This window comes from Enterobacter sp. ku-bf2, from assembly GCF_001742765.1.
GTDB lineage: Bacteria > Pseudomonadota > Gammaproteobacteria > Enterobacterales > Enterobacteriaceae > Enterobacter > Enterobacter quasiroggenkampii.
Genome location: NZ_MDVW01000021.1, coordinates 115,343 through 173,013, shown reverse-complemented (window position 1 = coordinate 173,013; position 57,671 = coordinate 115,343). Strand labels below are relative to the sequence as shown.

46 protein-coding genes and 1 tRNA gene (2 of these 47 running past the window's edge) are annotated in these 57,671 nt (G+C 55.8%); 24 read left to right on the top strand and 23 right to left on the bottom strand.

What is annotated here, in order from left to right; genetic code table 11:
• The 3 genes from cirA to yieE form a co-directional block, all read right to left on the bottom strand.
• Positions 1-694 carry the start of a catecholate siderophore receptor CirA gene (gene cirA, locus BFG58_RS20495; protein WP_069720467.1) on the bottom strand. Its footprint begins 1,277 nt before the window's first position, so only the first 694 of its 1,971 coding nucleotides appear in the window; it begins with the start codon at positions 692-694; its stop codon lies beyond the left edge, outside the window.
• Between the two features lie 224 nt (positions 695-918).
• Positions 919-2,388, bottom strand: coding sequence for an amino acid permease (locus BFG58_RS20490; protein ID WP_008500931.1), 1,470 nt, complete (start codon positions 2,386-2,388; stop codon positions 919-921).
• 158 nt (positions 2,389-2,546) lie between these two features.
• A complete protein-coding gene (gene yieE / locus BFG58_RS20485; protein WP_069720466.1) occupies positions 2,547-3,413 on the bottom strand; it encodes a DNA-binding transcriptional regulator YeiE in 867 nt (288 codons plus the stop codon).
• 97 nt (positions 3,414-3,510) lie between these two features.
• On the opposite strand from yieE, the gene BFG58_RS20480 reads away from it, so the two are divergent.
• Both BFG58_RS20480 and nfo read left to right on the top strand, forming a co-directional pair.
• On the top strand, positions 3,511-4,557 hold the full coding sequence (locus tag BFG58_RS20480; RefSeq protein WP_023294037.1) for a YeiH family protein: 1,047 nt from the start codon (positions 3,511-3,513) through the stop codon (positions 4,555-4,557).
• 64 nt (positions 4,558-4,621) lie between these two features.
• Positions 4,622-5,479: a deoxyribonuclease IV gene (nfo, locus tag BFG58_RS20475; RefSeq protein WP_063622105.1), complete on the top strand. Its 858-nt coding sequence runs from the start codon at positions 4,622-4,624 to the stop codon at positions 5,477-5,479.
• A 47-nt stretch (positions 5,480-5,526) separates the two neighbouring features.
• Here the strand turns inward: nfo and fruA are convergent, their stop codons facing one another.
• From fruA to fruB, 3 genes are read right to left on the bottom strand one after another with little or no spacing between them, the layout of a single operon-like run.
• On the bottom strand, positions 5,527-7,212 hold the full coding sequence (gene fruA / locus BFG58_RS20470) for a PTS fructose transporter subunit IIBC (RefSeq protein ID WP_069720465.1): 1,686 nt from the start codon (positions 7,210-7,212) through the stop codon (positions 5,527-5,529).
• Between the two features lie 16 nt (positions 7,213-7,228).
• Positions 7,229-8,167 (bottom strand): 1-phosphofructokinase, encoded by a 939-nt coding sequence (gene fruK / locus BFG58_RS20465; protein ID WP_008500936.1) that lies wholly within the window; start codon positions 8,165-8,167, stop codon positions 7,229-7,231.
• Entirely contained in the window at positions 8,167-9,297 is a 1,131-nt protein-coding gene (gene fruB / locus BFG58_RS20460; protein WP_048028205.1) for a fused PTS fructose transporter subunit IIA/HPr protein, read from the bottom strand. The genes fruK and fruB overlap by 1 nt, the downstream gene beginning before the upstream one ends.
• Before the next feature lie 361 nt (positions 9,298-9,658).
• On the opposite strand from fruB, the gene setB reads away from it, so the two are divergent.
• Positions 9,659-10,840 (top strand): sugar efflux transporter SetB, encoded by a 1,182-nt coding sequence (gene setB, locus BFG58_RS20450; protein ID WP_063622108.1) that lies wholly within the window; start codon positions 9,659-9,661, stop codon positions 10,838-10,840.
• On the opposite strand, the gene BFG58_RS20445 is transcribed toward setB, so the two are convergent.
• On the bottom strand, positions 10,837-11,091 hold the full coding sequence (locus tag BFG58_RS20445; RefSeq protein ID WP_045908692.1) for a YkgJ family cysteine cluster protein: 255 nt from the start codon (positions 11,089-11,091) through the stop codon (positions 10,837-10,839). The two genes, setB and BFG58_RS20445, sit on opposite strands and share 4 nt — an antisense overlap.
• A gap of 164 nt (positions 11,092-11,255) precedes the next feature.
• Between BFG58_RS20445 and yeiP the strand changes: the two genes are divergently transcribed.
• The gene (gene yeiP / locus BFG58_RS20440; protein ID WP_008500940.1) at positions 11,256-11,828 is read left to right on the top strand and encodes an elongation factor P-like protein YeiP; all 573 of its coding nucleotides are present in this window, start codon (positions 11,256-11,258) and stop codon (positions 11,826-11,828) included.
• 117 nt (positions 11,829-11,945) lie between these two features.
• Here the strand turns inward: yeiP and uxuA are convergent, their stop codons facing one another.
• Positions 11,946-13,136 carry a mannonate dehydratase gene (uxuA, locus tag BFG58_RS20435; protein WP_045414639.1) on the bottom strand — a complete coding sequence of 397 codons (1,191 nt, stop codon included), beginning with the start codon at positions 13,134-13,136 and terminating at the stop codon, positions 11,946-11,948.
• Positions 13,137-13,341: 205 nt separating this feature from the next.
• On the opposite strand from uxuA, the gene BFG58_RS20430 reads away from it, so the two are divergent.
• The 9 genes from BFG58_RS20430 to yejF all read left to right on the top strand — a co-directional run bounded on the left by BFG58_RS20430 (position 13,342) and on the right by yejF (position 24,933).
• Entirely contained in the window at positions 13,342-14,808 is a 1,467-nt protein-coding gene (locus BFG58_RS20430; RefSeq protein ID WP_069720464.1) for a mannitol dehydrogenase family protein, read from the top strand.
• A 122-nt stretch (positions 14,809-14,930) separates the two neighbouring features.
• Positions 14,931-15,917 carry a GTP-binding protein gene (locus BFG58_RS20425; RefSeq protein ID WP_069720463.1) on the top strand — a complete coding sequence of 329 codons (987 nt, stop codon included), beginning with the start codon at positions 14,931-14,933 and terminating at the stop codon, positions 15,915-15,917.
• Positions 15,918-15,950: 33 nt separating this feature from the next.
• Positions 15,951-16,652 (top strand): phosphatase PAP2 family protein, encoded by a 702-nt coding sequence (locus BFG58_RS20420; RefSeq protein ID WP_164712107.1) that lies wholly within the window; start codon positions 15,951-15,953, stop codon positions 16,650-16,652.
• Between the two features lie 427 nt (positions 16,653-17,079).
• Positions 17,080-17,649, top strand: a complete 570-nt coding sequence (gene mepS / locus BFG58_RS20415; protein ID WP_008500946.1) for a bifunctional murein DD-endopeptidase/murein LD-carboxypeptidase — start codon at positions 17,080-17,082, stop codon at positions 17,647-17,649.
• Positions 17,650-17,776: 127 nt separating this feature from the next.
• Entirely contained in the window at positions 17,777-19,333 is a 1,557-nt protein-coding gene (locus BFG58_RS20410; protein WP_045334347.1) for a cyclic di-GMP phosphodiesterase, read from the top strand.
• A gap of 74 nt (positions 19,334-19,407) precedes the next feature.
• Positions 19,408-21,213: an extracellular solute-binding protein gene (locus tag BFG58_RS20405; protein WP_069720462.1), complete on the top strand. Its 1,806-nt coding sequence runs from the start codon at positions 19,408-19,410 to the stop codon at positions 21,211-21,213.
• A 9-nt stretch (positions 21,214-21,222) separates the two neighbouring features.
• Positions 21,223-22,317: a microcin C ABC transporter permease YejB gene (locus BFG58_RS20400; RefSeq protein WP_008500949.1), complete on the top strand. Its 1,095-nt coding sequence runs from the start codon at positions 21,223-21,225 to the stop codon at positions 22,315-22,317.
• The gene (locus tag BFG58_RS20395; RefSeq protein ID WP_048224178.1) at positions 22,317-23,342 is read left to right on the top strand and encodes an ABC transporter permease; all 1,026 of its coding nucleotides are present in this window, start codon (positions 22,317-22,319) and stop codon (positions 23,340-23,342) included. Before BFG58_RS20400 ends, BFG58_RS20395 begins: the two co-directional genes overlap by 1 nt.
• A gap of 1 nt (position 23,343) precedes the next feature.
• A complete protein-coding gene (gene yejF / locus BFG58_RS20390) occupies positions 23,344-24,933 on the top strand; it encodes a microcin C ABC transporter ATP-binding protein YejF (protein WP_069720461.1) in 1,590 nt (529 codons plus the stop codon).
• A gap of 3 nt (positions 24,934-24,936) precedes the next feature.
• Here the strand turns inward: yejF and BFG58_RS20385 are convergent, their stop codons facing one another.
• From BFG58_RS20385 to rsuA, 3 genes are all read right to left on the bottom strand, one after another.
• The gene (locus tag BFG58_RS20385) at positions 24,937-25,281 is read right to left on the bottom strand and encodes a YejG family protein (RefSeq protein WP_008500952.1); all 345 of its coding nucleotides are present in this window, start codon (positions 25,279-25,281) and stop codon (positions 24,937-24,939) included.
• A gap of 278 nt (positions 25,282-25,559) precedes the next feature.
• A complete protein-coding gene (locus BFG58_RS20380) occupies positions 25,560-26,756 on the bottom strand; it encodes a Bcr/CflA family multidrug efflux MFS transporter (protein ID WP_045334334.1) in 1,197 nt (398 codons plus the stop codon).
• 15 nt (positions 26,757-26,771) lie between these two features.
• The gene (gene rsuA, locus BFG58_RS20375) at positions 26,772-27,479 is read right to left on the bottom strand and encodes a 16S rRNA pseudouridine(516) synthase RsuA (protein WP_021241522.1); all 708 of its coding nucleotides are present in this window, start codon (positions 27,477-27,479) and stop codon (positions 26,772-26,774) included.
• A gap of 281 nt (positions 27,480-27,760) precedes the next feature.
• Here rsuA and BFG58_RS20370 point away from each other — a divergent pair, with 281 nt between their 5' ends.
• On the top strand, positions 27,761-29,521 hold the full coding sequence (locus BFG58_RS20370) for a DEAD/DEAH box helicase (RefSeq protein WP_069720460.1): 1,761 nt from the start codon (positions 27,761-27,763) through the stop codon (positions 29,519-29,521).
• Positions 29,522-29,646: 125 nt separating this feature from the next.
• Complete coding sequence (gene rplY / locus BFG58_RS20365; protein ID WP_008500956.1) at positions 29,647-29,931, top strand: 50S ribosomal protein L25; 285 nt, start codon at positions 29,647-29,649, stop codon at positions 29,929-29,931.
• Positions 29,932-29,981: 50 nt separating this feature from the next.
• Here the strand turns inward: rplY and yejK are convergent, their stop codons facing one another.
• Positions 29,982-30,989 carry a nucleoid-associated protein YejK gene (gene yejK / locus BFG58_RS20360; protein WP_008500957.1) on the bottom strand — a complete coding sequence of 336 codons (1,008 nt, stop codon included), beginning with the start codon at positions 30,987-30,989 and terminating at the stop codon, positions 29,982-29,984.
• 134 nt (positions 30,990-31,123) lie between these two features.
• On the opposite strand from yejK, the gene BFG58_RS20355 reads away from it, so the two are divergent.
• From BFG58_RS20355 to BFG58_RS20345, 3 genes are all read left to right on the top strand, one after another.
• The gene (locus tag BFG58_RS20355; RefSeq protein ID WP_008500958.1) at positions 31,124-31,351 is read left to right on the top strand and encodes a YejL family protein; all 228 of its coding nucleotides are present in this window, start codon (positions 31,124-31,126) and stop codon (positions 31,349-31,351) included.
• A 19-nt stretch (positions 31,352-31,370) separates the two neighbouring features.
• Positions 31,371-33,131 (top strand): LPS biosynthesis-modulating metalloenzyme YejM, encoded by a 1,761-nt coding sequence (gene yejM / locus BFG58_RS20350; RefSeq protein ID WP_069720459.1) that lies wholly within the window; start codon positions 31,371-31,373, stop codon positions 33,129-33,131.
• A gap of 72 nt (positions 33,132-33,203) precedes the next feature.
• Positions 33,204-33,280 (top strand) — tRNA-Pro (locus BFG58_RS20345).
• Between the two features lie 38 nt (positions 33,281-33,318).
• On the opposite strand, the gene BFG58_RS20340 is transcribed toward BFG58_RS20345, so the two are convergent.
• On the bottom strand, positions 33,319-34,506 hold the full coding sequence (locus BFG58_RS20340; RefSeq protein ID WP_069720458.1) for an MFS transporter: 1,188 nt from the start codon (positions 34,504-34,506) through the stop codon (positions 33,319-33,321).
• A gap of 125 nt (positions 34,507-34,631) precedes the next feature.
• Complete coding sequence (locus BFG58_RS20335) at positions 34,632-34,892, bottom strand: DUF2534 family protein (RefSeq protein WP_048029698.1); 261 nt, start codon at positions 34,890-34,892, stop codon at positions 34,632-34,634.
• A 209-nt stretch (positions 34,893-35,101) separates the two neighbouring features.
• Here BFG58_RS20335 and eco point away from each other — a divergent pair, with 209 nt between their 5' ends.
• Complete coding sequence (gene eco / locus BFG58_RS20330; protein ID WP_048029697.1) at positions 35,102-35,605, top strand: serine protease inhibitor ecotin; 504 nt, start codon at positions 35,102-35,104, stop codon at positions 35,603-35,605.
• 93 nt (positions 35,606-35,698) lie between these two features.
• On the opposite strand, the gene mqo is transcribed toward eco, so the two are convergent.
• A complete protein-coding gene (gene mqo / locus BFG58_RS20325) occupies positions 35,699-37,348 on the bottom strand; it encodes a malate dehydrogenase (quinone) (RefSeq protein ID WP_048029696.1) in 1,650 nt (549 codons plus the stop codon).
• Positions 37,349-37,535: 187 nt separating this feature from the next.
• Between mqo and BFG58_RS20320 the strand changes: the two genes are divergently transcribed.
• Positions 37,536-38,825 (top strand): SulP family inorganic anion transporter, encoded by a 1,290-nt coding sequence (locus BFG58_RS20320; protein ID WP_069720457.1) that lies wholly within the window; start codon positions 37,536-37,538, stop codon positions 38,823-38,825.
• On the opposite strand, the gene mgtE is transcribed toward BFG58_RS20320, so the two are convergent.
• The 6 genes from mgtE to BFG58_RS20290 form a co-directional block, all read right to left on the bottom strand.
• Complete coding sequence (gene mgtE / locus BFG58_RS20315) at positions 38,788-40,224, bottom strand: magnesium transporter (protein ID WP_045414667.1); 1,437 nt, start codon at positions 40,222-40,224, stop codon at positions 38,788-38,790. The genes BFG58_RS20320 and mgtE overlap by 38 nt on opposite strands.
• A 148-nt stretch (positions 40,225-40,372) precedes the next feature.
• On the bottom strand, positions 40,373-42,016 hold the full coding sequence (locus BFG58_RS20310; protein WP_045908765.1) for a multidrug ABC transporter permease/ATP-binding protein: 1,644 nt from the start codon (positions 42,014-42,016) through the stop codon (positions 40,373-40,375).
• Positions 42,017-42,085: 69 nt separating this feature from the next.
• Entirely contained in the window at positions 42,086-42,742 is a 657-nt protein-coding gene (alkB, locus tag BFG58_RS20305; protein WP_069720456.1) for a DNA oxidative demethylase AlkB, read from the bottom strand.
• Positions 42,742-43,800 (bottom strand): bifunctional DNA-binding transcriptional regulator/O6-methylguanine-DNA methyltransferase Ada, encoded by a 1,059-nt coding sequence (gene ada, locus BFG58_RS20300; RefSeq protein WP_069720455.1) that lies wholly within the window; start codon positions 43,798-43,800, stop codon positions 42,742-42,744. Before ada ends, alkB begins: the two co-directional genes overlap by 1 nt.
• A 72-nt stretch (positions 43,801-43,872) precedes the next feature.
• The gene (apbE, locus tag BFG58_RS20295; RefSeq protein WP_045908705.1) at positions 43,873-44,928 is read right to left on the bottom strand and encodes an FAD:protein FMN transferase ApbE; all 1,056 of its coding nucleotides are present in this window, start codon (positions 44,926-44,928) and stop codon (positions 43,873-43,875) included.
• A gap of 116 nt (positions 44,929-45,044) precedes the next feature.
• Positions 45,045-46,133, bottom strand: coding sequence for a porin OmpC (locus tag BFG58_RS20290; RefSeq protein ID WP_048029692.1), 1,089 nt, complete (start codon positions 46,131-46,133; stop codon positions 45,045-45,047).
• A gap of 743 nt (positions 46,134-46,876) precedes the next feature.
• On the opposite strand from BFG58_RS20290, the gene rcsD reads away from it, so the two are divergent.
• Together rcsD and rcsB are read left to right on the top strand one after the other, a co-directional pair.
• Complete coding sequence (gene rcsD, locus BFG58_RS20285) at positions 46,877-49,549, top strand: phosphotransferase RcsD (RefSeq protein WP_045908706.1); 2,673 nt, start codon at positions 46,877-46,879, stop codon at positions 49,547-49,549.
• A 16-nt stretch (positions 49,550-49,565) separates the two neighbouring features.
• Positions 49,566-50,216, top strand: coding sequence for a response regulator transcription factor RcsB (rcsB, locus tag BFG58_RS20280; protein WP_003859405.1), 651 nt, complete (start codon positions 49,566-49,568; stop codon positions 50,214-50,216).
• Between the two features lie 111 nt (positions 50,217-50,327).
• On the opposite strand, the gene rcsC is transcribed toward rcsB, so the two are convergent.
• Both rcsC and gyrA read right to left on the bottom strand, forming a co-directional pair.
• Entirely contained in the window at positions 50,328-53,174 is a 2,847-nt protein-coding gene (gene rcsC / locus BFG58_RS20275; RefSeq protein ID WP_048224202.1) for a two-component system sensor histidine kinase RcsC, read from the bottom strand.
• A 135-nt stretch (positions 53,175-53,309) separates the two neighbouring features.
• The gene (gene gyrA, locus BFG58_RS20270) at positions 53,310-55,946 is read right to left on the bottom strand and encodes a DNA topoisomerase (ATP-hydrolyzing) subunit A (RefSeq protein WP_048224205.1); all 2,637 of its coding nucleotides are present in this window, start codon (positions 55,944-55,946) and stop codon (positions 53,310-53,312) included.
• 146 nt (positions 55,947-56,092) lie between these two features.
• Here gyrA and ubiG point away from each other — a divergent pair, with 146 nt between their 5' ends.
• On the top strand, positions 56,093-56,821 hold the full coding sequence (ubiG, locus tag BFG58_RS20265) for a bifunctional 2-polyprenyl-6-hydroxyphenol methylase/3-demethylubiquinol 3-O-methyltransferase UbiG (RefSeq protein WP_045908709.1): 729 nt from the start codon (positions 56,093-56,095) through the stop codon (positions 56,819-56,821).
• A 347-nt stretch (positions 56,822-57,168) separates the two neighbouring features.
• A protein-coding gene (gene nrdA, locus BFG58_RS20260) for a class 1a ribonucleoside-diphosphate reductase subunit alpha (RefSeq protein WP_045908710.1) crosses the window boundary here: on the top strand, positions 57,169-57,671 show its 5' portion. The gene runs 1,783 nt beyond the window's last position; 503 of the gene's 2,286 nt are visible here — the first part of the coding sequence; it begins with the start codon at positions 57,169-57,171; the stop codon falls past the right edge of the window.

Sequence of the window (57,671 nt, the reverse complement as noted above, 5' to 3'; positions counted from 1 at the left end):
TGAAGCCTTCAATGCGCGGTGTTTCACCGCTCGCCGTGGTAGAGGACTTCTGCTGACCGTCTTTCTCACGCTTTGCGAGGCTACCGTAGGCTTTCAGCCCCAGCAGACCGTCCACCAGCGGACCGCTGGTAAAGAATTGACCGTTGTAGGTGTCTCCACGGTCGCGATGTTCCTGAATTGTGGAATCGGCGCTCAGAGTACCCGTCCATTTCTGGCCGATTTTTTTGGTGATAATGTTTACCACGCCGCCCAGCGCATCGGAGCCGTAAAGAGAAGACATCGGCCCACGCACCACTTCGATTCGTTCGATGGCGTCAACCGGCACCCAGTTGAGGTCGAAATCATTATGGCGGAACACCGCGTTACGGGAATTGACGCGCTTGCCGTCGATCAGGATCAGCGTGTAGCTGCTGTCCAGTCCGCGAATACTTACCCCTGTACGGTTGTCCCCTTCGCTCGTGAGCTGCACGCCCGGCACATCCCGTAACACATCTTTCAGGTTCTGAACGGGTTTGCGCTGCAAATCTTCCTGGGTGATGACGCTGATGCTTGCCGGTGCGTCTTTCAGGTTTTGCTCGGTCGCGGAGGCCGTGACAACCATTGTGTCGCCGGATTCCGCTGCGATAACAGGCAGGGCCAGGGACATTGCGGACGCGCAAAGTCCTCCCCTGACGAAGGGATTCAACCTAAACATTCCATATCTCCATGAGGTAAATACAACTCAATCAAATCATCATTGCTCACAGCGTCTTCCTGGCCGCCCACATCTCCGGTGGGTCGGTGACACGCTTATTTTTGATAACGATAAAGCAAACGATAATTATTATCAATTAAATTGTTAAGAAATATATCTTTGTTTCAGGGGGCGGGAATAAAAAAGCCCGCTCAAACGAGCGGGCTAACAGAGAGGAAGTGCGGTTATTGTTTAAATCGTTCCGGGAATTCCATTTCACTGTAGCGAACGAAGTGTGTTCCTTTCGTCAGCTTGTAACCAAACCAGATGACGAGGAACAGCGGAATGCCAATGTAGGTTGCCGTGACGGCGCCCCAGTCAATGGTGTCCGCCAGGAACGCTTCATAGTTCTGTCCCAGCGTAATGATCAGGCACAGAATGAAGGCGAAAATGGGGCCCAGCGGGAAGAAGCCGGAGCGATACGGCAGCTGGTTAACGTCATAACCCTGTTTGACGTAGCCACGGCGGAAACGATAGTGGCTAATGGCAATCCCCAGCCAGGCAATAAAGCCCGTCATCCCGGAGGTGTTAAGCAGCCACAGGTACACCGTCTGGTTGCCAAACATAGAGGTCAGGAAGCACAGACCGGCGATAACCGTAGTGGCGTACAGCGCGTTACGCGGTACGCCGCCACGGGACAGCTTCGCGAAAATACGCGGTGCTTTACCGTCGCATGCCAGCGTGTAGAGCATACGGGTGGACGCGTACATCCCGGAGTTACCGGCTGACAGTACAGCGGTCAGGATAACGGCGTTCATCACTGCCGCGGCAGAAAGCAGACCGGCGTGCTGGAAGACCAGCGTGAACGGGCTAACGCTAATGTCTTTAACGTCATTACGCAGCAGGCTTGGATCGGTGTACGGAATGATCAGGCTGATAATCAGGATCGCGAACACATAGAACAGCAGGATACGCCAGAAGACCTGACGAACCGCGCGCGGAATATTCTTCTCCGGGTTCTCTGACTCACCGGCAGCAATGCCAATCAGCTCGGTTCCCTGGAAGGAGAAGCCGACAATCATTGCCACGCCAATCATTGCCGACAGTCCACCGGCAAACGGCGCATCGCCTATTGTCCAGTTACTCCATCCCGCAGGTTCTGCGCCTTTGAAAATACCAACGATCATCGCCACACCGACGACGATAAAGATGATGACGGTTGCCACTTTGATCAAAGAGAACCAGTATTCCGCTTCGCCGAAACCGCGCACGGAGATGTAGTTCAGCAGGAAGATGACGGCCAGGAACAGGGCGCTCCAGATCCAGCCCGGCGTATCCGGGAACCACCAGTTCATCACCAGCTGTGCGGCGACAAGGTCAACGGCGATGGTGACCGCCCAGTTGTACCAGTAGTTCCAGCCCAGCGCGAAGCCGAAGCCTTCTTCAACGTATTTTTGACCGTAGGTCGAGAACGAACCGGATACCGGCATGTACGCGGCCAGTTCGCCGAGACTGGTCATCAGGAAGTACACCATCAGGCCAATCAGGATATAAGAGAAAAGTGCCCCACCCGGGCCGGCTGCCGAAATCGTTGCGCCAGAGGCAACGAAAAGACCTGTACCGATTGAGCCGCCAATGGCGATCATCGTCAGGTGACGCGCCTTGAGTTCACGACGTAGCGTGGGCGCTTCTGTGGTTTTAATTTCTGAAACCATATGAAAATGCTGTCCATTTAATAAATGAGGCGCGATTGTAGCAGACGATCCGCGTTCCTTCCGGCAGAAATACTCAGTTATAAGAGAGCTTCATGACGCGGCCAGGATTATAAGTAAAGCATAATTTTTCCCTCTCCCCTTTGGGGTGAGGGACGCTGTCAGATTTCGCAATAGCGCAGAAAACGCTGCAGGGAGCTGGAAAGGTGTTTCTGGCGGTGATGAATGCACCACAGCGTGCGCACCAGCTTCGGCAGCGGGATGGGGATTTCCACCAGCGATCCGGTTTCCAGCTGTTCGGCAATAACGCGCCGGGAAAGACAGCTGATGCCCAACCCGTGGCGCACCGCGTGCTTAATGGCCTCAGAGTTCCCCAGCTCCATCCCTAACTGGAAATGCGGCAGATGGGAAAGCAGCAGATAATCGACAATTTCACGCGTGCCGGAGCCCTGCTCGCGCAGGATCCACTGCGCCTGCGCCAGCCGTTCCAGCGTCACCTCTCCCTGCAATAACGACGAGGCCGGGGACGCAAACACCACCAGCTCGTCTTCCAGCCAGGGCTCGGCAATGATATCAACGTTATGGCAGGGACCTTCGATGAGGCCGATATCCACGCGGAAATCGATCACTGCGTTGATGACGTCCTGGCTATTGCCCACGCTCATCTCCAGCGGCAGGGTGGGAAAATCCCGGCGGTAGCGGGCAATCACTTCCGGCAGAATGTAGTTCCCAATGGTGCTGCTGGCGTAGACGCGGATCGCACCGTTGTCTTCGCGGAACAGCTGCTCGATTTCTATAGCCTGCTCAAGCAGCGCCAGCGCGCGCGGATAAAGAAGACGACCGTGCTCGTTGACCACCAGACGCTTCCCTACCCTGTCAAAAAGCTGAACGCCCAGTTGTCCTTCAAGATCGGTCAACGCCGCGCTGACCGCAGACTGTGAGAGCGCCAGCATTTGTGACGCCTGGGTCGTCGAGCCGCTTTTCAGCACCTCGGCAAAGACTTCCAGCTGACGCAGAGTAATGTGCATGGTTGCTTACCACTTATATAGATTGATTATAAGTATATAATCAATTTTATTTTTAAGCCAGAGCGCCGTAACCTTTAGCCAGACAAAGGAGAAGGTTATGTCAGAAATCACCTTACAACATCATCGTACAGTGTGGCACTTCGTGCCGGGTCTTGCGCTCAGCGCTGCAGTCACCGCCGTAGCGCTATGGGGCGGCAGCATCCCGGCCATCGCAGGCGCAGGTTTCAGCGCGCTGACGCTCGCCATTTTGCTCGGCATGGTCGTAGGTAACACCGTTTACCCGCATATCTGGAAATCCTGCGACGGCGGCGTAATTTTTGCCAAGCAGCATCTGCTGCGTCTTGGGATCATTCTTTACGGCTTCCGTCTTACCTTTTCGCAGATTGCGGATGTGGGTGCGAGCGGGATCGCCATCGACGTTCTGACCCTGACCAGCACCTTTTTACTGGCCTGTTTTATCGGCCAGAAAGTGTTTGGCCTGGACAGGCAAACCAGCTGGCTGATCGGTGCCGGGAGCAGTATCTGTGGCGCAGCGGCGGTGCTGGCCACGGAACCCGTCGTGAAGGCCGAAGCCAGCAAGGTAACGGTGGCGGTAGCGACGGTGGTGATCTTCGGTACGCTGGCTATCTTCCTCTACCCGGCCATGTATCCGCTGGTTGCCCACTGGTTCAGCCCGGAAACCTACGGCATCTATATCGGTTCGACCATGCACGAAGTGGCCCAGGTGGTCGCAGCAGGACACGCCATTAATCCAGACGCTGAAAACGCAGCGGTGATTGCCAAAATGCTGCGCGTGATGATGCTGGCCCCGTTCCTGATTTTCCTGGCCGCACGGGTTAAACAACTGGCTCCGGCGGGCGGCAGCGAGAAAAGTAAAATCACCATTCCGTGGTTTGCGATCCTGTTCATCGTGGTCGCTATCTTTAACTCCTTCCACCTGCTGCCGAAAGCCGTTGTCGATATGCTGGTGACGCTGGATACCGTACTGCTGGCGATGGCCATGGCGGCACTGGGGGTGACCACGCACGTCAGCGCGCTGAAAAAAGCCGGTGCGAAACCGCTGCTGATGGCGCTGGTACTCTTCATCTGGCTGATTGTTGGCGGCGGCGCGATTAACCTCGCGGTCCACAGCCTGATGGCATAAACCACTACATCCTTCTCCTGTTAACCCGCTATCATAAGCATTTCGGGTTAACAGGAGTCCCTTTATGAAATATGTTGGAGCGCACGTCAGCGCTGCAGGTGGCCTTGCGAATGCCGCCATTCGTGCCGCCGAAATTGAGGCGACCGCTTTCGCCCTGTTCACCAAAAATCAGCGCCAGTGGCGCGCCGCACCGCTCACCGCTGAGGTGATTGATGATTTCAAAGCCGCCTGTGAGAAATACCGCTACGGGCCCGGCCAGATCCTCCCCCACGACAGCTACCTGATCAACCTCGGTCACCCGGTTGAAGAAGCGCTGGAAAAATCCCGCGAAGCGTTTCTGGATGAAGTGCAGCGCTGCGAACAGCTGGGGCTGACGCTGCTGAACTTCCATCCGGGCAGCCATCTGATGCAGATCGACGAAGATGCCTGCCTGGCGCGCATTGCCGAATCCATCAACATCACCCTGGACAAGACCAAAGGCGTCACCGCGGTGATTGAGAACACCGCTGGCCAAGGCAGCAACCTCGGCTTTAAGTTCGAACATTTGGCAGCGATTATCGACGGCGTGGAGGATAAATCCCGCGTGGGCGTGTGCATTGATACCTGCCACGCGTTTGCCGCCGGTTATGACCTGCGCACCACCGAGGCAACGAAAAACACGTTTGATGAGTTCGAGCGCATTGTGGGCTTTAAGTACCTGCGCGGAATGCACTTAAACGATGCGAAAAGCGCCTTTGGTAGCCGCGTTGACCGCCACCACAGCCTGGGCGAGGGCAACATTGGCCACGATGCGTTTCGCTTTATTATGCAAGACGCCCGCTTCGACGGTATTCCGATGGTGCTGGAAACCATTAATCCGGACATCTGGGCAGAAGAGATTGCCTGGCTGAAGGCACAGCAACCCGCTGAACAGGCGGCATAAAAAAAGCCGGGTGCGTAATGCAACCCGGCTTTTTTGTTGTTTATCGCTTACGCTGCTTTTGCCACAACTTCCGCTTCCGGACGTTTCAGCACCGCGTAAGAGAGGCCCGCCACCAGCGTACCGGCAACAATCGCCAGCAGGTAGCCCAGTACCGGGGTGATGGCGCCAGGGATCAGCAGCACGAACAGACCGCCGTGTGGTGCCATCAGCTTCGCACCGACAGCCATAGAGATCGCCCCCGTTACCGCACCGCCTACGATACAGCACGGCAGCACACGCATTGGGTCACGCGCCGCGAACGGAATCGCCCCTTCGGTGATGAAGCACAGACCCAGCACCAGCGCGGCTTTACCGCCTTCCTGCTGCGCTTTATCGAACTTACGACGGGCAATAATCGTCGCCAGACCGAGCGCCAGCGGAGGCACCATACCTGCCGCCATGATCGCCGCCATTGGCGCGTAGGTCTGGGTACTCAGCAGGCCCACACCAAAGGCGTACGCCGCTTTGTTCACCGGACCACCCATGTCGGTACACATCATGCCGCCGAGGATTGCACCCAGCAGAACCGCGTTCGCGGTACCCATGGTTTGCAGCCAGTGGGTCAGACCCGCCAGGATGCCCGCAACCGGCTTACCAATCAGGTAAATCATCGCCAGGCCGACCACCAGGCTGGAAATCAGCGGGATGATCAGGATCGGCTTCAGCGCTTCCATACTCTGCGGCAGCTTCAGCTTCGAGCTAATCAGCTTCGCGACGTAACCAGCGAGGAAGCCCGCGATGATACCGCCGATAAAGCCGGAACCGGTGCTCACGGCCAGCATACCGCCGATAAGACCCGGCGTCAGGCCAGGGCGGTCAGCAATGGAGAAGGCAATAAAGCCCGCCAGTACCGGCACCATCAGGGCGAAGGCTGAGCCGCCGCCGATCTGCATCAGCGCAGCCGCCAGCGTACCTTGTTCTTTAAACGCGGTGATACCAAACGCGAACGAGAGCGCGATACACAGACCGCCCGCGACCACCATCGGCAGCATGTAAGACACACCGGTCAGCAGGTGGCGATAGGCGCCTGCGGACTCTTTCTTCCCTTCCGTCGCGGTCTGACGCGCGCCGGTTGCCTGATACGGCTTCGCTTCTACCAGCGCTTTATCAAACTCCTGCGCAGTCTTTTTCAGCGCCAGGCCGGTGGAGGTACGGTACATTGGCTTACCGGCAAATTTCGCGAGGTCCACTTCGATATCCGCCGCCACAATCACCAGATCGGCCTCAGCCACTTCCTCTGGGGTGATCGCGTTGCCGGCACCGACGGAGCCACGTGTTTCAACTTTTACCCACCAGCCGCGTTTTTTCGCTTCGGTTTCAATGGCTTCAGCCGCCATAAAGGTGTGAGCCACCCCCGTCGGGCAGGCCGTCACCGCCACAATGCGTTTCGGGCCCGTGGCCGCAGCCGGTGCCGTCGCGACAGGCGCGCTGTAGACAGACGCATGACCTTTCGCTTCGCTCAGGAACAGTTCAGGGTGTGCCACCGCGCGATTAATATCGCCCAGCCACACTTTTTTGCCGTTCAGCGCACTGTCAGCCGGGATTTTGTCGCCCAGGACAATGGCCAGTTCTGCATCGCCTGGATTATCGATAATCTCCAGATGTGCTTTTTGTGCCGCCGCGCCCAGCAAGGTCTTCGCCATATAGGCGCGAGCCTGTCCGAGACCGGAGTCAATGATCAGCAGCGTTTTCATTATTCCTCTCCTGCTGTTAGTTAAAAGGTTTTAAGTCAACGCGCGCCATCATCGCGGCTAACTGGGTACGATCGGTAATACCGACATTGCTCTGGCTGACGGCCAGGGCAGCAACGGCAGTGGCAAGACGTAAGGTATGTTCACTGGATTCCCGCATCAGCAGACCATAAATCAGGCCGCCAACCATGGAATCCCCTGCGCCAACGGTACTCACAACTTCCATTGACGGCGGTTTGGCAATCCATTCGCCAGACGCGTTAACCCACAACGCGCCTTCTGCACCAAGCGAGATCACCACGTGAGCGATACCCTGCTCGCGCAGCGCATGGGCAGCGTCAATCACATCTTTTAATTCTGGCAGCTTACGACCCGCCCAGATCTCCAGCTCGCGGCGATTCGGCTTCACCAGCCATGGTGAGGCTTTCAGGCCCGCAACCAGCGCGTCACGGCTGCTGTCAAAAATGATGCATGGGCACTGGCTGCGCAGGCGCGTCATCCAGTCGGTAAAGGCTTCCGGGCTCACGCCGGACGGCAGGCTGCCGCTGACGCAGACCATGTCAAACTGCCCCAGCCAGGTCAGCGAGTCGTTGACAAAGCGTTCCCAGTCTGACGGCGTCACTTCGAAGCCCGAGAAGTTCAGATCGGTTACTTCACCGTCTTTCTCCGTCAGCTTAACGTTGATACGGGTACGGCCCTGAACAACCTGAAAACGGTTGGCAATGCCCAGCTCGCTGAAGAGCTGCTGGAAACCGTCCTGGTTGTCTTTACCGAGGAATCCGCCCACGGTGACATCAATACCGAGATCCTTGAGCACTTTCGCGACGTTAATCCCTTTGCCCGCAGCATGCAGGCCGGTGGTACGCACGAGGTTGACTTCGCCGCGCTCAATTTCCGGGCAAAATCCTACCAGGTCATAAGCCGGGTTTAGCGTAATAGTCGCAACACGTCTGCTCATTATGCGCCCTCCCCCAGACCTGCCGCGATGGCATCGCCAATCGCTTTCAGTGCCTGTTCAGCATCGGCACCCTGCGCGGTGAAACGCAGGCGGTGTCCTTTCTTCACGCCCAGCGCGACCACTTTCATCAGACTACGGCCGTTGGCCGGTTTGCCCGTGCCGTCAAGATTCGCCACGGTAATCTCACTCTCGAATTGTTTAATGGTATTCACCAGCATGGTGCCCGGACGGGCATGCAGGCCGTGTTCGTTACGCACCACGAACTCCGCGGTTTGCACGTCATCCGTCAGCGCATCATCACTGGTCAGCAGTGCCAGCACGGTGGAGGCATCAGCGTTCAGCAGCTTTTCAGCTTTGTTGTTCAGCAGCAGGTCGCCCAGACGCTTCAGCACGGACACCGGCTGTTCATCAGCCATCGCCACGGTCACCAGCATGGCCGCGCGTTCGCCTTCTACGTCAAATGCCGCGGCCGCACGGCTCACGGCAATCGCACTGCGCAGGTTGCCTTCAGCACTGTCGTTCAGCCAGATGCCCTGACCCAGATTCAACGGCTTATCGTTAATCACGCGCGTCACAAAGGTGGCATCCGCCGCGCCGGCTTCTTTCAGGCGGCCCGCGTTCAGCGCCTGCAGCGTCACCAGATCGGAAGCAACTACATCCAGCGTCAGCGTTTCATTATCCAGTTTCAGCGCTTCACTCTGTTTTTCGCCCATCAGCAAGGCGCGCAGCTCTTCCGCGGTGGTGGCGGATTTAAGCTGTTCAGCCACCGCGTCATCGCTCAGGACATGCGTCAGCTGACGCAGCAGACCTAAGTGTTCGTCGCTGCTGGCCGCGATACCGATGGCCACATAGGCTACCTGACCGTCTCCCCAAAGAACGCCCTGCGGGAACTGGTAAACCTTAACGCCGGTTTTCAACACCTGATCGCGGGTGTCGGTGGTGCCGTGCGGAATGGCGATCCCATTGCCGAGGAAGGTTGAGGTCTGCTGCTCGCGCGCCAGCATGCCGTTGACATAGCCGTCCGCGACGTTACCCGCCTGCACAAGCGCAGCGGCAACCTGGCGAATAGCCTCTTCTTTATCCCCGGCCTGAGCGCCCGGGTGGATATCCTGAACAGATAACTGGAACATGGTTCTCCACTCCTGCTGAACTTGAATCGTTTCAGCTTTAATGAGAAAAAATGCGCTAGCCTGCTCTGTTTGTTAAAACAAGATAGCGCTGAAACGTTTCAAAAAGTCTTGCGCTTTCTGCAATGCCTTGCAAGAAAACTCGTATTTCAGATTGCAGAATTTAGAGATACAGCACATTTCTTCTTCGTTCAGCTGAATTTTGCTGAAGTTCAGCAAGTCAGTTTCAGCTAAGGTCAGCCGATGTGGATGCAAGATGAAATGCCATTTTGATTTTTCGTGGCATCATTGACCGCACCCACTGTTTATTTTTTAGCTGACGGCGTACACTCCGCCCCTCTCTGCTACTCGCTAATTATAAAACATGCATAACATCCCTGCGGCTGCCTCGCCGAAGCCCTTTGATTTGACCTCAGCGGCCTTCCTGATTGTTGCCTTCTTCACGGGCATTGCCGGTGCGTTACAGACGCCGACGCTGAGCTTATTTTTGACCAATGAGGTTCATGTTCGTCCGGCGCTGGTTGGCTTCTTTTTTACCGGAAGCGCCATCATCGGCATCCTGGTCAGTCAGTTCCTGGCGGGGCGATCCGACAGAAAAGGCGATCGTAAAAGCCTGATCGTTTTCTGCTGCCTGCTGGGGGTTTTGGCCTGCGTTCTGTTTGCATGGAACCGCAACTACTTCATTCTGCTTTTCGTCGGGGTATTCCTGAGCAGCTTTGGTTCGACGGCGAACCCACAGCTGTTCGCGCTTGCCCGCGAACACGCCGACCATACCGGACGTGAAGCGGTGATGTTCAGTTCTGTCCTGCGTGCACAGGTGTCGCTGGCGTGGGTGATTGGCCCGCCGCTGGCTTACGCGCTGGCGATGGGTTTTGGCTTTACGGTGATGTACCTGAGCGCGGCGGTCGCGTTTGTGGCGTGCGGCGCGCTGGTGTGGTTCTTCCTGCCGTCCATGCGCAAAGAGCCCAAAGTGGCAACGGGCGTGCTGGAAGCGCCACGCCGTAACCGCCGCGATGCCCTGCTCCTGTTCGCGATCTGCACGCTGATGTGGGGCACCAATAGCCTGTACATCATCAATATGCCGCTGTTTATTATTAATGAACTGCACCTGTCGGAGAAGCTGGCGGGCATCATGATGGGCACCGCGGCCGGGCTTGAGATCCCGACCATGCTTATCGCAGGCTATTACGCAAAGCGCTTCGGGAAACGTTTTTTAATGCGCATCGCCGCCGTCGCCGGTCTGCTGTTCTATCTCGGCATGCTGACGGTACATACCCCCGGGCTATTGCTGGCGTTACAGCTGCTGAACGCCATCTATATTGGCATTCTCGCCGGGATAGGCATGCTCTATTTCCAGGACCTGATGCCGGGCCAGGCAGGCTCTGCCACCACCCTTTATACTAATACCACCCGCGTGGGCTGGATTATTGCCGGCTCAATGGCCGGTGTTGTGGCCGAAATCTGGAACTATCACACGGTGTTCTGGATTGCGCTGGTGATGTGTACGCTGACGATGGGCTGTCTGGCGAAGATTAAAGACGTTTAAGGTGCGGTGAGCGATTCAAGCTCAAGAAGGTACGTCATCGCCTGCTCGCGCGTGCTGCCACACATTTCGGCCGTGGGCTGAAGCCCGGAGCAGACCTTCGGACGCAGCGGTGAGCCAAAGATCATGCACAGGTTGGTTTCCGAGAGCTGAACGCAGCGGGTATTGGCAGGCTTGCCCTCGGGCATTCCTGGAATGGGGCTTGAAATGGACGGTGCAGTACAGCACGCGCCACAATCGGGACGGCAATCCATAAATGCTCTCTTTCGCTGGCGGATGCCCGTACAGTCGGGTATCACGCGCACAGTAACACCTTTTGCGTATTGATAGCAAAAGCCACGAATTCCTCTTGCCTGAAAGGCCGCGCGCGAGTAATTTGGCGCGATATTTTTTACCTCCCGTAAACAGGATTACTGCAATGCCAAGAGCGAACGAAATTAAGAAAGGTATGGTACTGAATTACAACGGCAAACTGCTGATTGTGAAAGATATCGATATTCAGGCACCAAGCGCCCGTGGTGCAGCTACGCTGTACAAAATGCGTTTCGCCGATGTGCGTACCGGCCTGAAGGTGGAAGAGCGCTTTAAAGGTGACGATATCGTTGATACCGTCACCCTGACCCGTCGCTATGTTGATTTCTCCTACATCGACGGTAACGAATATGTGTTCATGGACAAAGAAGATTACACCCCGTACATCTTCACCAAAGATCAGATTGAAGAAGAGCTGCTGTTCATCCCGGAAGGCGGTATGCCAGACATGCAGGTTCTGACCTGGGACGGCGTGCTGCTGGCGCTGGAACTGCCTCAAACGGTCGATCTGGAAATCGTTGAAACGGCACCTGGCATCAAAGGCGCATCCGCCAGTGCTCGCAACAAACCAGCCACCCTGACGACCGGCCTGGTTGTGCAGGTACCGGAATACCTCTCTGCTGGCGAGAAGATCCGCATCCATATCGAAGAAAAACGCTATATGGGCCGCGCTGACTGATTGCGGCATTTGTCGGGTGAAGCTACGCTTACCCGACCTACGAAAAAACCGGCCCTGAAGCCGGTTTTTGTGTTTTTGTAGGCTGGGTAAGGCGAAGCCGCCACCCGGCAATTGCGGTTACAGCAGCTCCGGATACTTCGTCATCTTCAGCGCCAGCTCAACGCCGCGCACTTCCGCCATCCCTTTAAGACGGCCAATCGCCGAATAACCCGGGTTAGTTTTCTTGCGCAGATCGTCCAGCATCTGATGGCCGTGGTCAGGACGGAACGGAATAGGACGCACATCGCCAATCTGCTTGCGACGCGCCTCTTCCGCCAGAATGGCGTCTACCACCGCCACCATATTCACATCACCGCCCAGGTGCGCCGCCTCGTGGAAGGTTTTTGGGTTCTCTTCGCGGCAGGTCGCGCGCAGATGCGTGAAGTGGATACGATCGCCGAAGGTTTCAATCATCCGCACCAGGTCGTTATCCGCCCGCACACCATAGGAGCCGGTACACATGGTGAAGCCGTTATAGATGCTGTCGACCGTCTCTTTCAGCCACTGCATATCTTCAATCGTGGACACGATACGCGGCAGGCCGAGGATTGGACGCGGTGGATCGTCCGGATGTACGGCCAGGCGAACCCCTACCTCTTCCGCAACCGGCACGATAGCGCGCAGGAAATACGCCATGTTTTCACGCAGCTGCTGCTTATCAATATCGCCGTATTCCGCCAGGCGGGCGCGGAACTGATCCAGCGTATACCCTTCTTCAGCCCCCGGCAGGCCCGCAATAATATTACGGGTCAGCTTTTCGATATCTGCGTCACTGGCGGCGTTAAACCACGCGAGCGCCTGCTGCTGCTCTTCCGCGGTGTAATCCGCGTCGGCGCCAGGGCGTTTCAGAATGTGCAGTTCGAATGCCGCAAAGGCAATCTGATCGAAACGCAGCGCTTTCGAGCCGTCCGGCATCTGATATTCAAGGTCGGTTCGCGTCCAGTCCAGGATAGGCATGAAGTTGTAGCAAACCGTATCAATGCCGCAGGCCGCGAGGTTACGGATGCTCTGCTGGTAGTTAGCAATCCAGGTCTGGTACTCCCCTGAATGGGTTTTGATATCTTCATGAACCGGAATGCTTTCTACCACAGACCAGGTTAATCCCTTCTCCGCCAGCAGCGCCTGACGCGTCTGTATTTCCTCTACCGGCCAGACCTGACCGTTAGGAATATGATGCAGCGCCGTGACGACACCCGTTGCGCCAGCCTGACGCACATCATCAAGAGAAACCGGATCGTTCGGCCCGTACCAACGCCAGGTTTGTTCCATTGCCTCACCCTCTTAAGTTGTTATACCAATATGTGCTACTGCAATGACGACTACCATACATGTTTGCCGTGAAGGGTCAATACACCGCCACACATTGATTGATCAAACTCACATAACGGGGATAATTACGGCTCACCAATTTTATTTGCTGTCATATAACTTTACACTGGCATTGTTAATTAATGGTTAATCAGGTGTGTATCTCATGAAGACAATTGCCTCCACCGCCCTTCCTGCCCGGGTTCAGCAACCTCGCTACGATCGCCAGTCATTACGCTCCCGCATCGTCCACTTTGGCTTTGGCGCGTTTCACCGTGCGCACCAGGCATTGTTAACAAACCGGGTGCTGAATGAAAAAGGCGGCGACTGGGGGATTTGTGAGATTAGCCTTTTCAGCGGCGATGTGCTGATGAGCCAGCTGCGCGCGCAGGATCATCTGTTCACCGTGCTGGAAAAAGGGGCTGAAGGAAATGAGGCCATTATCATCGGTGCCGTCCATGAATGCCTGAACGCAAAGCTGGACTCCCTGCCCGCCATTATTGAGAAATTTTGCGAGCCTCAGGTTGCGATTGTCTCGCTCACCATCACGGAAAAAGGCTATTGCATCGATCCCGCGACCGGAAAACTCGATCTGAATAACCCCCGGATCGTCCACGACCTTGAAAACCCCTCCGAGCCACATTCGGCCCCTGGGATCCTGGTCGAAGCCCTCCACCGCCGCCGCGAGCGCGGCTTGCCTGCATTTACCGTGCTGTCCTGCGACAATATCCCTGACAACGGGCACGTGGTGAAAAACGCGGTGCTGGGCATGGCGCAAAAACGTTCCGCAGGGTTATCTGAATGGATTGATAGCCACGTGAGTTTCCCGGGGACGATGGTCGACAGGATTGTGCCCGCCGCGACGGAGGCCTCGCTGGCGGAAATCACCGACGCGCTCGGCGTGGAAGATCCGTGCGCCATCAGCTGCGAGCCGTTCATTCAGTGGGTCGTGGAAGATAATTTTGTCGCCGGTCGTCCCGAGTGGGAAGTGGCGGGTGTCCAGATGGTGCAGGATGTGCTGCCTTGGGAGCAGATGAAATTACGCATGCTCAACGGCAGCCACTCTTTCCTGGCGTATCTGGGGTACCTCGCCGGCTACGCCCATATAAATGAATGCATGGAGGACGCGGCGTTCCGTGAAGCCGCCCGTCGGCTGATGCTGGACGAGCAGGCCCCCACGTTGCGCATCAAGGATGTCGACCTCACGGCATACGCCGATAGCCTGATCGAACGCTTTGCCAACCCGGCTCTCCAGCATCGGACCTGGCAAATCGCGATGGACGGTAGCCAGAAGCTGCCCCAGAGAATGCTGGACGGGATCCGCGTTCATCTTGAGCGAAATACGCCGTGGTCGCTGCTGTCCCTGGGCGTGGCTGGCTGGATACGCTACGTCAGCGGTACCGACGAACGCGGAAACGCGATTGACGTTCGCGATCCCCTCAGCGATAAAATTCGCGCCATCGTCAACGCCAGCAGCGACGCCAGCCGCGTCCACGCGCTGCTGGGGCTGAGTGAGGTCTTCGGTCACGATCTTGCGCGTAATCGCGTTTTTGTGGAGGCTGTCAGCCAGGCCTATGAGCGCATTACCCGCCACGGCGCGCGTCAGGCTGTTATCGAAACGTTAAATCTTTAACGATTATTGCGCTTAATGCGAACGGATGAGGCCTCCGTTCGCCCTTCCCCTTCTCACGGGGCCCGTTTTTCGCCAGGATAGAGAACAGTGTTATAGCATCACAATTCTCATCCGGAGCGCACGTGACCAAAACCAACCTCATCACCGGTTTTCTCGGCAGCGGTAAAACCACCTCAATTCTCCACCTGCTGGCGAATAAAGATCCGGCCGAGAAGTGGGCCGTGCTGGTCAATGAATTTGGCGAGGTGGGCATTGACGGCGCGTTGCTGTCATCCAGCGGCGCGATGATTAAAGAGATCCCTGGCGGATGCATGTGCTGCGTTAATGGCCTGCCGATGCAGGTCGGGCTCAATACCCTGCTGCGTCAGGGCAAACCTGACCGCCTGCTGATTGAACCTACCGGGCTGGGTCACCCGAAGCAGATCCTCGATTTATTGACCGCCCCGGTTTACGAACCGTGGATCGATCTGCGCGCCACCCTGTGCCTGCTCGATCCGCGTCAGCTTCTGGATGACAAGGCGGTGGCCAACGAGAACTTCCGCGATCAGCTCGCCTCGGCGGACGTTATCGTCGCCAACAAGGAAGATCGCGCCACGCCAGAAAGCCGGGCCGCGCTGGAGGCGTGGTGGCAGCATTTTGGCGGCAATCGCACGCGGGTGCAGGCCACCCAGGGGAATATTGATAGCGCCCTGCTTGACCTGCCTCGTCTGAACCTCACCGAGCTGCCCGCCAGCGCGGAGCATGCGCACAGTCACCCGGTTAAGCAGGGTCTGGCAGCCCTGAGTCTGCCGGAGCACCAGCGCTGGCGTCGTAATCTGAACAGCGGTCAGGGATATCAGGCCTGCGGATGGATTTTTGATGCTGAAACCGTTTTTGACACCATTGGGATCCTGGAGTGGGCCCGCCTTGCGCCCGTCGATCGCGTGAAAGGGATCATGCGCACGCCGGACGGACTGGTGCGGATCAACCGCCAGGGCGACGATTTCTTTATTGAAACGCAAAACGTGGCGCCGCCCGACAGCCGAATAGAGTTAATTAGTGCGGTTAACGCCGACTGGAATGCCCTCCAGTCCAGCCTGTTGAGGATTCGTTTAAGTTCGGGCGGCTAACGTTGCCCCAGTTTTCACTCTATGCAGAACGTTATGACAACTCGATTTCCCCTGATATTACTGCTTAATGTCGCCGGTCTGGCGCTTTTCTTCTCCTGGTATATCCCGGTGAATCATGGTTTCTGGTTCCCACTGGATTCTGCCCTCTTCCACTTCTTCAACCAGGAGCTGGTGAAGAGCAACGCGTTCCTGTGGCTGGTGGCCATCACCAACAACCGCGCCTTTGACGGCTTCTCGCTGCTGGCGATGGGCTGCCTGATGCTCTCTTTCTGGCTGAAAGAAGATAAAGCAGGACGCCGACGTATTCTTATTATCGGTCTGGTGATGCTGCTGTTTGCTGTCATCATTAACCAGCTGGCCACCGCGATTATTCCGGTTAAGCGTTCCAGCCCAACGCTCTTTTTCACCGATATTTATCGCGTCAGTGAGCTGCTGCATATTCCAACAAAAGATGCGTCGAAGGACAGTTTCCCTGGCGATCACGGCATGATGCTGCTTATTTTTTCCGCAATTATGCTTCGCTATTTCGGCAGAAAAGCGTTTGCCATAGCCCTGATTATTTTTGTGGTTTTTGCCTTCCCGCGCGTAATGATTGGCGCTCACTGGTTCACCGATATTGCCGTCGGTTCGCTTTCCGTTGCGCTGATTGCGCTGCCTTGGTGTTTGATGACCCCACTGAGCGACAGGATAATAGCGCTGTTCGATCGCTACCTTCCCGGTAAAGCGCAACAATAATTGAACAAATAACTAACCTAAATTAACGTGAGCTATCAGGGATCGACATGATCCCCGATAGCCTTCCCGCCACGATCTTTTCCCCGTGTCATATTCTTGTCATCACATTCATGATAAAAATGAAGCAATTGCGCGATAAAGCCTCGGATCTGACCGCATTTTAAGCAATTACGGATTTTTACTTTCTGTATCACATTTTCTTATAAAAAAAAGGCTTTTTTTACTCGCAATACCCCTGGCAATCGGTTAATCTCGAACTCGTTTTGCCCCATAGGGATAATTATTTCGATGGTGAATAATTTTGTGCGCTACGCCACAAATGTGACCAGAAAGAATTGTCTCAATGTGAACAGATAATTAGTCTCGTCACGTTTGGCATTTTTATAACGATATTTGTCGTTAAGGACTTCAAGGGATAATAAACAAAATGGTCAAATCTCAACCGTTTCTGAGATATATCTTACGGGGGATCCCGGCGATAGCAGTCGCGGTACTGTTATCTGCATGTAGTACATCGAACACCGCAAAGAATATGCATCCTGAGACGCGTGTTGTGGGAATGGAAGATTCCTCTTCACTGCAAGCCTCTCAGGATGAATTTGAAAATATGGTACGTAATCTGGACGTGAAGTCCCGCATTATGGACCAGTATGCTGACTGGAAAGGCGTGCGTTATCGTCTTGGCGGCAGCACGAAAACAGGTATTGATTGTTCCGGTTTTGTACAGCGTACGTTCCGCGAGCAATTTGGGTTAGATCTTCCGCGTTCGACCTATGAACAGCAGGAGATGGGCAAGTCGATTTCACGTACCAAACTACGCACCGGTGATTTAGTTCTGTTCCGTGCCGGTTCGACAGGTCGACATGTTGGCATCTACATTGGTAATGACCAGTTTGTACATGCCTCCACCAGCAGCGGTGTGACCATTTCCAGCATGAACGAACCGTACTGGAAGAAGCGTTATAACGAAGCGCGCCGCGTACTGACCCGCAGTTAATATCGCTATTGTATCGTTGGTTATCCCTTGGCTGGCGATATGATGAAAAAAAGCACTGCTTCGGCAGTGTTTTTTTTTGCCCGTTACACTGAATACATCCAGCGGCTTTTCAGGAATCACGACGTCTATGCTTACCCGCTACTTCTCCAGTAATCGCAAGATACTGATCCTCAGTATTATCACTGGTCTCATTACCGCCCTGCTCCTGGGCTCCCTGCAATTTTCCTGGAGTTACCACAAGCGAGAAGTCAAATTCGACACCCTGGTGAATGATGTGAGCGCCTACATGGGGAGCTATTTCGACGATTTAAAAAAAGCGGTCAATGTTCTCCAGCCCCTCACGCTAAATACCTGCCACGACGTCAATCAGGAACTCACCTCACGCGCGGCCTTCAGCATTAACGTTCGCGCCTTCCTGCTGGTCAGGGACAAGATGGCGTTCTGCTCTTCCGCGACAGGCCCGATGAATGTCCCGATGAAGACGCTGATACCTGAGCTGAACATCGATAAACAGATCGATATGGCCCTGCTTCCGGGTACCCCCATGCTGCCTGATGAGCCGGCGATTGCGATCTGGTACCGCAACCCATTAGTAAAGGATGGCGGCGTGTTTACGTCAGTGAATATTAATCTGACGCCTTACCTGCTCTACACGGAGCGCCAGGACGAGTTCGCGGGTATCGCCATCATCATCGGCGATAACGCGCTGTCGACGCGGTCCAGCACCCTGGTTCATGCACACGAACTGCATGACATCCCGGTCCGCACGGCGACACTGAAAGACGTCCCCCTGACCATCAACCTGTATGCGGATGCATGGACAGGCGATGAAATCCTCTATGCGCTGTTTTTCGGGCTGGTATGCGGTATTTGTGCCGGATCGCTTAACTACTACATCCTCAGCATTCGGCTCAATCCGGGTAAAGAAATTTTAAGCGCCATCAAGCGCGGTCAGTTTTATGTGGTCTATCAACCCGTCGTCGATGCCAAATCGCTCAGGATGACCGGGCTTGAGGTCCTGATGCGCTGGAAACACCCGACAATGGGAGAAATTCCGCCGGACGCGTTTATTAATTTTGCCGAAGCGCAGAAGCTGATTGTCCCGCTGACGCTGCATCTCTTTGATCTTATCATTCACGACGCTCCCGTATTACAAACGCTGTTACCTCCGGGCGCAAAGGTGGGCATCAACATTGCGCCGGGTCATCTGCATGCGGAAAGCTTCAAGGACGATATGCGCACCTTCAAAGCGTTACTGCCGCCGGATTATTTCCAGATCGTGCTGGAAATTACCGAGCGCGATATGCTTAACCATCGGGAAGCCAACAGCCTCTTCGAATGGCTGCATAACGAAGGGTTTGAAATCGCCATTGATGATTTTGGAACCGGCCACAGCGCGCTGATTTACCTTGAGCATTTCACCATGGACTACCTCAAAATAGACCGTGGTTTTGTTAATGCGATCGGTACTGAGACCGTGACGTCGCCGGTGCTGGATGCCGTTCTGACGCTGGCAAGACGACTGAATATGTCGACCGTCGCCGAAGGGGTAGAGACGCCGGAACAGGCGGCCTGGCTACGCGAACACGGCGTTAACTTCCTGCAGGGATACTGGATTAGCCGTCCCATGCCGCTGGCGCAGTTCCGCGAATGGCGTCCTGATATTTCGCCCGAGGGCGATTAATTTCACATTGTCCGCGACGTCACTTATTATTCAGCTTAACCGAGCCGGTCTGTAAAAGAGGGAGCTGCCGCGAGATGCTTATGCGCTTTATGTTGCTGATGTTGGCATTCACGAGCCTGTCCAGCCAGGCGCAAGCCATCAAAGAAAATATCGCCTTCGCGGTGATTGGCGAGCCGAAATACGCGGTCAATTTTACGCACTTTGATTACGTCAACCCTGCCGCGCCTAAGGGCGGTAAGGTCACGCTTTCCGCCACGGGAACCTTCGACAACTTCAACCGCTACGCCCTACGCGGCGTGGCGGCCGCGCGGACGGAATCCCTTTACGATACGCTCTTTGTCACCTCCGATGACGAGCCCGGTAGCTATTATCCGCTGATTGCCGAGAACGTGCGCTACGCCGATAACTTCGCCTGGGCGGAAATCTCGCTGAACCCGCGAGCACGTTTCCACGACGGCACACCGGTTAAGGCCAGCGACGTTGCGTTCACCTTCCATAAATTCATGACCGAAGGCGTGCCCCAGTTCCGCATCGTGTATAAAGGCGCATCGGTCAGAGCCATTGCGCCGCTCACCGTGCGCATCGAACTGAGTGAACCCAACAAAGAGAACATGCTGAGCCTGTTCTCGCTGCCGGTGATGCCGGAATCGTTCTGGAAAGATCATAAGCTGAGCGACCCGCTCTCTACGCCACCACTGGCTGGCGGCCCCTACCGCATCACCGACTGGCGCATGGGGCAATATGTCGTCTATTCCCGCGTCAAAGACTACTGGGCGGCCAATCTGCCGGTAAACCGCGGCCGCTGGAACTTCGACACCCTTCGCTATGATTACTACCTCGACGATAACGTGGCGTTTGAGGCGTTCAAAGCCGGGGCCTTCGATTTGCGCGTCGAGAGCAGCGCCAAAAACTGGGCGACCCGCTATATCGGCAAAAATTTTGCTAAAGGCTATATCGTCAAAGACGAGCACAAAAATGCGTCTGCGCAAGACACGCGCTGGCTGGCGTTTAATATTCAGCGTCCGGTATTTAGCGATCGCCGGGTGCGGGAAGCCATCTCCCTGGCCTTTGATTTTGAGTGGATGAACAAAGCGCTGTTTTACGGTGCCTACAGCCGCGCCAACAGCTATTTTCAGAATACCGAATACGCCGCGCGCGATTATCCGAAAGCCGACGAGCTGGTCCTGCTGGCGCCGCTCAAAGCAGAGCTGCCACCGCAGGTTTTCACCTCCGTGTTTCAGCCGCCTGCGTCGAAGGGTGACGGCTACGACCGCGACAACCTGCTGAAGGCCAGCAAGCTACTGGATGAAGCGGGCTGGCACCTGAAAAATCAAAAACGTGTGGATGCCAAAACGGGCAAACCGCTCAGCTTTGAGCTGCTGCTCTCATCCGGAGGCAACGATCAGTGGGTGCTGCCGTTTAAGCACAATCTTGAGCGGCTGGGCGTGACCATGAACATTCGCCAGGTGGATAACGCGCAGATCACCAGCCGCATGCGCAGCCGTGATTACGACATGATGCAGCGCCTGTGGCCCGCGCAGCCATGGCCCAGCTCGGACCTGCAAATCTCCTGGGCCTCCAGCTACATCGACTCCTCGTACAATGCGCCGGGGGTAAAAAGCCCGGCGATTGATGCGCTGATTGCGAAAATCGTGGCGGCGCAGGGGGATAAAGAAAAGCTTCTGCCGCTCGGGCGCGCCCTCGACAGGGTCTTAACCTGGAACTACTACATGCTGCCGATGTGGTATATGGGCGAAGATCGCCTTGCGCGCTGGGATAAGTTCTCCGTGCCTGCCGTGCGCCCTGTCTATTCCCTGGGCTTTGATACCTGGTGGTATGACGTTAACAAAGCCGCCAGACTTCCCGCTGAGCGGCGATAAGGAATTAACATGGGTGCTTATCTTCTCCGCCGTCTGCTGCTGGTCATCCCTACCCTGTGGGCCATCATCACGATTAACTTTTTTATCGTGCAAATCGCCCCCGGTGGGCCGGTCGATCAGGCCATTGCCGCCATTGAATTTGGCAACAGCGGCGGCATGCCCGGCGGCGGCGGTGAAGGGATGGGCGCCAGCCATGCGCGAACCGGCGTAGGGAATATCAGTGAAAGCCACTACCGCGGGGGACGCGGGCTGGATCCGGAAGTGATCGCCGAGATCACCCACCGCTACGGCTTTGACAAACCGATTCACGAGCGCTATTTCAAAATGCTCTGGGATTACATCCGCTTTGATTTTGGCGATAGCCTGTTTCGCAGTGCGTCAGTGCTAACGCTGATCAAGCAAAGCCTGCCGGTTTCGATCACGCTGGGGCTGTGGGGTACGCTTATCATCTATCTGGTCTCTATTCCGCTCGGGATCCGCAAAGCGGTGTACAACGGCAGCCGGTTCGATATCTGGAGCAGCACGTTCATCATTATCGGCTATGCCATCCCGGCGTTTCTGTTTGCCGTCCTGCTGATCGTCTTTTTTGCCGGGGGAAGCTATTTCGACCTCTTCCCGCTGCGAGGGCTCGTCTCCGCCGATTTCAGCTCCCTGCCCTGGTACCAGAAAATTACCGACTATCTCTGGCATATTACGCTGCCGGTTCTGGCAACGGTCATTGGCGGGTTTGCGGCCCTCACCATGTTGACCAAAAACGCCTTTCTCGATGAAATTCGTAAACAGTACGTCGTCACGGCCCGCGCCAAAGGCGTGAGCGAGAAGCAGATCATGTGGAAACACGTGTTCCGCAACGCCATGCTGCTGGTGATCGCCGGGTTTCCGGCCACGTTCATCAGTATGTTTTTTACCGGCTCGCTGCTGATAGAGGTGATGTTCTCGCTCAACGGCCTGGGGCTGCTGGGCTATGAGGCCACCGTGTCGCGCGATTATCCGGTAATGTTTGGCACACTCTATATATTTACCCTGATTGGCCTGCTGCTGAATATCATCAGCGATATCAGCTATACGCTGGTCGATCCCCGAATCGATTTTGAGGGCCGATGATGCCGCGTTTAAGCCCCGTCAACCAGGCCCGCTGGGCCCGCTTTCGCCACAACCGCCGCGGCTACTGGTCGCTGTGGATTTTTGCCGTGCTGTTTGTCTTAAGCCTGTTTTCAGAACTGATCGCCAACGACAAACCGCTGCTGGTGCATTTTAACGATCGCTGGTACGTGCCGGTCATCGCCAATTACAGCGAAAGCGACTTTGGCGGCCCGTTTGCGACACCGGCGGAGTATCAGGATCCGTGGCTTCGCCAGCAGATTGAGCAGCATGGCTGGGCGCTCTGGGCGCCGGTACGTTTTGGCGCAAACAGCATTAACTTCGCCACCACAAGCCCCTTCCCTTCCCCGCCCTCCGCGCAAAACTGGCTGGGAACGGATGCTAACGGCGGCGACGTGCTGGCACGCATCCTGTACGGCACGCGAATCTCGCTTCTCTTTGGACTGATGCTGACGCTCTTCTCCAGCGTGATGGGCGTCGTGGCGGGTGCCGTTCAGGGTTACTACGGCGGGAAGATTGACCTGTGGTGTCAGCGGATTATTGAAGTCTGGTCAGGCATGCCGACGCTGTTTCTGATCATCCTGCTTTCCAGCGTCGTACAGCCCAACTTCTGGTGGCTATTAGGCATCACCGTCCTGTTCGGCTGGATGGCGCTGGTCGGTGTGGTAAGGGCCGAGTTTCTGCGCACCCGTAATTTCGACTATATTCGCGCCGCGCAGGCGCTTGGCGTGAGCGATCGCGGGATCATTTTCCGCCATATGTTGCCCAACGCCGTGGTGGCAACGCTCACCTTCCTGCCGTTTATTCTGTGTAGCTCCATCACCACCCTCACCTCACTGGATTTTCTCGGTTTCGGGTTACCGTTGGGTTCCCCATCGCTTGGCGAACTGCTGCTGCAGGGCAAGAACAACCTGCAGGCGCCGTGGTTAGGCATCGCCGCCTTTCTTTCCGTGGCCGTGCTGCTGTCGCTGCTGATTTTTATTGGCGAAGCCGTGCGCGATGCCTTTGATCCGAACAAGGCGGTATAAGATGACCCAGCCCCTGCTCAGTATTGATAACCTGTCGATTGCCTTTTCAAAACAGGACGAGACGCGCACCGTGGTCAGCGACCTGACGCTGCAGATCCAGAGCGGTGAAACGCTGGCCCTGGTGGGTGAATCGGGTTCAGGCAAGAGCGTTTCGGCGCTCTCCATCCTGCGGCTGCTGCCCTCTCCGCCGGTGAGCTACCCGCAAGGGGATATTCTCTTTCACGGCCGTTCGCTGCTGCACGCCGACGAACAGACCCTGCGCGGCATTCGCGGCAACAAAATCGCGATGATCTTCCAGGAACCGATGGTGTCGCTTAACCCGCTGCACAGCCTGGAAAAACAGCTCTATGAAGTACTCTCCCTGCACCGTGGGATGCGCAAAGAGGCCGCGCGGGGAGAAATTCTGGATTGTCTTGAACGCACAGGCATACGCAATGCGCCCAAACGACTGAATGATTTTCCGCATCAACTCTCCGGCGGCGAACGCCAGCGCGTGATGATCGCCATGGCCCTGCTCACGCGCCCCGAACTGCTGATAGCCGACGAGCCCACAACGGCGCTGGACGTGACGGTACAGGCGCAAATACTGACGCTGCTGCGGGAACTGCGTGACGAGCTGAACATGAGCCTGCTGTTTATCACGCACAACCTGAGCATTGTCAGAAAGCTGGCCGACAGCGTGGCGGTGATGCAGAACGGGCGCTGCGTTGAACAGAATACGGCATCAACGCTGCTGAGCGCACCGCAGCACCCCTATACGCAGCGGTTGCTCGACAGCGAACCCTCCGGCGACCCGGTTCCTCTCGATGCGGACAGCACACCGCTGCTGCGCGTTGAGGATCTGTCCGTCTCGTTCCCGATCCGCAAAGGTATTCTGCGCAGCATTGTCGATTGCAACCCGGTGCTGAAAAACCTCCGCTTCTCGCTGCGCCCGGGGGAATCCCTGGGGCTGGTGGGCGAATCCGGCTCGGGTAAAAGCACCACCGGTCTGGCGCTGCTGCGCTTAATTGCCTCCCAGGGCGAGATCCTGTTTGACGATATGCCGCTGCACCGCTGGAACCGCCGCCAGATGCTGCCCGTGCGTCCCCGCATGCAGGTGGTGTTTCAGGATCCCAACTCCTCACTTAACCCACGGCTCAGCGTGTTACAGATTATCGAAGAGGGTCTGCGCGTCCATCAGCCCGGCCTGAGCGCTCAGCAACGCGAGCAGGAGGTCATGCGGGTCATGGCCGAAGTGGGTCTAGATCCCGAGACGCGCCACCGCTACCCTGCGGAATTTTCCGGTGGGCAGCGCCAGCGTATCGCCATTGCCCGCGCGCTGATCCTGAAACCGGAGCTGATTATTCTGGATGAACCCACGTCGTCGCTGGACAGGACCGTTCAGGCGCAGATCCTGGCGCTGCTGAAAGGGTTACAGGAAAAGCACCGGCTGGCCTATATCTTTATCAGCCATGATTTACAGGTGGTGCGGGCGCTATGCCATCAGGTGATTGTGTTGCGTCAGGGAGAGGTGGTCGAGCAGGGTGATTGCCAGCGCGTATTTAGCGCGCCAACGCAGCGCTACACGCGCCAGCTGTTGTCGTCAGACTAGCGCTCAGAACGGGTACTGGCCGGAGAAAGGCTCGGCAATGGCAACGCCAAAATTTTTCAGACGGCAGGTGGCAGCAAACTCGTCCTGGCTTTTCACAAACAGGCACGGCTCACCTTCGCACTCCAGCACGGAGCTGTCCACTTCGATATCCGTCAGGGCCTGACTGAGACGCTCCATCACCCGCCAGGCATTTTCGTCACTCGGGCTTAACAGCTTGAGCGCCACCAGGCAGTTTTCACAGCCCGCGACGTTTTGCGGAATCGGTTCAACTTTCGAACCAGCAAAACCCGCCGACCAGCGATAGCTCTGGGGCAAGCGATGGACAATAGAAAGTTGTAATGTATTCACGTTCGTTCCCCGGAAGCAAAATTTACTTCACAATTTATTTACATTTATAGTAACACATCATCGTTAGCCTGCACTATTCAGCACTTTTTTATCGGTATTCAGGCTCGCGTCGGCGCTATATGTACCCGTTTCTGCGATCTAACTCAACCTTTTTAAATACAATGATGTGACTTTTTACACAAATAGATTTTACATAAAATAAACAAACACAGCATAAACGAACGGGGTTTGGTTGATATGCATCAACAAAAAAGGCCCTGCCGGGCCTTCTCTGTGTTTTAGTGGACCGCTTTTCGCGGTCGGCTGGCGTAAAGATAGAAGAGTATCGAGCTGGTTGCGCAAAAAGCCATCGCCCACAGCATGGGCCATGCCGTCGTAAAGGTGGCCATCGAAAGCAACGCGCCGACGATAGCGCCGATGCCGAAGCGGAACGTCCCGGCCAGGGAAGATGCGGTTCCTGCCATGTGCGGGAACTCATCCAGGATCACCGCCATCGCATTGGATGACACCATCGACACGCAGCCGACAAAGGCCGCCACGCCAACCACCAGCGCCCAGAAGCCCACGCCCAGAAACGCGCTCACCACCAGCCAGATCGCCATCACAAACTGGATCCACAGCCCGGCGCGGAACATGTTCAGCGCCCCCACCCGTCGGACAAAGCGGCTGTTAATGATGGTCATAATGAACAGGAAGACGATGTTAAGCGCAAAGTAATAGCCGAAGTGCTGCGGCGAAACGTGGTTCAGCTCGATGTAGACAAACGGCCCGGCGCTCAGGAAGGAGAACATTCCGGCAAAGCTGAACCCGCTCGCCAGCATATAGCTCAGCACCCGCTTGTGGCGAAACAGCGAGGCAAAGTTACCAATTGTGGTTCGGATGTGAAACTTCTGGCGGCGCTCGACGGGAAGCGTTTCATCAATAAAGAAGAAGATCATTGCGGAGGCCAGCAGCGCGGCCAGAGCCAGGATCCAGAAAATCACATGCCAGCTGAACCACACCAGCACCGCACCACCGGCCATCGGGGCCACCAGCGGCGCAATCGTCGTCACCAGCATGACAAACGACATCATGCGGGAGAACTCTTCTTTCGGGTAGATATCGCGCATCAGGGCATTAATCACCACGCTTGCCGCTGCCGCCGCCAGACCGTGGAAGAAACGCATGATAATCAGATGATCGATGGTCTGCGCCAGCGCGCAGGCAACCGCTGCGGCCGCAAAGACCAGCGTCCCGCCCAGAATGACCGGCTTGCGTCCAAGGCTGTCGGCCATCGGGCCATAAAACAGCTGGCCGAGGGCAAAGCCAAGAATATAGGTGCTGAGCGTCATCTGCGCGCTGCCCGCCGGAACGCCAAACTGCGCGGAAATCACCGGCAGCGCGGGCAGGTACATATCAATAGACAGCGGCATCAGCATGGCCAGCAGGCCAAGAATGAAGACGATTTTGAACGACGAGTGTGGCCTGGTGGTCACAGAGTTCTCCTGAAATTAGTGCGAAGGCAGACCGACGCTGGCGATCTCTTCTTCCGTTAACGGGCGATATTCGCCAGGCGCCAGGTCGGGATCGAGTTCAATCGCACCAATCCGTTCGCGATGCAGGCCAACAACGTGGTTCCCCACCGCGGCAAACATACGTTTCACCTGATGATAGCGCCCTTCGCTGATGGTCAGGCGGACCTCCGTCGGGGTGATGACTTCGAGCACCGCCGGTTTGGTCAGATCTTTTTCATTATGCAGCTGAACGCCTTTCGCGAAGTGCTCTGCCGTGTCATCCGACACTGGTGACTCCAGCGTCACGAGATAGGTTTTCTCGCAGTGGTGGCGTGGAGAGGTGATGCGGTGCGACCACTGACCGTCGTCGGTCATCAGCACCAGCCCGGTGGTGTCGATATCGAGTCGACCTGCGGCGTGCAGCTTGTGCGCCACCGGCTCGTCGAGGAAATAGAGCACCGTCGGGTGATCCGGATCGTCCGTTGAGCAGACGTAGCCTTCCGGCTTATTGAGCATGAAGTAGCGCGGACCGTGCTGCTGGGTCAGCGGATTGCCGTCATACTCCACCTGATGGTCAGGTTGCAGTTTGAACGCGCTGTCTCTCACAATGTCGCCGTCCACGGTAACGCGGCTGGCGCGAATTTCGCGCCCGGCAATAGCGCGGCTTACGCCGAGTTGCTGAGCGATAAACTTATCAAGTCGCATGAAATCTTTTTAGCCTTAATGGTGCAGGAAGTCGGACAACAGGTCCGAAAAAAGAAGCAGTCTGGAACGGTTCAGTATAATGGTCTGGTTGCGCCACTCAAGGGAAAAAGTTTCGTGGCATACTATCTATACCCTAAATAATTCGAGTTGCATGAAGGCGGCAAAGGAGTGAATCCCCGGGAGCTTACATAAGTAAGTGACCGGGGTGAACGAGTGCAGCCAACGCACAGGCAACTTGAAGTATGACGGGTATATGTGCGGAATAAAGAAACCGAGACCCTATGACTTTTACACTTCGTCCCTATCAGCAGGAAGCCGTTGACGCCACCCTCGCCTGGTTCCGCAAACATCGCGAGCCGGCGGCGATTGTGCTGCCGACCGGTGCAGGCAAAAGCCTGGTCATTGCCGAACTGGCGCGTCTGGCCCGCGGCCGCGTGCTGGTGCTGGCGCACGTTAAAGAGCTCGTCGCGCAAAACCATGCCAAGTATTGTGCGCTTGGACTGGAAGCCGACATTTTCGCCGCCGGGCTAAAGCGTAAAGAGAGCCACGGCAAAGTGGTGTTTGGCAGCGTGCAGTCGGTGGCCCGCAATCTGGATCTGTTTCGCAGCGAATTTTCGCTGCTGATTGTCGACGAATGTCACCGCATCAGCGATGACGACGACAGCCAGTATCAGCAAATCCTGTCCCACCTGAAAGAGGTGAATCCTCACCTGCGCCTGCTGGGCCTGACGGCGACCCCGTTTCGTCTGGGGAAAGGCTGGATCTATCGCTACCATTATCACGGCATGGTGCGCGGCGATGACAAGGCCCTGTTTAGCGACTGCATCTACGAGCTTCCGCTGCGCTACATGATTAAACATGGCTACCTGACGCCGCCTGAACGGCTGGATATGCCGGTGGTGCAGTACGACTTCAGCCGCCTGCAGGCGCAGAGCAACGGGTTATTCAGCGAAGCGGATCTTAACCAGGAGCTGAAAAAGCAAAAGCGCATTACGCCGCATATCATCAGCCAGATTGAGGAGTTCGCCGCGACGCGCAAAGGGGTGATGATCTTTGCCGCCACCGTTGAGCATGCGCGAGAAATCACCGGGTTACTGCCCCCCGGCGACGCGGCGCTCATCACCGGCGAGACGCCCGGCCCGGATCGCGATCGCCTGATTGAGGCCTTTAAAGCCCAGCAGTTCCGCTATCTGGTCAACGTATCGGTGTTGACCACCGGCTTTGACGCCCCGCACGTCGACCTGATCGCTATTTTGCGTCCGACCGAATCGGTCAGTCTGTATCAGCAAATTGTTGGCCGCGGCCTGCGTCTGGCGCCGGGGAAAACCGACTGCCTGATTCTGGATTATGCCGGTAACCCGCACGATCTCTATACGCCTGAGGTCGGCGCGCCAAAAGGGAAAAGCGACAACGTGCCCGTGCAGGTCTTTTGCCCTGCCTGCGGGTTTGCCAACACCTTCTGGGGCAAAACCACCGCCGACGGCACGCTGATCGAACATTTTGGCCGCCGCTGTCAGGGCTGGTTTGAAGATGATGACGGGCATCGCGAGCAATGCGATTTTCGTTTCCGCTTTAAAAACTGCCCGCAGTGCAACGCCGAAAATGACATTGCCGCTCGCCGCTGTCGGGAGTGCGACACGGTGCTGGTTGACCCGGACGACATGCTGAAAGCGGCATTAAAGCTGAAAGATGCGCTGGTGCTGCGCTGTTCCGGCATGGCGTTGCAGCCCGGCGCCGATGAAAAAGGCGAATGGCTGAAAATCACTTATTACGATGAAGACGGGGCGGACGTCAGCGAGCGCTTCCGGCTTCAGACGCCTGCCCAGCGAACGGCCTTCGAACAGCTGTTTATCCGCCCGCACACCCGCACTCCGGGCGTGCCCCTGCGCTGGATCACCGTGGCCGATATCGTGCGCCAGCAGGTGCTATTGCGCCATCCGGATTTTGTGGTCGCCCGCAAAAAAGGCCAGTTCTGGCAGGTGCGCGAAAAACTCTTCGACTACGAAGGTCGCTTCCGTCGCGCCAACGAATTGCGCGGGTAGCGGGACTTTTCATTGATGTGAGGGGCATTTGAGTATAAAATGCCGCCCGCTTCACATCCGTGAGGCAGAACACTCACCTGCTGCTGGGTCGCCTGTAGTAGGGTTTTAAATACAGAGAGAAATCAATGTTTACTATCGAAGCAGAAGTACGTAACGTGCAGGGTAAGGGTGCGAGCCGCCGCCTGCGTACCGCTAACAAGTTCCCGGCTATCGTTTACGGTGGCGAAGCTGCTCCAGTTGCAATCGAACTGGATCACGACAAACTGTGGAACCTGCAGACCAAAGCTGAATTCTACAGCGAAGTTCTGACCATCGTTGTTGGCGGTAAAGAAGAAAAAGTGAAAGTTCAGGCTGTTCAGCGTCACGCGTTCAAGCCAAAACTGACTCACATCGACTTCGTTCGCGCGTAATCGCAAACCTGTCGAAAAAAACCCCGCTTCTGCGGGGTTTTTTGTGCCTGCTATTTACCGCCCGAGGTGCGGCGCTGAAGCTGATCGCGCAGATTCGGCGGCGTCCCCTTAATGGTCAGCGTATCGGTGGCCGGGTCCCAGAAGATACGTTCCCCCAGCAGCATCGCATCAAAGTTGATGGTTAACCCGCCGCCGCTGCCGGCAAACTTGGTTAACTGACGCAGCGTGCTGCGATCCGCCGGGAAGCTCTCTTCAAGCTCATAGCCCTTCTCTGCGGTAAATTCCTGGAAGCTGACTTCGCTGACGCCCGCCAACTCTTTTGACAGCGACTCCAGCTCAATCTCTTCCCCAGCCTGCAGCTGTTCGTTGCAGTAGCTGTAAACCTGCTGGCGCACCGTCTGGCGCTCAGATTTATCAAGCTGCGCTTCGGCTGTGAAATCGTCCACCGCCTGGAGCAGCCCTTTGTTCTGCGCTTTTGCGTTAAGCCCTTCGCTGGCACCGAGGAAGTCCATAAAGAAATCCGCCACTTTGCGGCCCACGCGTCCCTTCAGGAAAGTCAGGTAGCGGGTCGATTCCGGGTTGGTTTCCCACTCGGTCAAATCAATACGCGCCACGATATCCGCATGGTTGATATCCAGATAATGCGTCGAGCTGATATCCAGCTGCTCGTTCACGCGCATGCTGCTTAAGTTATTCAGCACGGTAACCAGCAGATACTCGACCGCCAGGTAGCGGTAGTGGCAGAACAGCACGATCCCGCCGTCGGCGAACGGATATTTCGCCAGCTCGTCGCGCAGACGCCCGGTTGCCGCACGGCTAAACGCCAGGAAATCCTCTTCACCCTGGCGCTGCAGGCGCAGGCTATCGGCCAGTTCACTCTCTTCGCTGAACAGCCCATAGGCTTTATTTTTGGCGCTGTAGACACGATGCAGCTCTGCCATCATCTCCACAACGGTCGCCGTAGGTTCCAGTAACGAATCGCGTAGCACCACTTCAAGGGTTTGCTCATCGCGCTTGATAAGCTGGTGCAAGGCAATCTGGTTGATTTCCAGACTCATGATAAACTCTCCTTTTAGACCGGGCGGTATTCAACCACCACCAGGACATGTGTGCAACAACAGATAAAAAAGGGGAAAAAAAGCTGTTGCTACGGTAATATGTTGCCCTTTCATCAACAAACTGATTTTGATTTATGCCACAACATTCCCGCTACAGTGATGAACACGTTGAACAACTGCTCAGTGAGCTGGTCAACGTACTGGAAAAACATAAAACGCCGACCGATCTCTCCCTGATGGTTTTGGGAAATATGGTCACCAACCTGATTAACACCAGCGTTGCTCCGGCTCAGCGTCAGGCGATCGCAAAATCTTTCGCCCAGGCTTTACAGTCGTCCGTCAGCAACGACCCGGCCCATTAAGGGATACGAACAACAGTTTATGGTGACGAATCGTCAGCGCTACCGTGAAAAAGTCTCCCAGATGGTCAGCTGGGGGCACTGGTTTGCCCTGTTCAACATTCTGTTGGCGACGGTCATTGGCTGTCGTTATCTGTTTGTCGCAGACTGGCCAACAACGCTCACCGGGCGTATCTACTCCTGGATAAGCGTTGTCGGTCACTTTAGCTTTTTGGTTTTCGCCACCTATCTGCTGATCCTGTTCCCCTTGACGTTTATCGTCATGTCGCAGCGTCTGATGCGATTCTTGTCCGCCATCCTTGCGACGGTGGGGATGACGCTGCTGCTTATCGACAGTGAAGTGTTCACCCGCTTCCACCTGCATCTCAACCCCATCGTCTGGGAACTGGTGATTAACCCCGACCAGAACGAAACGGCCCGTGACTGGCAGCTGATGTTTATCAGCGTCCCGGTGATCCTGTTGATTGAGATGCTGTTTGCCACCTGGAGCTGGCAAAAACTGCGCAGCCTGACCCGCCGACGCCACTACGCGAAGCCCGTCGCCGCGCTCTTCTTCGTCTCCTTTATCAGTTCGCACATCATGTATATCTGGGCGGATGCGAACTTCTATCGCCCGATTACCATGCAGCGCGCGAACCTGCCGCTCTCGTACCCGATGACGGCACGTCGCTTCCTCGAAAAACATGGCCTGCTTGATGCGCAGGAGTACCAGCGACGTCTTATCGAGCAGGGTAACCCGGAAGCCGTCAGCGTGCAGTATCCGCTGAGCGACCTGCGCTATCGCGATATGGGCCGCGGGCAAAACGTCCTGCTGATCACCGTCGATGGCCTGAACTATTCCCGTTTCGAGAAGCAAATGCCTGCGCTGGCCAATTTCGCGAGTCAAAATGTCACGTTTACTCAGCATATGAGCTCCGGTAACACAACCGACGCGGGCATCTTTGGCCTCTTCTATGGCATTTCAGCCGGATACATGGACGGCGTACTCTCTACCCGCACACCTGCGGCGCTGATCACCGGGCTGAATCAGCAGGGCTATCAGTTAGGGTTGTTCTCATCCGATGGCTTTAACAGCCCGCTCTACCGCCAGGCGCTGCTGTCTGATTTCTCACTGCCAGCGGCACAAAATCAGTCCGATGCGCAGACCGCCAGCCAATGGATAAACTGGCTCCAGCGCTATGCTCAGGAAGATAACCGCTGGTTCTCATGGGTCTCCTTTAACGGCACTACGCTTGCTAACAGCAACAAGAGTGATTTCGCGCGCCGCTACGGCCGCGCGGCGGGTGATGTTGATGCGCAGATTGGCCGCGTGCTTGACGCGCTACGTGAGTCCGGCAAGCTGGATAACACCGTGGTGATCGTGACCGCAGGCCATGGCGTCCCGTTAGGTGACGAGACGAAGAGCATGAGCTGGTCACGCCCGAACCTGCAGGTTCCGCTGGTCATCCACTGGCCGGGTACGCCGGCGCAGCGCATCAATATGCTTACCGAGCATAAAGATGTGATGACCACCCTGATGCAACGCCTGCTGCACGTCAGCACGCCAGCCAACGAGTATTCTCAGGGGCAGGATCTCTTCAGCGCCGCGCGCCGCCATAACTGGGTCACGGCTGCGGGGAATAATACGCTGGTGGTGACCACGCCGAAGCTGACGCTGGTGCTGAACAACAACGGGAATTATCAGACGTATAACCTGCAGGGTGAACGGCTTAAAGACCAGAAACCGCAGCTGAGCCTGCTGCTGCAGGTCCTGACGGATGAGAAGCGCTTCGTCGCTAACTGATTAATAATAAACCAGTTAGCGACGGATTCCCTTGCATTCGAAACGGAATCGAGTAGTATTCTTTCTATGCGTCGGCACGTAGCGCAGCCTGGTAGCGCACCGTCATGGGGTGTCGGGGGTCGGAGGTTCAAATCCTCTCGTGCCGACCAAAAACACATTGAAAACCAGCCTTTTATGGCTGGTTTTTTTATTTCGCCTCGTCCGGCGTTTTGCGCAGGTACACCAGCGTAACCAGGCAAATCACCGCTCCGGCATAGAACGTATATTCTGCGCCAAACGTTTCCCAGATGACCCCGGCGCCCAGACTGGCGACTAACAATCCCACGCCACTGACCAGACTAAAAATGCCGTAGGCGGTACCGCGCAGATCCCCAGGCGCGGTTTTCGCAATCATTGCCGCCAGCAGCCCCTGCGTCATCCCCATATGCACTCCCCAAAGCGCAACGCCCAGAAGCATTCCAGCCCAGTGGGTGCTCAGCGCCAGCACAACATCTGCCCCAATCAGCATCACCAGCCCCCACTGCAGTAATCGGGTGTGGCTCATCCCGTCCGATAACTTGCCAAACGGATAGGCAGAGAGGAAATAGAGCAGATTCATGGCCACCATCACCAGCGGGATCAGCGCCAGCGGCACCCCCGACTGCTGTGCGCGCAGCACAAGAAAGGCTTCACTGAAACGTGCGAGCGTGAAGATGGCCCCCAGGCCAATGACCCACCAGCAGCCTTTCCCGAGACGCCTGAGGTTCTCTTTTTTGATGGGGTTCGTGCGTTTATGTTCGACGGGCGTTTTCGGCTCATGCAGGCCGAAGAAAAGCAGCGCCACGGCGAGCACGCCGGGGATCACCGCGATCCAGAAAATCGTGCGGAAATCATCGTTCCACAGCAGCATTAATCCTACGGCCAGCAGCGGCCCGAGAAATGCGCCGACGGTGTCCATCGACTGACGCAGCCCAAAGGCCGCGCCGCGAAGTTCCGGCGGCGTAACATCAGCAACCAGCGCATCGCGCGGCGCTCCCCGTATCCCCTTCCCGACCCGGTCGATTAAGCGCGCCCCAAGGATCATGCCGGAAGAAGAGGCGATAGCGAACAACGGTTTACTCAATGCGCCAAGACCATAGCCCAGAACCGCCAGTCCTTTACGCTTGCCCAGATAGTCACTGATGGCGCCGGAAAACACCTTGATAAACAGCGCCGTAGCCTCAGCCAGACCTTCAATCAAACCAATGAAAATAACGCTGGCGCCCAGCGTCGTCACCATAAACAGCGGCAGCAGACTGTGAATAATCTCCGAGGAGATATCCATTAACATACTGACGCCGCCCACCACCCAGACTCCTTTCGGGATCCGGCTGAGCGTTGCAAACCGGGATAACATTGCGCATCTCCTGCTTCATGTTGAACTGTCTTGTTCGAAACAGAATATCCTGGAAATGCGAATAAAAATTATTAGACATAAAAAAAGCCACCCCGCAGGATGGCTTCGATATCGCAAATCGGCGTCTAGTGTTTATCACGTCCGCCCAGGAAGAAAATGCCCAGCGGGATGGCCAGCAGAACGGTGAACACCAGGCTGTAGACAAAGATCATCGCCGATTGCAGGACATACATGCTGGTTGTCCAGGCTGAGAGTGGAATGTTGTACTGTTCGATGACGCCAACAATGGTGGCCCGCCCCACGCACGCGGCAGCAATCATAAACACAACCAGCAGCGCCAGGAGGAACTTGCGGCCTTCAAGCGTTTTCAGTTTTGCACGAACCATCTCTCTTCCCTTTTACAGATGAATAACATTATAGAGGGTCTAAAATAACACAAACGCCTGCCGGACTCCACGCCAGTACAAACCTCTACTTAAATGGCAAATATGTGGTTTATTACGCTATTCATATTGAAAATGTAAGTAAATAACACCAATCATTCATAGTTGATATGTTAACCTGTGCAGGATCGTTTTGACATAAAGGAATGACAATGAAAAACGCACCTAAATTTGCCATCGCACTCATCGCCGCCGCGTGTGTCAGCACCAGTGCTTTCGCCAACGAAACCCCTAAAGAGCAGCCGCTGGAAAAAGTCGCCCCGTATCCGAAAGCGGATAAAGGGATGAAGCGTCAGGTGATCCAGCTGCCGGCACAGCAGGATGAAGCGAATTTCAAAGTAGAGCTGTTAATTGGCAAGACGCTGGAAGTGGATTGCAACCAGCATCGCCTGGGTGGTCAGCTGGAAAGCAAAACGCTGGAAGGCTGGGGTTACGACTACTACGTCTTTGATAAAGTGACCTCGCCGGTCTCCACCATGATGGCCTGCCCGGATGGCAAGAAAGAGAAGAAATTTGTGACAGCGTATCTGGGCGACAATAGCCTGCTGCGCTACAACAGCAAGTTGCCGATCGTGGTTTATACGCCTGAAAACGTGGAAGTGAAGTATCGCGTGTGGAAGGCTGAAGAGAAGATTGAGCAGGCTGTCGTACGTTGAAATTAAGTCGGGTGGCGGCTTCGCCTTACCCGACCTACAAAATAACACCGAACATAGGCCGGGTAGGCGTCAGCGCCACCCGGCTTTTTTACCTTACAGCGCGATATCCGCAACCGGTTTGTTTTCCGGCTGAGGCTTCAGCTCCGCTTTTGGCGCAGCATCCGCAGCCTGCGGTTTGATGTACTGCAGCTGCAGTACGCGGCTGGTGTATTCCAGCTCCTGCTCCGTCGCGCTCACGTTACCGTTCAGCTTCGTGCCGTAGGATGGAATAATGGTTTTCAGCTTCGCCTGCCATTCCGGACTGGCGACTTTATCTTTAAACACTTTTTCCATCAGGTGCAGCATGATTGGCGCAGCGGTAGACGCACCCGGTGACGCACCCAGCAGCGCGGCGATGGTGCCATCCTTATCGCTTACCACTTCGGTACCCAGACGCAGCACGCCGCCCTCTTTCGGATCGCGCTTGATGATTTGTACGCGCTGACCCGCCTGCCACAGGCGCCAGTCTTCTTTCTTCGCCTGCGGATAGTACTCTTTCAGCGCCTCGAAACGGTCGTCGTCGGAGAGCATCACCTGGCTAATCAGGTATTTCACCAGATCGAAGTTATCCAGCCCCACGTCCATCATCGGTTTGACGTTAGAGGTGGTGGTGGCGCTCAGCAGATCCCACAGGGAGCCGTTTTTCAGGAACTTCGTGGAGAAGGTCGCGAACGGTCCAAACAGCACCACGCGTTTGCCGTCAAGCATACGGGTGTCAATGTGCGGAACAGACATTGGCGGCGCGCCCACGGAAGCCTGACCGTACACTTTTGCCAGATGACGGTTCACCACTTCCGGGTTATCGGACACCAGGAACTGACCGCCGACCGGGAAGCCCGCGTAGTCGTCCGCTTCCGGAATGCCGGACTCCTGCAGCAGCTTCAGCGCCGCGCCGCCCGCACCGATAAAGACAAACTTCGCCCTGATGACGTGTTCAGCTTCATTGTTTTTCAGATCGGCAACGGTCACGCTCCAGCTGTTATCCGCATTGCGCTTGAAACCGCGCACTTCGGTGCTGAGCTGCAGGTTGAAGTTCTCTTTTTTCTTCAGAGACGTCACCAGCTGACGGGTAATTTCACCATAGTTGACGTCGGTACCAATTTCGGTACGGGTCGCCGCCACTTTCTGGTTCGGGTCACGACCTTCCATGACCAGCGGAGCCCACTCTTTAATCTGCGCGTGATCTTCAGAGTATTTCATCCCGCGGAACAGCGTGCTCTGCTGCAGTGCGGCGTAGCGCGCGCGCAGGAAGTTGACGTTCTGCTCGCCCCACACAAAGCTCATGTGCGGTACGGTATTGATAAAGGAGTGCGGGTCGTGCAGCACGCCACTGTTGACCTGGTGAGACCAGAACTGGCGAGAAACCTGGAACGCCTCGTTGATCTCTACCGCTTTCTCGATACTAATGGAACCGTCCTTTTTCTGCGGCGTATAGTTCAGTTCCATGAGTGCCGAATGGCCGGTACCGGCGTTGTTCCAGCCGTTCGAACTCTCCTGCGCCACGCCATCAAGGCGCTCGACCATGGTCATTGACCAGTCCGGCTGCAGTTCTTGCAGATAGGTTCCCAGCGTGGCGCTCATGATACCGCCACCGATTAAAAGGACGTCCGTTTCCTGCTCTTTTGGTGCGTCAGCTTTCGCCGCCATGGAGACGGTGTTAAGCCCCACGGCCAGAGAAAAGAGCATGGCAGTCATTTTTTTCATAATTTATGCCTTAGTGTAAAAGTGCTTGATGCGTGGAAATTGCAGGTGAAAAAAGCTGCGGGGGCACGGTAACAACTTTTAAATATTGTTTAAAGGTTACGAAATTATTGTAATTGTGAAATTTAATGATGGATTGTTTGTGAGGAATTCTCGAAGCGTCTGGTAAAGGGCGGTTTAACGGGCTAGTATGTTGCGTTTTGTGATCGCGCGCACGGAAGCCTGCCCTAACCAGCGAAACGTTATGTCCCTACCCCATTCTCCTTTATCTCCCGAAAACCGTGTCGCCAGCTTGCTGCGTTCCCCTAAGCAGCTGACGCGTGAAACGCTGGCGGGCGTGATTACCGCCCTGGCGCTGATCCCCGAGGTCATCTCATTTTCCGTGGTGGCGGGCGTTGACCCGAAGGTCAGCCTGATCGCTTCCGTGGTGCTATGTCTTGCCCTGTCTGTACTGGGCGGTCGCCCGGCGATGGTCACGGCCGCGGCCGGTTCCGTGGCACTGGTTATTGGGCCCATGGTGCATCAGCACGGCGTACAGTACATTCTTCCCGCCGTGCTCATGGCTGGCGTGATTCAGATTCTGTTTGGCGTGCTGGGCATGGCAAGGCTGATGCGCTTTATTCCCCAGTCGGTCATGACCGGGTTTGTTAACGCCCTCGGGATATTGATTTTCTTTGCGCAGGTTCCCCATTTCTGGAGCCGAAGCCCGCTGATTGTGGCCCTGTTCGTGCTGACGGTACTGATCGTGCTGTGGGTGCCGCGCTATTTCAAAAGCATCCCTTCCCCACTGATTGCGATTGTGCTGTTAACCTTGTTTACCGTTTCAACCGGGCAAAGCCTGCCGACCGTGGGCGATGAAGGCGCCATGAGCGGCGGCTTGCCGGGTCTTAGCGAACTTCTGGTCCCTCTCAATCTCCAGACGCTGAGCATAATCTGGCCGTGCGCGTTGAGCATCGCGTTTGTCGGCCTGCTGGAATCCCTGCTGACCGCAAAGCTGGTGGATGAGCTGACCGCGACACCGTCAAGTAAACGCCGCGAAAGCATTGGATTAGGCGTCGGCAATATCCTGGCCGGATTTTACGGTGGTATTGCGGGCTGCGCGATGATCGGACAAACCATTGTTAACGTGGAGATGGGGAAAGGCCGAAGCCGCATTTCAACCTTCGCTGCGGGCATCGTGCTGCTGATCCTGGTGACGGCGCTCAGCGACGTGATGGCCAACATCCCGATGGCGGTGCTAGCGGGCATTATGGCGATTGTCGCCGTCAAAACCTTCAGCTGGCACAGCCTTCAGCCGGCCACGCTGAAAACGGCTCCGATTGCAGAAACGGTCGTCATGCTGGTGACCGTTGCCGCCACGGTATCAACCGGCAATCTGGCGATTGGCGTGCTGGGCGGGATTATCGTCATGGTGCTGCTTCCCGCCCGCATTAAGCGTCGGCTTAAAGCAGAAAAATCGTCGCCAGCCCAAGAAAAATAAAGAAACCGCCGGTATCGGTGATGGCGGTGATCATCACGCTCGACCCCACCGCGGGGTCGCGCCCCAGTTTGGTCATGGTCAACGGGATAATAACGCCCATCATCGATGCCACCAGCAGATTCAGCACCATCGCCAGCATCATCACCCCACCCAGCGCCATATCGTCATACAACCACCAGGTGATGCCCCCCATAATCCCGCCCCAGACCAGGCCGTTGATCAACGCCACACCCATCTCTCTGAAGATCAGAAAGGCGAAGTTGCCGGGCTGAATATTCTCCAGCGCCAGCGCGCGAACAATCATCGTGATAGTCTGATTGCCGGTATTACCGCCAATCCCGGCCACAATCGGCATCAGCGAGGCCAGCGCCACCAGCTGCGAAATGGTGTGTTCGAAACCGTCAATTACGCGGGAGGCGATAAACGCGGTACACAGGTTAATGGCCAGCCACGCCCAGCGCGTTTTCACCGCCTTGCCGACGGAGGCATGGACGTCATCTCCCGCACTGATCCCCCCCAGCGCACGCAGGTCGTTGTCGGTTTCTTCATAAACGACGTCAACGATCTCGTCGATGGTCAGACGCCCCATCAGTTTGCCGACGGAGTCCACGACGGCGGCACTCACGAGGTCGTCACGTTCGAAGGTACGCGCCGCTTTCTCCGCATCGTCCTCCGGGGAGAAGACCATCGGCTCGTTTTCCATCACCTCGCTCACCTTCCGCTGGGTGCTGTTGAGCAGGATGGTTTTCAGCTCCAGCTCGCCGAGCAGAGTTTTATCCCGGGAGGTAACAAACAGCTTATCGGTGTTATCCGGCATTTTGCCCAGGCGACGCAGATAGCGCTGCACGGTGCCGAGCGTCACGTCCGGACGCACCGTGATAACGCCGAACTCCATAATCGCGCCGACGCTGTTTTTCTCGTAGTGCATCACCTGACGCACGCGCGCGCGTTCATCGGCAGGCAGTGACGCCAGCAGACGGCCGGTCAGGTTTCGCGGCAGGTGCTGAACCAGGTAAATCTGCTCGTCGATATCCAGGGTTTGCAGAGCGTCGAGAATATCCCGGTCGCTCATCTCGTCGATCAGGTCGTCCCAGACGTTTTCTGAGGCCTCAAGCAGCACCTGTCCGCGCTCGTGATCCTGCACCAGCCGCCACAGGGCGTGACGTTCTTCCGAGGGAAGCGCTTCCAGGGTATCCGCCAGATCCGGCGGGGGTAAGTGAGCAACCAGCGCACCTACCTCAGCAATATCGTCGGCTAAAGTGCCGACATCATATTGCTCAGCCAGGGTCAGTTTGCCTAATAGCGTAGAGGTGACCGCTTTATCGGTCGTGAGAAGCCAGATCAGTCGCGCACGTTCCTGGTCACGCTGTCTGGCGCTGTTTTTCTTTAATACCGACATCAATCATAAATCCATGAAATAAGTTGGTATTAAGCATAGCGCGAGGATATGTAAATAAGAATAAACAACGGGGCGGGATGGAGAAAAAATCGGCATTACGGCTACGATCTATCCCCTCTCCCTGTGGGAGAGGGTTAGGGTGAGGGCATCAGGCCGTGCGCGCCACCGCGTCACGCGAGGCTGCATCGCGCTCTTCACCGGTCAGCTCGCTCAGCCTGCCGTCGCGCATCTCCAGCAGGCGGTCGGCATGAATAAAGTAATGATCGTCGTGGCTGATGGCGAAAATGGTTTTACCCATCTGCTGCATCAGCGGCAGCAGCACCTGATAAAACTCGCGGCGGAAGTGCGGGTCCTGATCCGCCGCCCACTCATCCAGCAGAATGATGTCACGCTCTTCCGCCAGCGCCAGCAGCAGCGCCACGCGCTTTTTCTGCCCTTTGGAAAGCTTCAGATTGAGAATTTTACCGTCCTGAAGTTCCAGCTTGTGGGACATCTGCAGCTGCGCCAGCCATTTTTCCACCAGCGCTGGATTGGCCTGCTGCCCTTCCGGGCCCAGCAGTTGCTCAAACAGCCAGACGTCGGTGAACACCGCCGAGAAAAGCTTGCGGTAATCCTCGGGCTTCTCCGCGCTCAGCGCTCTGCCATCCAGTAAAATCTCGCCCGACTGCGGCTGATAAAGCCCGGTGAGCAGCATCGCCAGCGTCGATTTACCGCTGCCGTTGCCGCCAATCAGGAACAGCAGCTCGCCGCGGCGGATCGTCAGGTTGACCGGCCCCACGGAGAAGGCGCTGTCCTGATAGCGGAACGTGACGTTACGCAGCTCCAGCGTCTGCCAGTCAGGGAAGGCCTGCGGGCGCGGGAATTCGGCTTTAAACGGCGCGAGATCGAATTTGTTGAGCTTATTAAATGCCACCTGCGCACTCAGTAAGGTGGGCAACGCGCCGACCGCCGAGAGCAGCGGCGTGCGCAAAAACAGCAGCGTCAGCGAGTAGGTTGCCGCGACGTTGGTGTCCGCCCAGCCCAGGCTGTTCGCCATCCAGAATACCAGGCCAATGGCGCCCAGCATCATAATGTTTGACCAGTTCACCGCGCTCAGGTGGAAGGTATCAGCGCGAATGATGTGATGCCGGTACTCGCGTGCGTCCGGAATATAGAGATGGTTAAAGATATACTCGGCGCGCTCGCGGTTCAGGGTGAGTTCTTTGCGCCCTTCCAGTACCGTCTGGTAGTCGTTATAGAGCTTATCTTCGGTTTCGCGCAGCACCGCCATGTGTTTATAGACGCGTGACACCAGGACAAAACCGCCCCAGATGGTGATGGCGATCCACAGCGCAGTCACCGCCAGCATTTTGCTGGAGAGCCAGGCGAGATAGGCCGCCGAGCCAAAGGTCAGAATGATCCCCTGCACCAGCTCTGGCAGACGAACGAACGCGATGGTAATGGCGCGTACGTCGCTGGTCAGCCCCGCCAGCAGGGAGGCGCTGCCGAGCTGCTCAACGCGTTCGACCTGGGTGTCCAGGATCCGCTTGATAAACTCACTGCGCAAACGAAAAACGAAATGGTGGCCGAGCGCGGTCAGCGCCAGCTGGGAGCCGAGCGTAACCGCCATCAGCAGCAGCAGCAGGCCAAGAAACTCCGGCAATACGGAGAGCGAGGTGTCGACCATTTCAATCAACCGAACGTTAATAAACGCGATCAGGCCAATACCCAGTGCGGCGCTGGCCAGGCTTAACGCCATAACGGCGATGAAGGGCCAGCGGTACTGACGCCAGACGAGGAGAAGTAGTTGCATGCAGGCAATCCGGACAATAAAAATCAGCGAGCAGTGTAAACTGCCCTGCGCGGACATCAAGAATAATTCTTATTTTAGTTTACGCATCCCAGCCTGACGGAAGGTCAGATTAAAGCGGTACTCCCCCGTGAGGGGGTGGACGCCGGGTTTCAGCGGCTGAATGCCGTGATAATAAAGCCGCGATTCCCTGCCCCACACCACCACATCGCCATGTTCCAGCATAATGCGTTTGAGCGGATCGTTGCGGCGTAATCCCCCAAACTGAAAGACGGCAGGCAGGCCTAACGATACCGAAACGATAGGCGCGCGCAGATCGGGCTCATCCTTGTCCTGATGCAGCGAGAGCTTCGCACCGACGGCGTAGCGGTTAATCAGACAGGCATCAGGACGAAAATCCGGATAATCCGCCGCCACGGCAGCCTCGTGACAAAGTGCCTGAAAAACCTCAGGCATGGGAGGCCACGGCCGGTCGGTCGTGGGATCGTTTGGAGCATACACATACCCACGTTCGTTTGTCGCCCAGCCCAGTTCGCCGCAGTTGGCCATGGCCACCGACATGGTGTAGCCGCCCGGCGTCACCATATGGCGAAACGGTGAAACCGCCGTGACCTCTTCAATACCGGCAAGCAACGCCGCCGCACGGGAGAGAGCAAAGCGGCGCAGGATCACCGCCCCTGGCGCAAGCGGTTCCTGCCAGGGTTCAGCATCCGCAAAAAGATCGAGCATTATTCCTCCCGGCGTTTCGCCTCACGTTTCAGTAATAGCGCTTTTCGCGCCGTCCCCCAGCGATAGCCCGACAGCGCACCGTCGTTGCGAACCACCCGATGACAGGGGATCACAATTGCCAGCGTGTTTGCCGCACAGGCGCCTGCTACGGCGCGTACCGCACCGGGTTGGCCAATCGCCTGCGCCACCTGCTGGTAGCTTGCCGTTTCGCCGCAGGGAATAGTGCGAAGGGCCTGCCAGACGCGCTGCTGGAACGCGGTACCGCGAATATCCAGCGGCAGCGCAAGCGGTACGTCGCGGTTATCAATACTGGCAATGACCTGGTGGATCCGCTGCACAAAGGCGTCGTCCAGCGGCGCGTGCGTAGCTTTTGGAAATTGCGTGGCAAGCTCTGCGGTGACTTCCGCATCGGTGTCACCCAGCAGAATCGCGCAGATCCCCCGCTCGCTTTCGGCGACCAGACAGCGTCCTAGCGAACAGTCATGGATGGCATACCGCACGGCCACCTCTCCTTTACGGTACTGCTTCGCCGTCATGCCCAACGCATCGTTGGCTTTACGATAATAGCTGCTGCTGTCGGGAAATCCCGCCGCCAGCACGGCATCGGTAATTTTGTCTCCCTGCGCAAGCGCGGTGCGCAGACGCTGACCCCGCGCCGCCTGCTGCCAGGCTTTGGGCGTCATGCCGGTCACCGACTTAAACAGGCGGTGGAAATGGAAAGGACTCATGGCAACCTGCTCCGCCAGTCTCTCCAGGGTTAACGCGGGATCCTGCTCCAGAAGCCGGCAGGCATGTTCCACTTTTGCCAGCTTCTGCGCCTGCGGATCGCGTTTGTCCGGCATGCAGCGCTTGCACGGACGAAAGCCCGCCTGAGCGGCGTGCCAGGCATCGGGATAAAAGCGGACATTTTTACGCAGCGCGTGGCGGGCACGGCATGACGGGCGGCAGAAAATACCCGTCGTCTGCACGGCGAAGACAAACTGATCGTCTGCGAGCGGATCGCGGGCCAGCACGGCCTGCCAGCGATCCTCATCGGTCATTAAGGTTGGGTTTTTCATGATCGGCTCCTTGTATAAGCATACATAGAGCGTGCCTGAGCGCCACCGATAAAAAACCCGCAACCTTGCTTTTTAATTTTTGTCGCTGACCAGGAAACTGTTGAACTGCGGCGAGCTCCAGGTTTTGAACCCGTCGCCCTCTTTGGTGATCATATAAACCGCCAGCCCTTCCTGACGGACCACCTCTTTGGCTTTTTCCGGGCCGAGAACCATTAATCCGGTATCCCAGGCATCCGCTTCCAGCGCGGTGGGGGCAATGACCGTTACCGAGACCAGGTTATGCGTGATGGGGCGTCCGGTCTGCGGATCAATCACGTGCGAAATACGCTTCCCGTCAAGCTCGTAATAGTTGCGATAGCTTCCGGAGGTGCTGATGCCATGTCCGTTGATATCCACTATCGCCTGCACGGCATTTTGCCGATCGGTTGGTTTTTGAATCGCTACGCGCCACGGTTTATCGCTGGCGTTCATACCCCGACTGACCAACGCGCCGCCCACCGAGACCAGATATCGGGAAATTCCTTCCTGCGCCATCAGTGCAGCAAGATGATCCGCCGCATAGCCTTCCCCGACCGTTGACAGATCGACAAACAGATCGGGGATATCTTTTTGCAGGTACTGCTGCCCGTACTGGTTGATCACGGTCAGATGCTGTAGCCCTGTCCGGGCGCGGGCGTCATCAATGGCCGCCTGTTCGGGCGTCTTCACCGGCTGTTTATTGGGGCCAAATCCCCAGAGGTTCACCAGAGGACCGACGGTCACATCCATCGCCCCGTTGGTTTTATAACCCACGCGCATTGCCTCGGTCACGATATCGGCCATCGCCTCGCTCACCGGCCACAGAGAAGTGCTGGTCGAGAGGTTAAAGCGCATCAGCGCCGAGTCATTTTTATAGGTCGACAGCAGCTGATCGTCGGCGTCCAGCTGCGACTGGATTTTGCCGCGAAGTTCATCCGTGCGTGTTTTATCGAGGTTCATCACGCTGACGCGCCAGAAGGTGCCCATCGTTTTACCTTCGAGCACCGTCGCGGCAGGTGCATCGGTTTTCGCCACGGTCGCGGGATCGTTACACGCGGTCAGGAAAAAAAGCATAGCCAGAAAGCTGGCGCGTAAAAAAGTCATGTCCATTCATTATTATCCTCATGCCAGGGCGGCAAGAGTACACCAAAAAAGGGGCGTTGTGAGAATCCAGCAAGCACAAAAAAGGGGGCCATCAGGCCCCCTTACGTCACACGTTAACGCGATTAGAACTGGTAAACCAGGCCCAGCGCGACGATATCGTCAGTACCGATACCCGCCTGACGGGTGAAGTCATTTTCATCAACCAGGTTGATTTTGTAATCCACGTAGGTGGACATGTTTTTGTTGAAGTAGTAAGTCGCACCCACATCAACATATTTCAGCAGATCCTGATCGCCGTAACCTTCGATGTCTTTGCCTTTAGACTGCAGGTAAGCCACGGATGGACGCAGGCCGAAGTCGAACTGGTACTGAGCAACCACTTCAAAGTTCTGCGCTTTGTTGGCCCAACCCAGATCGCCTGCGCGAGTCGCGTTGTAGGTCTGAGTATACTGAGCAGCCAGGTAGATGTTGTTCGCGTCGTATTTCAGACCGCCGGTATAGGTTTCAGCACGGTCGCCAGTACCGAAGCCCAGGTCGTTCTGGGAACTGGTGCGCTTAGAGCTGGACACGGCAGTACCAATACCGAAGCCTTCGCCCAGGTTATAAGTGATAGAACCGCCAACGCCATCACCGTTCTGACGCAGTGCTTCACGACCGTTGTTGGTCTGGTCCTCACCGCTTACGCTACCGTTTTTACCTTGATACTGAACAGCAAAGTTCAGGCCATCAACAAGGCCGAAGAAATCGCTGTTACGATAGGTCGCAAAGCCGTTACCACGCTGCTGCATGAAGTTGTCAGAACCGTAGGTGTCACCGCCGAATTCTGGCAGAACGTCGGTCCAGGAAGTTACATCGTAAACTACGCCGTAGTTACGACCGTAGTCGAAAGAACCCGCGTCACCAAATTTCAGACCGGCAAACGCCACACGGGTCCAGGCGTTGTTTTCATTCTCACCTGAGTTACCCTGAATCTGGTATTCCCACTGGCCGTAACCGGTCAGCTGATCGTTAACCTGGGTTTCGCCTTTGAAGCCAAGACGCATGTAGGTCTGGTCGCCATCAGCGCTGTCGTCATCGGAGAAATAGTGCAGACCATCAACTTTACCGTACAGATCTAATTTGTTGCCATCTTTGTTATAAATTTCGGCCGCATTTGCTGCGCCTGCCACCAGGAGTGCTGGTACCAGGAGGGACAGTACTTTAACTTTCATTTTATTAACCCTCTGTTATATGCCTTATAATTGCCACTGCTTACTGGTTAACCCTCATTAACCAGTCGGCAATTTCATTCTCCGCAAAATTACAGAATAATCCAACGCGAATATGATACGAAAACTTTGAAGATGTTTCATTTATCCATCAACATGTTTCAAAATGTAAATATCAAGGAACTTTTACAAAGCACAAATAGCTTAGAAATTTAGCACTTATAATCAAAAGAAAAAACATACCAATAATAATCAACAAGTTATAATAAAAATCATTACAGCACTGAATGACAAAACAAGATCTCACCTAATCTCTAAAATATCTCTCGCTATCATCATTAACTTTATTTATTACCGTCATTCAGTTTTGAATGTCTGTTTATCCCTAATTGAGCCGGATGCTTCGCATTCGGTTTTTTTTTACCTTTCTTTACGTAACTTCTCGTTTTTTGTGCTACCTCACCGAAATTGTAACGACTATTAACTAAATTCTCATCGGCCGTCCTTCGCGAACACACAATTGATGTAAAACTTAATTTCTTGTTAATTCGTGCTATTTGCTGGCTAAGCGCACTTATTATTTGTACGCGCACGGCGTGTTTGTACATGTTTACTGCGCCGCCCGCCGCCGATATTGTCCGTTGAAAAAGTCGCCTTTTCCCGGACAGTGGCGCTGGAAATTCAGTTATTACCCTTTATACTGCCCTATCGCCACAGAGCATGACCATGACGGGTTAAAGATATCAATGAGTCAGACTGAAACCACCGCCCCGAGCAAATTCTCCCTCCTCCCCGGGAGCATCACCCGTTTCTTTCTTCTTTTGATCGTTGTGCTGTTAGTGACCATGGGGGTGATGGTACAAAGCGCGGTTAATGCCTGGCTGAAGGACAAGAGCTATCAGGTCGTCGATATCACCCACGCCGTGCATAAGCGCATCGATACCTGGCGCTACGCCACCTGGCAGATTTACGACAATATTGCAGCTGCACCGGCCTCCTCATCCGGAGATGGACTTCAGGAGACACGGCTTAAGCAGGATGTCTATTACCTCGAAAAACCGCAGCGTAAGACTGAGGCGCTTATTTTTGGCTCTCACGACAGCGCGACGCTTGAGATGACGCAGCGTATTTCGACCTATCTGGATACCCTCTGGGGTGCCGAAACGGTGCCATGGTCGATGTACTATCTGAACGGTCAGGACAACAGCATGATCCTGATCTCAACGCTGCCGTTAAAAGATCTCTCTTCCGGGTTTAAAGAGACCACCGTGGGCAGCATCGTCGATTCCCGCCGGGCAGAGATGCTGCAGCAGGCGAACGCCCTTGATGAACGTGAAAGCTTCTCTTCCCTGCGCCGCCTGGCCTGGCAAAACGGTCATTATTTTACTCTGCGCACCACCTTCAACCAGCCAGGGCATCTGGCGACGGTGGTCGCCTTCGATTTACCCATTAATGATTTAATCCCGCCGGATATGCCGCTCGATAGCTTCCGTCTGGAGCCCGACAGCAGCACCCAGAACATGCGTGCGGCGTCTGACAAAGAGGCCGCAGAGAGCGTATCGATCTCCTTTAACGGTTCAAAAATCGAAATTGCCTCATCCCTGAACTCGACCGGTATGCGTCTGGTGTGGCAAGTGCCGTTTGGCACGCTGTTACTCGACACGCTGCAAAATATCCTGCTGCCTCTGCTGCTGAATATCGGTCTGCTGGCGCTGGCGCTGTTTGGCTACAGCACCTTCCGCTTCCAGTCGGGGCGTCAGAGCGACGCCGCGGCGGTCCCGGCCGGTACCAGCAATGAGCTGCGCGTATTACGCGCGCTGAATGAAGAGATTGTTTCCGTGCTGCCGCTTGGGGTCTTAGTTCACGATCAGGAAGCAAATCGTACGGTAATGAGCAATAAAATTGCCGACCATCTGCTGCCGCATCTTAACCTGCAGAACATCACCACCATGGCGGATCAGCACCAGGGGGTGATTCAGGCCACCATCAATAATGAACTGTACGAGATCCGCCAGTTCCGCAGCCAGGTGGCTTCACGTACGCAAATCTTCATCATCCGCGATCAGGATCGCGAAGTGCTGGTGAATAAAAAGCTCAAGCAGGCGCAAAGACTGTATGAGAAAAACCAGCAGGGGCGCGCCGCATTTATGCAGAACATTGGCGATGCCTTCAAGCAGCCGTTAAAAACGCTGGCGACCCAGGCGGCGGCGTTAAATACGTCAGAAAGCCACCAGCTTGCCTGTCAGGCCGACTCGCTGGTCAGAATGGTTGATGAGATCCAGCTGGCGAACATGCTGGAGAATGATTTCTGGAAGGGAACCCCCACCCTCTTCTCCATTCAGGATCTGATCGATGAAGTGGTTCCGGAAGTCCTGCCCGTGATTAAGCGCAAAGGGCTGCAGCTGCTGATCAATAACAATCTTCCGGCAAATGATGAGCGCCACGGCGATCGTGAAGCGCTGCGCCGCATACTGTTGATGATTATTCAGTACGCGGTAACCACCACGCAGATCGGCAAGATCACCCTCGAAGTCAGTACGGAGGAGTCGGCAGAAGACCGCCTGACGTTCCGCATCCTGGACACCGGGGAAGGCGTCACCACGAGTGAAATTGATAATCTGCACTTCCCGTTCCTGAATGACACGCAAAGCGATCGTTACGGCAAGGCAAATGCCCTAACCTTCTGGCTGTGCGATCAGCTGGCGCGTAAGCTCGGCGGCCATCTCAATATCAAGGCCCGTGAGTCTCTCGGCACCCGCTATTCTCTGCACGTGAAAATGGCGGCCAATCCGCAGGAAGAAGATGAAGAGCGTCTGCTGGATGATGTCGTGGTGATGGTCGATGTTACGTCGAACGAGATCCGCAATATTGTCGTTCGTCAGTTAGAAAACTGGGGTGCGGCCTGCATCACGCCGGACGAAAGACTTGCAAGTCAAGAATTTGATCTGTTTTTAACTGATAATCCGTCTAATCTTACTGCCTCCGGCTTGCTTTTAAGCGATGATGAGTCAGGCGTGCGGAAAATCGGCCCTGGCCAGCTGCGCGTCAACTTTAATATAAGCAATGCGATGCAGGAAGCTGTACTACAACTAATAGAAGAGCAGCTGGCGCAGGAAGAGATAGCGGAATCACCGTTAGGCGGTAATGAAAATGCCGAGCTTCACGCCAGCGGATACTATTCACTCTTTGTTGATACAGTACCAGATGATGTTAAGCGGTTGTATACTGAGTCCGCTGCGAATGATTTTGCAGCGCTGGCACAGACAGCACACCGGCTTAAAGGGGTGTTTGCCATGCTTAATCTGGTTCCCGGCAAGCAGTTATGTGAAACGCTGGAACATCTAATTCGTGAGAAAGATGCCTCTGGCATTGAAAAATACATCAGCGACATTGACGCCTACGTCAAAAGCTTGCTGTAGCAAGGTAGCCTTATACATGAACAATATGAACGTAATTATTGCCGATGACCATCCGATTGTACTGTTCGGTATTCGCAAATCACTTGAACAGATCGAGTGGGTGAATGTAGTCGGTGAATTTGAAGACTCTACAGCACTGATCAATAACCTCCCAAAGCTTGATGCACACGTGCTCATTACCGATCTCTCCATGCCTGGAGACAAATACGGTGATGGGATCACGCTCATCAAATATATTAAACGTCACTTCCCGGATATCTCGATCATTGTTCTGACCATGAACAACAACCCGGCGATCCTGAGCGCAGTACTGGATCTGGACATCGAAGGGATTGTGCTGAAACAAGGCGCACCGACCGATCTGCCTAAAGCGCTTGCGGCGCTGCAGAAAGGCAAGAAGTTCACGCCTGAAAGCGTTTCTCGTCTGCTGGAAAAAATCAGCGCGGGTGGCTACGGTGACAAACGCCTGTCGCCGAAAGAGAGTGAAGTTCTGCGCCTGTTCGCAGAAGGTTTCCTGGTGACCGAGATTGCCAAGAAGCTGAACCGCAGTATTAAAACCATCAGCAGCCAGAAGAAATCAGCGATGATGAAGCTGGGCGTGGATAACGATATTGCTCTGCTGAACTATCTCTCCTCCGTCACGCTGAGCGCAACCGACAAGGATTGATCTCCGCTGTTTATGCCGGGTGGCGCTCGCGCTTACCCGGCCTACAAAACCCGCAGGCCCGCGCAAGCGCAGTGCCGCCGGGCAATTAAAAAAGGCCCTTCCGGGCCTTTTTTATATCCGCGTTTTTCTCACGCGCTCCGCGTAAATCGACAATGTCTGCTTCAGCACGTCCAGCGTCACCGGTTTCGACAGACAGCTGTCCATGCCTGACTCCAGACAGCGCTGCTTCTCTTCCGCCAGCGCGTTCGCCGTTACGCCCACCACTGGCAACGTCAGGCCAAGCTGTCGGATGCGCTGCGTCAGACGGTAGCCGTCCATGTTAGGCATGTTGACGTCGCTCAGCACGATATCAATATGATTTTTACTCAGCACGTTCAGCGCATCCACGCCGTCATTGGCGGTTTTGCACTGGTAGCCCAGCGATCCAAGCTGGTCAGCCAGCAGGCGACGGTTAATCGGATGGTCATCCACCACCAGAATCATCATATCGTCATTCACCGACGCCAGAGACTCCGGTGACGGCAGTCCGCCCGCACCGTCGCTCTCTTCCAGTTCCACTTTGTAGATGCGTGCCAGCAGGCTCAACAGCTCGTGCGGGGTGGCGACACTGTGTACCCATTCCCCTGGTGCACGCTCAACCGGGATACCGATGTGGCGACGGCAGAAGAGCACTGACCCTCTCCCCTGCCACGGCTGTTCCAGCATCTCGTCGGCGATCAGCACATCGTCCACGTCCGGTGTTTGACCTTCATAGCGGCACACCCTCACGCCGCTGTGGGTAAGCAGTGCCGTCAGATAGTCATTCAGCGAGGCGTTATGCACCGCCAGCCAGCAGCGCTTATCGCTCAGCCCGTCTACCGTGGCTTTTGCCGGATACTGCGCCGAATAGAGCGGAATGCGGATGGTGAACTGGCTGCCCATGCCGGGCTCGGTATCCACGGAGATATCGCCATCCATCATGCTGACGAGCTTCTCACAAATCGCCAGCCCCAGTCCGGTTCCCTGGAAGTTACGCTGCACGCCGGTACCGACCTGGAAAAACGGGTCGAACAGGCGAACCACTTCCTTCGCCGGGATGCCGACGCCCGTGTCGCGCACGCGAATGCTCAGGTAATCCCCCGCCCGGCAGACGTGCAGCACAATACAGCCGGTATCGGTGAATTTAATGGCGTTGCTGAGCAGGTTAGAGATGACCTGCTGCAGGCGCATCGGATCGCCGTGCAGCGTCAGCGGCACGTCCGGTTCGATAAAGCAGTAGAGCCCCAGCTGTTTACGCACCACCAGCGGGAGATAGTTGGCGCTGATATGGTTCATCACCTCGCGCGGCGAAAACTCGCGCGGCTCGATTTTCAGCTGCTCGGACTCGATTTTAGAGAAGTCGAGAATATCGCTGATGATCTTCAGCAACAGGCTGGAGGAGTTGTTCATCGCCGTCACCAGCCGGTCAACGCCTTTCGGCAATTCCTTGGTCTGCAGCAGATCGAGGTTACCGATAATCCCGTACAGCGGCGTACGCAGCTCGTGACTGACGGTGGCAAGGAACATGGACTTCGACTGGCTGGCCTGCTCTGCCGCCTGCGCCATCTCCTGCAACGACTCTTCCATCTTCACGCGCGCGGAGACATCCACCAGCACGCAAATCGCCACGTTTTCATTGCGATAGCGGGAATGCACAAAGCTGATCTGCAGGTTGGTGTGCGTACTGGTCAACACGTCGACAAAGTTAACCTGCTGACCGCAGATAATTTGCGTCAGCCTCTGCCGGTCTTCGTGCGTCAGCATGTTCAGGTAGTTATGTGCCAGTTCGTTACTCAGGATATTGGTCCCGTCCTGGGTACGCAGAATACAGATCCCCACCGGCGCCGAGGCAACAATCTTGCGGTTAAACTGCTCGTGTTCCTCCAGTCGCTGGGCGTCGCTTTCGGCAGGAATAAAGATTTTCCGCTCATACATGCGCGCCAGCGTAAACAGCGCGCCCCCCGCCAGCAGGTTGAGCAGAATCGCATTCATGATCAGAATGCGTATCCGCTCAAGCACCATATCCACCGGCAGCGAATAGACGATACTAAGCGACGAAGGCGGCAGGCTCTTCTTCAGCACCAGCTCGCGGAAACCTGAGGTATAGCCAAACCACGACCGCTCCTGCATCCAGTGCGGTTCGACGTTCAGACGGTTATCAGGCCCGGCAAGTGAGATCAGCTGATGACCGTTTTCATCCAGAATGGTCACGCCCATGGGCAGGCTGCCCGGGGTGAAGAAGTTTTCCATGCGAATCGTCTGCTCAATCCCCAGCAGCGCCTGCAGGCGATTGCCCAGATAAACCGGCGTCAGGGCGTAGAAATAGCCCACGCCCGGACGCGGGCCCTGGCTCACCCAGAAGATGTTATTGCCGCGTTCGTCCTGCGGTGCATTGCGGTATTTCACAATACGTTCATGCAGGCTTTTCAGCGCATCGTCACGCTCAACGGGCACGTCGCGCAGGCCAAAGTCAGCCATGCAGAGATTCTCGCTGCCAATCAGGAAGACGCGGTTCAGGTCATAGGCCGCGGAGAAATTGTCGCGCCAGTAGCGCATAAACCAGGCGAGCGATTCCAGAGAGCCGCGCCAGGTATTGCTCATGGTGGAGCAATCGGAATCCGGGAACAGCGGCTGGAAGTCCGGGACTTCGGTTTTGTCATCACGCCCGCGAAGCGCAAGGATGCCGTTTTCCGCCGTCAGACGATTTTCGGCAATATACTTCAGCTCCTTCATCACGTCAGACGTCCGCTGAATGTAGCGCTGGGCCTGGTCGGAGCTTAAGTTGAACTCCTGGCGGATCTCCGCTTCTTTCTGGTGCAGGGCGTTAACAATGTAAAACACCGAGAACAGGGCTACCAGCAGCCAAAGCAGGAGCGCCAGCGCCCGAAACAGATAGCGAGAGACTTTCAGCGTAGTACGAAAGGAGACGAGGTATTTCAAGGGGGCGAGGCTCCGCCGTCGGGGTCAAAAGAATGTGGTTAAGGTAGCGGTAAACGCGCCAGGTCGCAACGTTGACTTATCTGCTTGTGCAAAAGAAAAGGGCCGGAATCCGGCCCTTTTTTGCATCAGGAGACATTACTCGTCAGCGTCATCCGCTACGTCATCGTCGGTGTCGGCTTCCGGCGCGATATCCTCATCGCCTTCCGCGACGCTACCGTCGATGGAGTCGAGCTCTTCGTCATCCACCGGCTCAGCAACGCGCTGCAGACCCACCACGTTTTCATCTTCCGCTGTACGGATGAGGATCACGCCCTGGGTGTTACGACCCACCACGCTGATCTCAGACACGCGGGTACGCACCAGCGTACCGGCATCGGTGATCATCATGATCTGGTCCGCATCATCCACCTGCACCGCGCCGACAACGGAACCGTTGCGCTCGGTCACCTTGATGGAGATTACGCCCTGCGTGCCGCGAGACTTGGTTGGGTATTCCCCTTCCGCCGTACGTTTACCGTAACCATTCTGCGTCACGGTCAGGATAGCCCCTTCACCGCGCGGAATAATCAGAGAAACAACGCTGTCTTCGCCAGCCAGCTTGATACCACGCACGCCCGTCGCGGTACGACCCATCGCACGAACGGCGTCTTCTTTGAAGCGCACCACTTTACCGGCAGCAGAGAACAGCATCACTTCATCGGAACCGGAGGTCAGATCCACGCCAATCAGCTCGTCGCCTTCGTTCAGGTTCACGGCGATAATACCGGCAGAACGCGGACGGCTGAATTCGGTCAGCGCGGTCTTCTTCACGGTACCGCTGGCGGTCGCCATAAAGACGTTCACGCCCTCTTCGTACTCGCGTACCGGCAGGATAGCGGTGATACGTTCGTTCGCTTCCAGCGGCAGCAGGTTAACGATTGGACGACCACGCGCGCCACGGCTTGCTTCCGGCAGCTGATAGACTTTCATCCAGTACAGACGACCGCGGCTGGAGAAGCAGAGGATCGTGTCATGGGTGTTCGCCACCAGCAGGCGGTCAATGAAGTCTTCTTCTTTAATACGTGCTGCAGACTTGCCTTTACCGCCACGACGCTGTGCTTCGTAGTCGGTTAACGGCTGATACTTCACGTAGCCCTGGTGAGACAGGGTCACAACAACGTCTTCCTGGTTGATCAGGTCTTCGATGTTGATGTCCGCGCTGTTGGCGGTGATTTCGGTGCGGCGCTCGTCGCCGAACTGATCGCGGACCAGCTCCAGCTCTTCGCGGATCACTTCCATCAGGCGCTCTGCGCTGCCCAGAATATGAAGCAGCTCAGCAATCTGTTCCAGCAGCTCTTTGTATTCGTCGAGCAGTTTTTCATGCTCAAGGCCGGTCAGTTTCTGCAGACGCAGATCCAGAATCGCCTGGGCCTGCTGTTCAGTCAGGTAGTACTGACCGTCACGCACGCCGAATTCAGGTTCCAGCCACTCAGGACGCGCCGCGTCATCGCCCGCACGTTCCAGCATCGCGGCGACGTTGCCCAGATCCCACGGACGGGAAATCAGCGCAGTTTTCGCTTCCGCCGGGGTTGGTGCACGACGGATCAGTTCGATGATCGGGTCGATGTTGGCCAGCGCAACCGCCAGCGCTTCAAGGATGTGCGCACGGTCGCGCGCTTTGCGCAGTTCGAAGATAGTACGACGGGTCACCACTTCACGGCGGTGACGGACGAACGCGCTCAGGATCTCTTTCAGGTTCATGATCTTCGGCTGACCATGGTGCAGTGCAACCATGTTGATACCGAAGGAGACCTGAAGCTGCGTCTGGGAGTACAGGTTGTTCAGGACAACCTCACCCACCGCGTCGCGTTTGATCTCAATCACGATGCGCATACCGTCTTTGTCAGACTCGTCACGCAGCGCGCTGATGCCTTCAACACGTTTTTCTTTTACCAGCTCGGCGATTTTTTCAATCAGACGCGCTTTGTTCACCTGATACGGGATCTCGTGAACAATGATGGTTTCACGGCCGGTTTTGGCGTCCGCTTCCACTTCGGCGCGGGCACGGATGTAAATCTTGCCGCGGCCGGTACGGTACGCTTCTTCAATACCGCGACGACCGTTGATGATCGCCGCCGTCGGGAAGTCCGGGCCCGGGATGTGTGTCATCAGCCCTTCAATGCTGATGTCTTCATCATCGATATAGGCCAGACAGCCGTTGATCACCTCGGTGATATTGTGCGGCGGAATGTTAGTTGCCATACCGACCGCGATGCCGGACGAACCGTTCACTAACAGGTTCGGGATCTTGGTGGGCATCACATCTGGGATGCGCTCGGTGCCGTCGTAGTTATCGACGAAATCAACGGTCTCTTTTTCCAGGTCGGCCATCAGCTCATGAGCGATTTTCGACATACGGATTTCCGTATAACGCATCGCTGCAGCGGAGTCGCCGTCGACTGAACCAAAGTTACCCTGGCCATCTACCAGCATGTAGCGCAAGGAGAATGGCTGCGCCATACGAACGATGGTGTCATAAACGGCGGTATCACCATGCGGGTGATATTTACCGATGACGTCACCGACGACGCGGGCAGATTTTTTATAGGCTTTATTCCAGTCATTGCCCAATACGTTCATGGCGTATAGTACGCGACGGTGTACCGGCTTCAGGCCATCGCGGACGTCCGGCAGCGCACGGCCAACAATGACCGACATCGCATAGTCCAGATAGGAGCTCTTCAGCTCTTCCTCGATGTTAACCGGTGTAATTTCTCTCGCAAGGTCGCTCATCTAACCGCTATCCCTCTACTGTATCCCGGATTCAAAGGTCGCAAATTATAACACAGCCGAGGTGATTGAGGTAAACCTATACGCTTTATTCACAGGGATTGCCTGATATACTCATTCGTCTTGCTAAATAAGGAGTAAAAGCGCCCATGAATGCCGAAAAATCCCCGGTGGCTCACAACGTTGACCACGAAGAGATTGCCAAATTTGAAGCGGTGGCGTCCCGCTGGTGGGATCTCGAAGGTGAGTTCAAACCGCTGCACCGTATTAACCCGCTGCGTCTGGGCTATATCGCGGAGCGTTCTGGCGGTCTGTTCGGTAAAAAAGTGCTCGATGTCGGCTGCGGCGGCGGTATCCTGGCGGAAAGCATGGCGCGCGAAGGGGCGAACGTCACGGGCCTGGATATGGGTTTTGAACCGCTGCAGGTTGCCCGTCTTCACGCGCTGGAGTCTGGCATACAGGTAGACTACGTGCAGGAAACCGTGGAAGAACACGCGGCAAAACATGCCCATCAGTACGATGTGGTGACCTGCATGGAGATGCTGGAGCACGTTCCCGATCCACAGTCCGTAGTGCACGCCTGTGCAAAACTGGTGAAACCGGGCGGCCAGGTCTTCTTCTCAACCCTCAACCGCAACGCTAAAGCCTGGTTGATGGCCGTCGTCGGCGCGGAGTATGTGCTGCGCATGGTGCCGAAAGGCACGCACGACGTGAAGAAATTCATCAAGCCGGCGGAGCTGTTAAGCTGGGTTGACCAGACGTGGCTCAAAGAGCAGCACATCACCGGCCTGCACTACAATCCGCTGACCAATAAATTCAAACTCGCACCGGGCGTTGATGTTAACTATATGTTGCACACAACCGCCAAAAACGACTAACGTCATTCGTTATTCTTATAAAGATTGCGCGACATCATGTTGCGCAATTCTGACCTCCCGTTGAAGAAATCAGCACTCGATCAAATTTTGAATTTTTTTTCTTAATTATTGACATGTCTTCCAGGCCTTACGGTACGAGGACTTAGCCTTTTTTACCCTTTCACAACCTCAATTTAACGTCAAAATCAACCCTTGTGCTGAAAAGATTCGATACTAGAATACTCACCATATAGCGTTTTTCTTATCGCAAACCCCCTATATGTAGTATTTATCCACAGAGTTAGTCACAAGACGGTTCTGTGGATAAGCGGGGGATATTTTTTATTTCACGGACAGGTAAAACCCACATGAATCAGAGTCTGCTGGTGACAAAGCGCGACGGTACTACCGAGCGTATCAATCTGGACAAAATCCATCGAGTTCTCGACTGGGCAGCAGAAGGACTGAACAACGTATCTATTTCCCAGGTTGAACTGCGTTCTCATATTCAGTTCTACGACGGCATCAAAACGTCTGATATCCACGAAACCATCATCAAAGCGGCGGCGGACCTGATCTCCCGCGAAGCACCGGATTATCAGTACCTGGCTGCACGTCTGGCGATTTTCCACCTGCGTAAAAAAGCCTACGGCCAGTTTGAGCCGCCGAAGCTTTACGATCACGTGGTGAAAATGGTTGAGCTGGGCAAATACGACACGCATCTGCTGGAAGACTATACGGAAGAAGAGTTCGAGCAGATGAACGGGTTTATCGATCACTGGCGCGACATGAACTTCTCCTACGCGGCGGTGAAGCAGCTCGAAGGCAAATACCTGGTTCAGAACCGTGTAACCGGTGAGATCTACGAAAG

What these genes read in the sequence shown, in the direction of transcription:
- BFG58_RS20490 (WP_008500931.1), bottom strand. Translation starts at nt 2,388, where the DNA reads ATGGTTTCAGAAATTAAAACCACAGAAGCGCCCACGCTACGTCGTGAA.
- yieE (WP_069720466.1), bottom strand. Translation starts at nt 3,413, where the DNA reads ATGCACATTACTCTGCGTCAGCTGGAAGTCTTTGCCGAGGTGCTGAAA.
- BFG58_RS20480 (WP_023294037.1), top strand. Translation starts at nt 3,511, where the DNA reads ATGTCAGAAATCACCTTACAACATCATCGTACAGTGTGGCACTTCGTG.
- nfo (WP_063622105.1), top strand. Translation starts at nt 4,622, where the DNA reads ATGAAATATGTTGGAGCGCACGTCAGCGCTGCAGGTGGCCTTGCGAAT.
- fruA (WP_069720465.1), bottom strand. Translation starts at nt 7,212, where the DNA reads ATGAAAACGCTGCTGATCATTGACTCCGGTCTCGGACAGGCTCGCGCC.
- fruK (WP_008500936.1), bottom strand. Translation starts at nt 8,167, where the DNA reads ATGAGCAGACGTGTTGCGACTATTACGCTAAACCCGGCTTATGACCTG.
- fruB (WP_048028205.1), bottom strand. Translation starts at nt 9,297, where the DNA reads ATGTTCCAGTTATCTGTTCAGGATATCCACCCGGGCGCTCAGGCCGGG.
- setB (WP_063622108.1), top strand. Translation starts at nt 9,659, where the DNA reads ATGCATAACATCCCTGCGGCTGCCTCGCCGAAGCCCTTTGATTTGACC.
- BFG58_RS20445 (WP_045908692.1), bottom strand. Translation starts at nt 11,091, where the DNA reads ATGGATTGCCGTCCCGATTGTGGCGCGTGCTGTACTGCACCGTCCATT.
- yeiP (WP_008500940.1), top strand. Translation starts at nt 11,256, where the DNA reads ATGCCAAGAGCGAACGAAATTAAGAAAGGTATGGTACTGAATTACAAC.
- uxuA (WP_045414639.1), bottom strand. Translation starts at nt 13,136, where the DNA reads ATGGAACAAACCTGGCGTTGGTACGGGCCGAACGATCCGGTTTCTCTT.
- BFG58_RS20430 (WP_069720464.1), top strand. Translation starts at nt 13,342, where the DNA reads ATGAAGACAATTGCCTCCACCGCCCTTCCTGCCCGGGTTCAGCAACCT.
- BFG58_RS20420 (WP_164712107.1), top strand. Translation starts at nt 15,951, where the DNA reads ATGACAACTCGATTTCCCCTGATATTACTGCTTAATGTCGCCGGTCTG.
- mepS (WP_008500946.1), top strand. Translation starts at nt 17,080, where the DNA reads ATGGTCAAATCTCAACCGTTTCTGAGATATATCTTACGGGGGATCCCG.
- BFG58_RS20410 (WP_045334347.1), top strand. Translation starts at nt 17,777, where the DNA reads ATGCTTACCCGCTACTTCTCCAGTAATCGCAAGATACTGATCCTCAGT.
- BFG58_RS20405 (WP_069720462.1), top strand. Translation starts at nt 19,408, where the DNA reads ATGCTTATGCGCTTTATGTTGCTGATGTTGGCATTCACGAGCCTGTCC.
- BFG58_RS20400 (WP_008500949.1), top strand. Translation starts at nt 21,223, where the DNA reads ATGGGTGCTTATCTTCTCCGCCGTCTGCTGCTGGTCATCCCTACCCTG.
- BFG58_RS20395 (WP_048224178.1), top strand. Translation starts at nt 22,317, where the DNA reads ATGCCGCGTTTAAGCCCCGTCAACCAGGCCCGCTGGGCCCGCTTTCGC.
- yejF (WP_069720461.1), top strand. Translation starts at nt 23,344, where the DNA reads ATGACCCAGCCCCTGCTCAGTATTGATAACCTGTCGATTGCCTTTTCA.
- rsuA (WP_021241522.1), bottom strand. Translation starts at nt 27,479, where the DNA reads ATGCGACTTGATAAGTTTATCGCTCAGCAACTCGGCGTAAGCCGCGCT.
- BFG58_RS20370 (WP_069720460.1), top strand. Translation starts at nt 27,761, where the DNA reads ATGACTTTTACACTTCGTCCCTATCAGCAGGAAGCCGTTGACGCCACC.
- rplY (WP_008500956.1), top strand. Translation starts at nt 29,647, where the DNA reads ATGTTTACTATCGAAGCAGAAGTACGTAACGTGCAGGGTAAGGGTGCG.
- yejK (WP_008500957.1), bottom strand. Translation starts at nt 30,989, where the DNA reads ATGAGTCTGGAAATCAACCAGATTGCCTTGCACCAGCTTATCAAGCGC.
- BFG58_RS20355 (WP_008500958.1), top strand. Translation starts at nt 31,124, where the DNA reads ATGCCACAACATTCCCGCTACAGTGATGAACACGTTGAACAACTGCTC.
- yejM (WP_069720459.1), top strand. Translation starts at nt 31,371, where the DNA reads ATGGTGACGAATCGTCAGCGCTACCGTGAAAAAGTCTCCCAGATGGTC.
- BFG58_RS20340 (WP_069720458.1), bottom strand. Translation starts at nt 34,506, where the DNA reads ATGTTATCCCGGTTTGCAACGCTCAGCCGGATCCCGAAAGGAGTCTGG.
- BFG58_RS20335 (WP_048029698.1), bottom strand. Translation starts at nt 34,892, where the DNA reads ATGGTTCGTGCAAAACTGAAAACGCTTGAAGGCCGCAAGTTCCTCCTG.
- eco (WP_048029697.1), top strand. Translation starts at nt 35,102, where the DNA reads ATGAAAAACGCACCTAAATTTGCCATCGCACTCATCGCCGCCGCGTGT.
- mqo (WP_048029696.1), bottom strand. Translation starts at nt 37,348, where the DNA reads ATGAAAAAAATGACTGCCATGCTCTTTTCTCTGGCCGTGGGGCTTAAC.
- BFG58_RS20320 (WP_069720457.1), top strand. Translation starts at nt 37,536, where the DNA reads ATGTTGCGTTTTGTGATCGCGCGCACGGAAGCCTGCCCTAACCAGCGA.
- mgtE (WP_045414667.1), bottom strand. Translation starts at nt 40,224, where the DNA reads ATGTCGGTATTAAAGAAAAACAGCGCCAGACAGCGTGACCAGGAACGT.
- BFG58_RS20310 (WP_045908765.1), bottom strand. Translation starts at nt 42,016, where the DNA reads ATGCAACTACTTCTCCTCGTCTGGCGTCAGTACCGCTGGCCCTTCATC.
- alkB (WP_069720456.1), bottom strand. Translation starts at nt 42,742, where the DNA reads ATGCTCGATCTTTTTGCGGATGCTGAACCCTGGCAGGAACCGCTTGCG.
- ada (WP_069720455.1), bottom strand. Translation starts at nt 43,800, where the DNA reads ATGAAAAACCCAACCTTAATGACCGATGAGGATCGCTGGCAGGCCGTG.
- apbE (WP_045908705.1), bottom strand. Translation starts at nt 44,928, where the DNA reads ATGGACATGACTTTTTTACGCGCCAGCTTTCTGGCTATGCTTTTTTTC.
- BFG58_RS20290 (WP_048029692.1), bottom strand. Translation starts at nt 46,133, where the DNA reads ATGAAAGTTAAAGTACTGTCCCTCCTGGTACCAGCACTCCTGGTGGCA.
- rcsD (WP_045908706.1), top strand. Translation starts at nt 46,877, where the DNA reads ATGAGTCAGACTGAAACCACCGCCCCGAGCAAATTCTCCCTCCTCCCC.
- rcsB (WP_003859405.1), top strand. Translation starts at nt 49,566, where the DNA reads ATGAACAATATGAACGTAATTATTGCCGATGACCATCCGATTGTACTG.
- gyrA (WP_048224205.1), bottom strand. Translation starts at nt 55,946, where the DNA reads ATGAGCGACCTTGCGAGAGAAATTACACCGGTTAACATCGAGGAAGAG.
- ubiG (WP_045908709.1), top strand. Translation starts at nt 56,093, where the DNA reads ATGAATGCCGAAAAATCCCCGGTGGCTCACAACGTTGACCACGAAGAG.